Annotated in this window: 39 protein-coding genes; 24 read left to right on the top strand and 15 right to left on the bottom strand. The window is 71.3% G+C overall.

Features of this window, described 5'->3' with window-relative positions; translation table 11 throughout:
- Positions 1-146 precede the first annotated feature (146 nt).
- The gene (gene glpX, locus IE260_RS38390; RefSeq protein ID WP_189880522.1) at positions 147-1181 is read right to left on the bottom strand and encodes a class II fructose-bisphosphatase; all 1035 of its coding nucleotides are present in this window, start codon (positions 1179-1181) and stop codon (positions 147-149) included.
- 127 nt (positions 1182-1308) lie between these two features.
- Between glpX and IE260_RS38395 the strand changes: the two genes are divergently transcribed.
- Positions 1309-1857 carry a DUF4245 domain-containing protein gene (locus tag IE260_RS38395; protein ID WP_189880523.1) on the top strand — a complete coding sequence of 183 codons (549 nt, stop codon included), beginning with the start codon at positions 1309-1311 and terminating at the stop codon, positions 1855-1857.
- A gap of 115 nt (positions 1858-1972) precedes the next feature.
- Here the strand turns inward: IE260_RS38395 and IE260_RS38400 are convergent, their stop codons facing one another.
- Positions 1973-2563 carry a malonic semialdehyde reductase gene (locus tag IE260_RS38400; protein WP_189880524.1) on the bottom strand — a complete coding sequence of 197 codons (591 nt, stop codon included), beginning with the start codon at positions 2561-2563 and terminating at the stop codon, positions 1973-1975.
- Between the two features lie 250 nt (positions 2564-2813).
- On the opposite strand from IE260_RS38400, the gene IE260_RS38405 reads away from it, so the two are divergent.
- Positions 2814-3026: a DUF4287 domain-containing protein gene (locus tag IE260_RS38405; RefSeq protein WP_189880525.1), complete on the top strand. Its 213-nt coding sequence runs from the start codon at positions 2814-2816 to the stop codon at positions 3024-3026.
- A gap of 34 nt (positions 3027-3060) precedes the next feature.
- On the opposite strand, the gene IE260_RS38410 is transcribed toward IE260_RS38405, so the two are convergent.
- From IE260_RS38410 to IE260_RS38420, 3 genes are all read right to left on the bottom strand, one after another.
- Positions 3061-3303, bottom strand: a complete 243-nt coding sequence (locus tag IE260_RS38410; protein ID WP_189880526.1) for an exodeoxyribonuclease VII small subunit — start codon at positions 3301-3303, stop codon at positions 3061-3063.
- Between the two features lie 9 nt (positions 3304-3312).
- Positions 3313-4521, bottom strand: a complete 1209-nt coding sequence (xseA, locus tag IE260_RS38415) for an exodeoxyribonuclease VII large subunit (RefSeq protein WP_189880527.1) — start codon at positions 4519-4521, stop codon at positions 3313-3315.
- A gap of 544 nt (positions 4522-5065) precedes the next feature.
- Entirely contained in the window at positions 5066-6481 is a 1416-nt protein-coding gene (locus tag IE260_RS38420; protein ID WP_189880528.1) for an APC family permease, read from the bottom strand.
- Between the two features lie 92 nt (positions 6482-6573).
- On the opposite strand from IE260_RS38420, the gene IE260_RS38425 reads away from it, so the two are divergent.
- Both IE260_RS38425 and ppgK read left to right on the top strand, forming a co-directional pair.
- On the top strand, positions 6574-7590 hold the full coding sequence (locus tag IE260_RS38425; protein ID WP_189880529.1) for a 4-hydroxy-3-methylbut-2-enyl diphosphate reductase: 1017 nt from the start codon (positions 6574-6576) through the stop codon (positions 7588-7590).
- Between the two features lie 29 nt (positions 7591-7619).
- Positions 7620-8360, top strand: a complete 741-nt coding sequence (ppgK, locus tag IE260_RS38430) for a polyphosphate--glucose phosphotransferase (protein WP_189880530.1) — start codon at positions 7620-7622, stop codon at positions 8358-8360.
- A gap of 4 nt (positions 8361-8364) precedes the next feature.
- Here the strand turns inward: ppgK and IE260_RS38435 are convergent, their stop codons facing one another.
- The gene (locus IE260_RS38435) at positions 8365-8907 is read right to left on the bottom strand and encodes a DUF6542 domain-containing protein (RefSeq protein WP_189880531.1); all 543 of its coding nucleotides are present in this window, start codon (positions 8905-8907) and stop codon (positions 8365-8367) included.
- A 169-nt stretch (positions 8908-9076) separates the two neighbouring features.
- On the opposite strand from IE260_RS38435, the gene ychF reads away from it, so the two are divergent.
- From ychF to IE260_RS38450, 3 genes are all read left to right on the top strand, one after another.
- On the top strand, positions 9077-10165 hold the full coding sequence (gene ychF, locus IE260_RS38440; RefSeq protein WP_189880532.1) for a redox-regulated ATPase YchF: 1089 nt from the start codon (positions 9077-9079) through the stop codon (positions 10163-10165).
- 281 nt (positions 10166-10446) lie between these two features.
- On the top strand, positions 10447-10698 hold the full coding sequence (locus IE260_RS38445; protein WP_189880533.1) for a type II toxin-antitoxin system VapB family antitoxin: 252 nt from the start codon (positions 10447-10449) through the stop codon (positions 10696-10698).
- A complete protein-coding gene (locus tag IE260_RS38450; RefSeq protein ID WP_189880534.1) occupies positions 10695-11111 on the top strand; it encodes a PIN domain nuclease in 417 nt (138 codons plus the stop codon). Before IE260_RS38445 ends, IE260_RS38450 begins: the two co-directional genes overlap by 4 nt.
- A 714-nt stretch (positions 11112-11825) precedes the next feature.
- Here IE260_RS38450 and IE260_RS38455 read toward each other — a convergent pair.
- Genes IE260_RS38455 through IE260_RS38465 form a run of 3 tightly spaced genes read right to left on the bottom strand, consistent with a single transcriptional unit; the run spans position 11826 to position 13817 of the window.
- Entirely contained in the window at positions 11826-12329 is a 504-nt protein-coding gene (locus tag IE260_RS38455) for a hypothetical protein (RefSeq protein WP_189880535.1), read from the bottom strand.
- Between the two features lie 18 nt (positions 12330-12347).
- Positions 12348-12818: a hypothetical protein gene (locus IE260_RS38460; protein ID WP_189880536.1), complete on the bottom strand. Its 471-nt coding sequence runs from the start codon at positions 12816-12818 to the stop codon at positions 12348-12350.
- A gap of 60 nt (positions 12819-12878) precedes the next feature.
- Positions 12879-13817, bottom strand: a complete 939-nt coding sequence (locus IE260_RS38465; RefSeq protein ID WP_189880537.1) for a LysR family transcriptional regulator — start codon at positions 13815-13817, stop codon at positions 12879-12881.
- Between the two features lie 94 nt (positions 13818-13911).
- Here IE260_RS38465 and IE260_RS38470 point away from each other — a divergent pair, with 94 nt between their 5' ends.
- Together IE260_RS38470 and IE260_RS38475 are read left to right on the top strand one after the other, a co-directional pair.
- A complete protein-coding gene (locus tag IE260_RS38470; protein WP_189880538.1) occupies positions 13912-14742 on the top strand; it encodes an oxidoreductase in 831 nt (276 codons plus the stop codon).
- A 181-nt stretch (positions 14743-14923) separates the two neighbouring features.
- Positions 14924-16501 (top strand): S8 family peptidase, encoded by a 1578-nt coding sequence (locus IE260_RS38475; RefSeq protein ID WP_189880539.1) that lies wholly within the window; start codon positions 14924-14926, stop codon positions 16499-16501.
- Between the two features lie 15 nt (positions 16502-16516).
- On the opposite strand, the gene IE260_RS38480 is transcribed toward IE260_RS38475, so the two are convergent.
- On the bottom strand, positions 16517-17713 hold the full coding sequence (locus IE260_RS38480; protein WP_189880540.1) for a serpin family protein: 1197 nt from the start codon (positions 17711-17713) through the stop codon (positions 16517-16519).
- 112 nt (positions 17714-17825) lie between these two features.
- Between IE260_RS38480 and IE260_RS38485 the strand changes: the two genes are divergently transcribed.
- From IE260_RS38485 to IE260_RS38515, 7 genes are all read left to right on the top strand, one after another.
- A complete protein-coding gene (locus tag IE260_RS38485) occupies positions 17826-18971 on the top strand; it encodes a DUF4190 domain-containing protein (protein WP_189880541.1) in 1146 nt (381 codons plus the stop codon).
- 147 nt (positions 18972-19118) lie between these two features.
- Positions 19119-19871, top strand: coding sequence for a GntR family transcriptional regulator (locus IE260_RS38490; RefSeq protein WP_189880542.1), 753 nt, complete (start codon positions 19119-19121; stop codon positions 19869-19871).
- A 348-nt stretch (positions 19872-20219) separates the two neighbouring features.
- The gene (locus IE260_RS38495; protein WP_189880543.1) at positions 20220-20411 is read left to right on the top strand and encodes an SPOR domain-containing protein; all 192 of its coding nucleotides are present in this window, start codon (positions 20220-20222) and stop codon (positions 20409-20411) included.
- Positions 20412-20458: 47 nt separating this feature from the next.
- On the top strand, positions 20459-20857 hold the full coding sequence (locus IE260_RS38500) for a (deoxy)nucleoside triphosphate pyrophosphohydrolase (RefSeq protein ID WP_189880544.1): 399 nt from the start codon (positions 20459-20461) through the stop codon (positions 20855-20857).
- Positions 20858-20985: 128 nt separating this feature from the next.
- Positions 20986-21411, top strand: a complete 426-nt coding sequence (locus IE260_RS38505) for an ATP-binding protein (RefSeq protein WP_189880545.1) — start codon at positions 20986-20988, stop codon at positions 21409-21411.
- Positions 21412-21682: 271 nt separating this feature from the next.
- Entirely contained in the window at positions 21683-24304 is a 2622-nt protein-coding gene (locus IE260_RS38510; protein WP_189880546.1) for a SpoIIE family protein phosphatase, read from the top strand.
- Positions 24305-24596: 292 nt separating this feature from the next.
- Positions 24597-27824 (top strand): FG-GAP-like repeat-containing protein, encoded by a 3228-nt coding sequence (locus tag IE260_RS38515; RefSeq protein ID WP_189880547.1) that lies wholly within the window; start codon positions 24597-24599, stop codon positions 27822-27824.
- 63 nt (positions 27825-27887) lie between these two features.
- On the opposite strand, the gene IE260_RS38520 is transcribed toward IE260_RS38515, so the two are convergent.
- Complete coding sequence (locus tag IE260_RS38520) at positions 27888-29447, bottom strand: hypothetical protein (protein ID WP_308434741.1); 1560 nt, start codon at positions 29445-29447, stop codon at positions 27888-27890.
- A gap of 64 nt (positions 29448-29511) precedes the next feature.
- On the opposite strand from IE260_RS38520, the gene IE260_RS38525 reads away from it, so the two are divergent.
- A complete protein-coding gene (locus IE260_RS38525; protein WP_189880548.1) occupies positions 29512-30648 on the top strand; it encodes a glycoside hydrolase family 18 protein in 1137 nt (378 codons plus the stop codon).
- A 12-nt stretch (positions 30649-30660) separates the two neighbouring features.
- Here the strand turns inward: IE260_RS38525 and IE260_RS38530 are convergent, their stop codons facing one another.
- Genes IE260_RS38530 through IE260_RS38545 form a run of 4 tightly spaced genes read right to left on the bottom strand, consistent with a single transcriptional unit; the run spans position 30661 to position 34530 of the window.
- On the bottom strand, positions 30661-31431 hold the full coding sequence (locus IE260_RS38530; RefSeq protein ID WP_189880549.1) for a succinate dehydrogenase/fumarate reductase iron-sulfur subunit: 771 nt from the start codon (positions 31429-31431) through the stop codon (positions 30661-30663).
- Entirely contained in the window at positions 31428-33368 is a 1941-nt protein-coding gene (locus IE260_RS38535) for a fumarate reductase/succinate dehydrogenase flavoprotein subunit (protein ID WP_189880550.1), read from the bottom strand. Before IE260_RS38535 ends, IE260_RS38530 begins: the two co-directional genes overlap by 4 nt.
- A 16-nt stretch (positions 33369-33384) precedes the next feature.
- Positions 33385-34221: a succinate dehydrogenase subunit SdhC gene (gene sdhC / locus IE260_RS38540; protein ID WP_189880551.1), complete on the bottom strand. Its 837-nt coding sequence runs from the start codon at positions 34219-34221 to the stop codon at positions 33385-33387.
- A gap of 18 nt (positions 34222-34239) precedes the next feature.
- Positions 34240-34530, bottom strand: a complete 291-nt coding sequence (locus tag IE260_RS38545) for an Rv0250c family protein (RefSeq protein ID WP_189880552.1) — start codon at positions 34528-34530, stop codon at positions 34240-34242.
- A 307-nt stretch (positions 34531-34837) separates the two neighbouring features.
- Between IE260_RS38545 and IE260_RS38550 the strand changes: the two genes are divergently transcribed.
- From IE260_RS38550 to IE260_RS38580, 7 genes are all read left to right on the top strand, one after another.
- Positions 34838-37189, top strand: a complete 2352-nt coding sequence (locus tag IE260_RS38550; RefSeq protein ID WP_189880553.1) for an ABC transporter family substrate-binding protein — start codon at positions 34838-34840, stop codon at positions 37187-37189.
- 180 nt (positions 37190-37369) lie between these two features.
- Complete coding sequence (typA, locus tag IE260_RS38555; protein WP_189880554.1) at positions 37370-39286, top strand: translational GTPase TypA; 1917 nt, start codon at positions 37370-37372, stop codon at positions 39284-39286.
- A gap of 679 nt (positions 39287-39965) precedes the next feature.
- Positions 39966-41009, top strand: coding sequence for an ABC transporter permease (locus IE260_RS38560; RefSeq protein WP_189880555.1), 1044 nt, complete (start codon positions 39966-39968; stop codon positions 41007-41009).
- 114 nt (positions 41010-41123) lie between these two features.
- Positions 41124-42920: an ABC transporter substrate-binding protein gene (locus tag IE260_RS38565; RefSeq protein WP_189880556.1), complete on the top strand. Its 1797-nt coding sequence runs from the start codon at positions 41124-41126 to the stop codon at positions 42918-42920.
- A 100-nt stretch (positions 42921-43020) separates the two neighbouring features.
- Positions 43021-43998: an ABC transporter permease gene (locus tag IE260_RS38570; protein ID WP_189880557.1), complete on the top strand. Its 978-nt coding sequence runs from the start codon at positions 43021-43023 to the stop codon at positions 43996-43998.
- A 15-nt stretch (positions 43999-44013) separates the two neighbouring features.
- Entirely contained in the window at positions 44014-45075 is a 1062-nt protein-coding gene (locus IE260_RS38575) for an ABC transporter ATP-binding protein (RefSeq protein WP_189880558.1), read from the top strand.
- A gap of 57 nt (positions 45076-45132) precedes the next feature.
- Positions 45133-45440, top strand: a 308-nt coding sequence (locus IE260_RS38580; RefSeq protein WP_189880559.1) for an ATP-binding cassette domain-containing protein, incomplete at its 3' end; no start/stop codon positions are given.

Consider the following 45440-nt stretch of genomic DNA (forward strand, 5'->3'; position numbering starts at 1 on the left):
GCCGAAGGGGCACCCCCCTCCGCACAGGGGGGTGCCCCTTCGGCGTCGCTAGGGCCGCGGGGAACTGCGCGAGGACCCCGCACGGCCCGCAGCCGCCACTCGACGCCGGCCCCCGAGCTCGTAGGCGCCCGGCGCGGCCGGCGGAGTCACTTCGCCCGGTCGAAGTCGATCGCGCTGTACGCCCGCAGCTTGCTCAGCCGGTGCTCGGAGTCGATCCGGCGGACCGTTCCGGACTTGGAGCGCATCACGATCGAGTCGGTCGTGGCGGTCTCGGAGCGGTAGCGCACCCCGCGCAGCAGCTCGCCGTCGGTGATGCCGGTCGCGACGAAGAAGACGTTGTCCCCGGTGACCAGGTCCTCGGTGGTCAGGACGCGGTCGAGGTCGTGCCCGGCGTCGATCGCACGCTGCCTCTCCTCGTCGTCCTTGGGCCACAGCTTGCCCTGGATGACACCGCCCAGGCACTTCACCGCACAGGCCGAGATGATCCCCTCGGGTGTGCCGCCGATGCCGAGCAGCAGGTCGATCCCGGTGCCCTCGCGCAGCGCCAGGATGGAGCCGGCCACGTCACCGTCGGAGATCAGCTTGATGCGGGCGCCGGTCTCCCGCACCTCCTTGATGATCCCCTCGTGGCGCGGCCGGTCGAGGATGACGACCGTGACGTCCTCGGGGGTGACCCGCTTGGCCTTCGCGACCCGGCGGATGTTCACGGCCACCGGCGCGTCGATGTCGACGAAGTCGGCGGCCTCCGGCCCGGTGACCAGCTTGTCCATGTAGAAGACGGCCGACGGGTCGAACATCGAGCCGCGCTCCGCGGCCGCCAGCACCGCGATCGCGTTGGTCATGCCCTTGGCGGTCAGCGTGGTGCCGTCGATCGGGTCGACGGCGATGTCGCACTCGGGGCCGGTTCCGTCGCCCACGCGCTCCCCGTTGAAGAGCATCGGGGCCTCGTCCTTCTCGCCCTCGCCGATGACGACGACGCCGTTCATCGAGACGGTCTGGACGAGGGTCCGCATGGCGCGCACCGCGGCACCGTCGGCGCCGTTCTTGTCGCCACGCCCGACCCAGCGGCCGGCGGCCATCGCCGCGGCCTCGGTCACCCGGACGAGCTCCATGGCGAGGTTGCGGTCGGGGGCCTCTGAGGGGACGTCCAGCTCGGACGGCAGATGATGATGCTCGGTCATCGGAGCGCACCTTTCTGATACGACGACGGCCGGATGAGGGTGTTGGCCACGACTCTATCGTCAGGCAGACAAAATGAGCAGGGGACCCCACGGATGAGCGGATCAGGCACCTGCGACGATAGGGGGCGTGGCAGGTACGAACGGCAAGCAGAAGACGGCCCGGGACATGATCCTCTCCCTGGGGGTCATCGTGCTCGTGGGGCTGGTGATCTGGCTCTTCATCCCGCACGACGACAAGGAGCCCGAGCTCCAACGGGTCGACTACCGGGTCGAGCTGCTCACCGCGCGCCGCGCCGCCGCGTACCCCGTCGCCGCCCCCGAGGGACTGTCCAAGGAGTGGAAACCGACCTCCGTCCGCTTCCGCGGTGACGACTTCGACGCCTGGCACCTGGGCTTCCACGCCCCCGACGGCGAGTACGTGACGATCGAGCAGTCCACGCAGAAGCCGTCCACCTTCGTCGACGAGGCCAGCCAGGGCGCGCAGAAGACCGGGACCACCGAGGAGATCGGCGGCCGGACGTGGACGCGGTACGAGGGCGGCCGGTACGACGCACTGGTGCTCCACGACACGGACGGCACGAAGGGTGCGACGACCGTGGTCGCGGGGACGGGCTCGTTCGAGCAGCTGACGAAGATGGCGGCGGCGCTGAAGATGGAGCGCACGTCGGCGCAGTGACGGCAGGGGCGCCCACGAGGCCCCGGGCGCTCACGGAGCGCGAGAAGCCCCCGGCACCGGAGTGCCGGGGGCTTCTGGCGTCCGTCCCGGGCCGCGCGCCCGGAGGACCGCCGTGTCAGACCGTGGTGACGACCTGGTCGTACTCCAGGCGCGGGGAGCGCGGGAACCAGGCGTCCGGGCCCGGCCGGCCGATGTTGACGACCATCAGCGGGGTGTGGTCGTCGTCCAGGAACTCCTTGCGGACGCCCTCGAAGTCGAGACCGGTCATGGGGCCGGCGGCCAGGCCCGCGGCGCGGACGCCGACGATGAAGTACGCGGCCTGCAGGGAGGCGTTCAGCGCGGCGGCACCCTCGCGCACCGGACGCTCGCTGAAGAAGGCGTCCTTGGCCTGCGGGAAGTGCGGGAAGAGCTGCGGCAGCTCCTCGTGGAACTCGTTGTCGGCCGAGAGGATCGCGACCAGCGGGGCGGCGGACGTCTTGGGCTGGTTTCCCTCGGCCATGTGCTTGACCAGGCGCTCGCGGGCCTCGGGGGAGCGGACCAGCGTGATGCGCAGCGGCGACTGGTTGAAGGCGGTCGGGCCGTACTTGACCAGGTCGTAGATCGCCCGCACCTGCTCGTCGGTCACCGGCTCGTCGGTGAAGGTGTTCGCGGTACGGGCCTCGCGGAACAGCAGATCCTGGGCGGAGGGGTCAAGAACGAGAGACATGCGTGCTCTTTCTCGGGTGGTGCGTCGGAAGCGTGCGCGTCGGCGCGGATCCGTTGACGGACACGACCGTACGGCAAGGAAGTTCAATCTTCAATCAAAGCGGGAGTGCGGTGTTCCGCTTCACACCCTGATGGTGTTGCTCATGTGGCGCACGTCACGCCTGTCCTGCGATCATTCGGCGCGCTCGGCACGGTCGTAAGGGGCAGACAAGCCGCCGCTTCGGCACTCGGACAGAGGGGACCGCATCGACATGACCGCCACCGTGAAGGGCCCGGCCGGCTACTTTCCGTCCATCGAGAAGAAGTACGGCCGCCCGGTCGCGGAGTGGAAGGAGCTGATCCGCTCCTCGCCGCTCGCCAAGCACATGGAAATCGTCACCTGGCTCAAGACCGAGCACGGACTCGGCCACGGGCACGCCAACGCGCTCGTCGCGCACACGCTCGCCGAGGACAGCGCCAAGTAGGCCCGCAGGGGTCCTGGCAGGTCCTGGCGGGTCCCTAGTCCTCGTCCTCCGCCTCGGCCTCCTCGGCCAGTGCCGCGTCCAGGCGGGCCCGCGCCCCGTCCAGCCAGCGCCGGCACACCTTCGCCAGTTCCTCGCCACGCTCCCACAGAGCGAGGGACTCCTCCAGCGTCGTACCGCCCGCCTCCAGGCGTCGTACGACCTCGATCAGCTCGTCCCGTGCCTGCTCGTACCCGAGCGCCTCGGACACGGCCGCCGGCTGCTCCACCTCGCTGGTCATCCACCCACCTTATGTGTCGACTCGTACGGAGAACTCACCCTCGGAGACCCGCGCGCGCAGCGTCTCCCCGGGGGCCACCTCGCCGGGGTCCCGCACGGCATGGCCGTCGGCCCGCTGCAGCACGGCGTACCCGCGCTTCAGGGTGGCGGCGGGGGAGAGGGCCACCACGCGCGCGTGCGTGTGTGTCAGTTCGGAGTCCGCCCGGTCGAGGTGGTGCCGCAGGGAACGACGGCCCCGGTCCAGCAGGGCCGCCACCTGCTCGGCCCGCTCGTCGATCATCCGGTGCGGATCCTGTATCGCGGGCCGGGCGAGCGCGTGGGCCAGCCCTCGCTCCTCGCGGTCGACGAACGCCGCCACGCACCGCCGCGCCCGGTCCCGCAGCAGCCGGACCCGCTCGTACTCCTCGCCGACGTCCGGCACCACCTTCTTCGCGGCGTCGGTCGGGGTGGAGGCGCGCAGGTCGGCGACGTGGTCGAGCAGCGGATTGTCCGGCTCGTGCCCGATCGCAGAGACGACCGGCGTACGGCACTGGGCCACCGCCCGCACCAGCTGCTCGTCGGAGAACGGCAGCAGGTCCTCCACGCTGCCGCCGCCCCGCGCGACGACGATCACGTCCACGTCGTCCATCGCGTCCAGCTCCTTCACGGCCTGCACCACCTGCGGCACGGCGTGCACGCCCTGCACCGCGACGTTGCGCACCTCGAAGCGGACCGCCGGCCAGCGGTGCCGGGCGTTCTCCAGCACGTCCCGCTCGGCGGCCGAGGCACGCCCACACACCAGGCCGATGAGCTGCGGAAGGAAGGGCAGTGGCTTCTTGCGCTCCGGCGCGAACAGTCCTTCGCGCGCGAGGGTCTTCTTCAGCTGCTCCAGGCGCGCGAGCAGCTCACCGACCCCGACGGGCCTGATCTCGGCGGCCCGCAGCGACAGCTGCCCGCGCGGGGCGTACCACTCCGGCTTGGCGTGGACGACCACGCGGGCGCCCTCGCCGACCACGTCGGCCACCGCGTCGAACACCTGCCGGTAGCAGGTGACCCCGACGGAGATGTCGTACGACGGGTCGCGCAGCGTCAGGAACACCACCCCGGCGCCCGGCCGCCGCGACAACTGCGTGATCTGCCCCTCGACCCACACCGCGCCGAGCCGGTCGATCCATCCCCCGATCAGCCGCGACACCTCACCGACGGGCAGAGGGGTTTCCGCGGACGTGTTCACAGCCATGGGCCCGAGCGTAACGGCCGGGTACGACATCGGACCCCCTGTCACGCCCCGCCCGCGGCCGACACCCCGACGCGCTCCGTCCGCTCCCCCGCCCGGCCGGCCTCCGGCCCGATGCCCGCCCCGCGCGCGTGCCGATCCTCTCCCCGGGCTCGCGCGGGGCCGGCCCCGGGTCCGGTCGCGTTGGCCTGCCGGGGCTCGGTCCTGCGCCGCGTGGGTGCGGGTCTCCCGGTCGTGCTCGTGAGTCCGTCGTCGCGCATGTGCCGGTCTTCGACCCGGGCCCGTGTGCCTGCCGGTTCGCGTCCGGCATTCGCGCGCGTGCCGATCCTCTCCCCGGGCTCGCGCGGGGCCGGCCCCGGGTCCGGTCGCGTTGGCCTGCCGGGGCTCGGTCCTGCGCCGCGTGAGTGCGAGTGCGGGTCTTCCAGTCGTGCTCGTGAGCCCGTCGCCGCGCATGTGCCGGTCTTCGACCCGGGCCCGTGTGCCTGCCGGTTCGTGTCCGGCATTCGCGCGCGTGCCGGGCTTCAGGCCGGGCCCGTCTGTCTGCCGGTCACCGGCCGTCGTCGTCCGCAGGCCCGGTGTCCGTGCCGGCCCTCGCCGTCGCCGGGCTCCTCCGGCGCGTCTGCAGTGTCAGCACCACGAGACCGGCGACCAGCCAGATCCCGCCCACCACCTGTGCGGTCCGCGAGGCCTCCACGATCACCGCGACCGTGATCACCGCGCCGAGGACCGGTACCAGAACGTGCCGCCACCAGCTCACCGGGCCCCCGCCGCGCCGGACCGCGAACCACCCCACCACGCTCGCGTGCAACAGCGTGAACGCCGTCAGCGCGCCGACGTCGACCACGGACACCAGGTGGTCGAGGCCGTCGTCCCGCTGCGCCGCCCACACCGCCGCCACCAGCGTGATCACCGCCGAGACCAGCAGCGCCACTCGCGGCACCCCGGAATCCGTCCGCGACAGCGCCCGCGGCAGCCGCCGGTCGCGGCCCATCGCGAACAGCAGCCGCCCGGCCGCCGCCTGCCCGGCCAGCGCGGCGAACGCCGCACCGATCGCCTTGCTCACCGCCACCAGATCGTGCAGCCACGTCCCGACGGAGGCGTCCACGGCGTCGTAGAACGCCGAGCCCTGCCGCTCCGGCTCCGCCGCCAGCCGCGCCGACGACACCGGCTCCAGCAGCGCCACCAGGTACGTCTGCGCCACGAACAGCACACCCGCCAGCGCCAGACAGAACAGCAGCGCCCGCGCCACCTTCGCCGACCCGCCGGTGACCTCCTCCGCGAACGTCGCGATCGCGTCGAAGCCCAGGTACGACAGCACCGCCACCGACACCGCGCCCACCACCGCCGACAGCGCGAACGCCCCCTGCGTGCCGTCCCCGGACAGCGGCGACAGCCAGCCGCGCTCCGCGCCGTCGTCCGCGAGGACCACGACCGCCGCCACGACGAACACCAGCAGGACCACGACCTCCATGGCGAGCACCAGGAACCCCACGCGGGCCGCCGCGCGCACGCCCCACAGGTTCAGCAGCGTCGTGACGACCACCGCCAGCGCCGTCCACACCCAGCGCGACACCTCCGGGACCAGCGCCTCCATCGCGATGCCCGAGAACAGGTACGCCACCGCCGGGATCAGGACGTAGTCGAGCATCGCCATCCAGCCGGCGATGAAACCGGCCCCGTCGCCGAGCCCCACGCGCGCGTAGGCGAACACGGACCCCGCCTGCGGGACCACCCGCACCATCTGGGCGTAACTGAAAGCGGTGAACGCCATCGCGATCGTGGCGACGACGTACACCAGCGCCACCGCGCCGTGCGACTTGGCGTCCAGCGTGCCGAACACGCCGACCGGCGCCATCGGCGCGATGAACAGCAGCCCGTAGACGACCAGGTCCCTGAAGCCCAGGCTGCGGCGCAGACGGTGTCGCTCGTCGGCCTCGCGGGTCGTCGTGCCGCCGTCGGACATGGTGCCTCCGCGAGTGCCTCGGAACATCCCCGTCAGTCTCCCCGGCGACGCCGCCCCCACGCGATCTCCGACCCGCCGAACGCGGCCTTACGATGGTTGCCATGACTGCTTCGTCTGGCCGCCGTGTCCTGCTCGCCGCCCCCCGTGGCTACTGCGCGGGTGTGGACCGCGCCGTGATCGCCGTCGAGAAGGCCCTGGAGCAGTACGGGGCCCCCGTCTACGTCCGGCACGAGATCGTCCACAACAAGTACGTCGTCCAGACCCTGGAGAAGAAGGGCGCCGTCTTCGTCGAGCGGACCGAGGAGGTCCCCCCGGGGAACATCGTCATGTTCTCCGCGCACGGCGTCGCTCCCGTCGTCCACGAGGAGGCCGAGCGCGGCCGGCTCGCCACCATCGACGCGACCTGCCCCCTGGTGACCAAGGTGCACAAGGAGGCCGTCCGCTTCGCGAAGGAGGACTACGACATCCTCCTGATCGGCCACGAGGGCCACGAGGAGGTCATCGGCACCTCCGGCGAGGCCCCCGACCACATCCAGCTCGTCGACGGCCCCGAGGACGTCGCGAAGGTCGAGGTCCGCGACCCGTCCAAGGTCGTCTGGCTCTCCCAGACCACGCTGTCCGTCGACGAGACCATGGAGACCGTCGACGCGCTCAAGGACAAGTTCCCGCAGCTGATCTCCCCGCCCAGCGACGACATCTGCTACGCCACGCAGAACCGTCAGCTCGCGGTCAAGCAGATGGGCGCCGAGGCGGACCTGGTGATCGTCGTCGGCTCCCGCAACTCGTCCAACTCCAAGCGGCTCGTCGAGGTCGCCAAGCAGGCGGGCGCGCGCGAGGCGTACCTCGTGGACTTCGCCGACGAGATCGACGAGACCTGGCTGGAGGGCGTCTCCACCGTCGGCGTCACCTCCGGCGCCTCCGTCCCGGAGGTCCTGGTCGAGCAGGTCCTGCAGTGGCTGGCCGAGCGGGGCTTCGAGGACGTGGAGATCGTCAAGGCGGCCGAGGAGTCCATCACCTTCTCGCTGCCCAAGGAGCTGCGCCGCGACCTGCGCGAGGAGGCGGCGGCCCTGGTGGCGGAGCGGGGCGGCTCGGGTACCGCCGGAGCGTGACCGTCAGTCCTCCGTCGTAACGTGGAGCCATGCAGATCTTCGGCGTGGACATCGGCGGATCCGGGATCAAGGGCGCCCCTGTGGACCTCGACAGGGGCGACCTGGCGGAGGAGCGCTGCAAGGTACTCACCCCGCACCCGGCGACTCCCGACGGCGTGGCCGACGGAGTGAAGCAGGTCGTCGACCACTTCGGCTGGACCGGCCCGGTCGGGCTGACCTTCCCGGGCGTGGTCACGGGCGGCGCCATGATCCGCACGGCGGCGAACGTCGACAAGAGCTGGATCGACACGGACGCCCGGGCCCTGTTCAGCGAGCGGCTGGGCGGCCTGGACGTGACCGTGGTCAACGACGCGGACGCGGCGGGCGTCGCCGAGATGCACTTCGGTGCCGGGCGCGGGCGGCGGGGCACGGTCATCCTGCTCACTTTCGGCACGGGCATCGGCAGCGCCGTCTTCACCGACGGCGCCCTCGTGCCCAACACCGAGCTGGGCCACCTGGAGCTGGAAGGGCACGACGCGGAGAAGCGCGCCTCCAGCAAGGTCAAGGACGATCACGACATGTCGTGGGAGCACTGGGCCCGCCGCGTGCAGACGTACCTCGCCCACGTGGAGATGCTCTTCTCGCCCGAGCTGTTCATCATCGGCGGCGGGGTGAGCCGCAAGGCCCACAAGTTCCTGCACCACATCCAGGGCATCCGGGCGGAGATCGTCCCCGCGGAGCTGCAGAACAACGCCGGCATCGTGGGCGCGGCGATGCGGGCGGCAGGCTGAGCGGTCACCTCGCCGGACGGCGCCCGGCCGCGGCGGCCCGGCGCCGCAGCAACCGGATCCGGCGCGCGACGGCGATCACCCCGGCCACCAGGGTCCCGCCGTACAGCCACCCGGCCTCGGTGGCCAGGGCCGTCACCAGGGCCATCAGCCGTCCGCCGAGACCGTCACGGCTGTCGGCGACGGGCACCAGGCCCGCGGCGAACGCGATGGGCACGACGACGGGGGCGGTCAGCAGATCCCCCCGGCGCACCCAGAGCGCGGTCAGCACGCACACCGGCAGGAAGAGCACGCCGTAGACCGCCGTGGAGCCGCCGAACAGCAGGTGGTCGAGGAACCCGATCCCGAGCATCGCCGCCGCGCAGAACAGGCCGCTGCCCAGCCCGGTCAGCCGCGGGTTCGGCATCCGGCGCGGGCGGTCACCCGGGCGTGGCGTGCCCGGCCCGACCGGCCTGGCCGGCACGCCACCCGAGCCCCGTCCCTGCGGGGGCAGCGGCGGCCTGCCACGTCGCGGTCCGTACTGCGGGTGTCGCGTCCTGTGTTGCTCCACTGGACCAACATAGGTCGTTTTATGTGCTGAATCGGCTCTCGGACACGCCGTCGGACAGAGCTTGGCCAAGCGTTCGACACCGCGCCGGTATGGGGGAGCGCACCCCGTAGACTGGTGGATCGGCCCCGCCGGGCCCCTCTCCGCATCCTCACGTACGGGAAGTCGCAACGTGTCGCTCACGATCGGAATCGTCGGTCTGCCGAATGTCGGCAAGTCGACCCTGTTCAACGCCCTGACCAAGAACGACGTGCTGGCGGCCAACTACCCGTTCGCCACGATCGAGCCGAACGTCGGCGTGGTCGGTGTCCCCGACCCCCGTCTGACGAAGCTCGCCGAGATCTTCACGTCGGAGCGGATCCTCCCGGCGACGGTCGACTTCGTCGACATCGCGGGCATCGTGCGCGGCGCGTCCGAGGGCGAGGGCCTGGGCAACAAGTTCCTCGCGAACATCCGCGAGTCCGATGCGATCTGCCAGGTCATCCGGGCCTTCAAGGACGAGAACGTCGTCCACGTCGACGGCAAGGTCTCGCCCAAGGACGACATCGAGACGATCAACACCGAGCTGATCCTGGCGGACCTCCAGACCATCGAGAAGGTCCTGCCCCGCCTCCAGAAGGAGTCGCGGATCAAGAAGGACATCGCGCCGAAGGTGAAGGCGGTCGAGGAGGCCAAGGAGATCCTGGAGAAGGGCGACACCCTCTTCGCGCACGGCATCGTCCAGGGCACCGAGCGCAACGAGCTCCTGCACGACCTGCACCTGCTCACCACCAAGCCGTTCCTCTACGTCTTCAACGTCGACGAGGACGAGCTGACCGACGAGGACTTCAAGAACGAGCAGCGCGCCCTGGTCGCCCCCGCCGAGGCGATCTTCCTCAACGCCAAGCTGGAGGCGGACCTCGCCGAGCTGGAGGAGGACGAGGCGCTGGAGCTCCTCCAGTCCGTCGGCCAGGACGAGCCCGGCCTCGCCACCCTCGCCCACGTCGGCTTCCGCACCCTCGGCCTGCAGACCTACCTGACGGCCGGCCCCAAGGAGTCCCGCGCCTGGACCATCAAGAAGGGCGCCACCGCCCCCGAGGCCGCCGGTGTCATCCACACCGACTTCCAGAAGGGCTTCATCAAGGCCGAGGTCATCTCCTTCGAGGACCTGGTGGAGACCGGCTCGGTCGCCGAGGCCCGCGCCAAGGGCAAGGCGCGCATGGAGGGCAAGGACTACGTGATGCAGGACGGGGACGTGGTGGAGTTCCGCTTCAACGTGTAGCGGGTGACGTACCGCCACCTCGCTGATCTGTAAACATGCAGGTCGGAAGGGGCTCACTCTTCGGGGTCGGGCCCCTGGTTCTTCCCGTGCCGGGATGGCGCTGGGATGCCGGGGTGGCTCCCGTGCCGACTTGTGCCGCATCAGTGCCAGGAGTCAGGGGGTCCGTGGCCTTGCGTGCGTGGTGCAGTGGCGCGGTGCGGCGGTAGACCCGGCATTCCGATGTCATTTCTTAGCCCAGATTGATATCATCGATGTGTTGTCGGGCTGCGGAGGGATGGCTGGTGGCCAGGACTGTGATTGATCTTGACGAGGAGATCGTCGAGCAGGCGATGCGGGTGTACGGCGCGAAGACCAAGGCCGCCGCAGTACGGGCGGCTATGGAGGAAGGGGTGAAGCTGCGGCTGCGCCGGGAGCTGTTCGAGGCCATTGACGAGGGGGAGTTCGAGGACGCGTTCGCAGAGATCCGGTCGCAGACCGGGCCGCGGCATCCGGACGGCTCGCTCAAGCGTGAGGGCGGTGCCTCGGCGGCGTGAAGGGGCGCTACCTCATCGACAAGTCCGCGCTGGCCCGTCGGGGCAAGCCGGCGGTGCGGGCGCGGCTGGATGCGCTGGACCGCGACGGGCTCCTCGCGGTGTGCGCCCCGACCGAGTACGAGATCCTGTACTCGGCGCGCGGCAAGCCCGAGGCGCTGCGCCTGCGCACCCTGCTCCGCGGTTTCGATCACCTGCCCTGCAACGATGAGGAGTTCGAGCGAGCGCTCGAAATCCAGGGCCTGGCGCTGAACGCCGGCTTCCACCGGGCGCTGTCGCTGGCCGACGTCCTCATCGCGGCAACCGCCGAGCGGCACCGGGCCACGGTCCTGCACTACGAAGGTGACTTCGACATGATCGCCTCGGTGAGCGGGCTGAAAGCCGAGTGGGTCGCGGAGCCCGGCACCGCCGACTGAGTCGACGGTACCGGTGCGGTCGGTGTTCCGGCGCAACGTGTAGCGGGTGACATACCGCCACGTGGCCGGCCTGGCGGCGGCCGGGGTGGTTGCCCGAGGTGGCGCTTGAGCGTCCCGCGGAAGCGCACGAGTCTCGGCGGAACCCACTGTCTGCCGAGAGTAAATAGCGCTACCGGTCCGAGAATCCGTACGTCTGATCGCGGACTTCCACGGTCAGACGTACGGGTCGGCGCATTGTCGGCTTCGGGAATCCGGCAAACAGGGATGCTGTGCCGGCACATGTCTCAACGGGCACGGACAGGGCCTGTACGCCGACGGCCGGATCGTCGCGGATCGGCTCGACGACGCGGTGGCACGGGTGCTGCGGCGGAAATTCGTGCCGGAGCTTCGACCATCCGTACTCCGACGCCCGCAGCTGTTGAGTAGCGTTGTCGGCGCCGATTCTTGTCGTGCTCTGTCACTCTCCCGTGTTGGGACGGCGCAGCATTTCCACAGGTCCCAGCGGGGCCCGACGCATCGGGGTCGGGCCCCTTGCCGTTCCCTCGCCGAGATGGTGCCGGGATGCCGCGTACGGCCCCGACGAGCTGCCGCCACGGCTCCGGGGGCCGGTGCCGAGACCTGCTGGCGGGCCGTGAAGGAGCTGCTCGCCTCCGGCGCCACCGCGCAGGCCGTTCCGCGTTCCCGTGCCGAGGTGACATCGAGCGGCGCGGCGCCTCACATGAAGTCGCTGCCCTGAGTGCTTCCGTTGGCGTTGAGGACCTCCACGCGCAGGTCGCCTTCACGGCTTTCCTGCCAGTCGGTGAGGGCGTCGAGGATCAGCTCCGCCTGGGCGGTGTAGTCGTAGTCCTCGCCCTCGAAGTCCGTGAAGATCTTGACGTCGTCAGCCGCTTCCCAGTCGGTGTCGTTCCCGTCGAGGCCCTTGACCTTGACGACGTGTCCCACCGCGGCCCTCTGCTGGGCCGTCCCCCGCTTCGCCGTGAACGCCTTGAACGCGTCGGCCCATTCCTGCGGCGTCCACTCCCCTCTCGACGCGGGCGCGCCGACGGGCCGCTCGCTGGGCGTAGGCGTAGGCGTTGGCGACGGTGCCGTGACCGTGTGCGTCACGGCCGGACTCGGCTTCGGCGAAGCCTGCGTGCCGCTGGCCGCCCCGAGCACCGCACCCAGGGCCAGGCCGGCGACCCCGGTGACGGCGTATCCAACGACATGGCGCTTGTCCATAGAGGTTCACTCCCGTGGTCACGGCTTCTCGCAGCCGCTGGGTTCGTCGCCCGCACCCATGTTCATGTTGGCGCTGACCTCGGTGTCCTTGTCGAAGTTCCGGATCAGGACGACGCTTCGCTCGGGAAGCCTGCCCAGGGCGAACTGGCACAGCTGCATCAGGTCGCCCTCGGTGACGTGGGCCTCGAGGAGGGCTTCCTTGGCGCTCGACACCCCCTGCTCCTCCCAGTACTCGATCGCCTCGGCCGAATCGACGGTGCCCCCGAAGCGGTCCAGCGCATCGCTCAGATCTTCCGCGGTCGCGTCGTGATACTCGCTGTACTTCACGTACGTGAGGCCGGGAAACGTACGGCTTGTGACCCACTCGGGCACGTCCGCGTTCCCCTCGATCTTCTCCACGGACTTCATCTCCGCCGCTGGAACGGCAGGCTCCGTCTTCGGCTGCGGCTCCTCCCCCGAGCACGCACTCGCGGAGACGGCCAGAGCCATCGCGCCGACAGTCAGGCATATCCGTCGCACGCCACCCCCCATGCGTAGATTTCGTGAAGATCATATCCGGTCGCGGCCGTCGCCCACCGCCACCCGCCGGCACGCCTCCGCGTACCCCCGCACGAGCGGCCGGCCGCCGTCCTCCCGGCGCCAGGCCAGGGCGTAGCGGCTGGGGCCGAGGCCGTGCACCGGGCGGGTGGTGACGCCGCCCAGGCTGATCAGCGGGGCGTTGCCCGCGGCCACGAAGCAGATGCCGAGGCCCGCGACGAGCGCCTCGTACGTCTCCTCCGTGCCGGCGATCTCGGCGCCGATGCGCGGCGGGCGGCCGGCGCCCGCGCCCAGGGCGCGCCGTTCGTCCAGGGCAAGCCAGAAGTCGCGCAGGGCGCCCGCGCCCGGCGGCAGGGCGAGGAACGGCTCGTCGGCCAGATCCGCGAAGTCGATCTCGGCGCGGGCCGCAAGGGGGTGGGTGTCGGGGAGGGCGACCAGCCGGGGCTCCTCGGCGACCACGGTCCACGCGTAGCGGTCGGCGTCGGGCAGCGGGAGCCAGACGAAGGCGACGTCCGCCGTGCCGTCCGCCAGGCCGGCGGTGGGGTCGTCCCAGCTCACCTGGCGCAGCCGCAGGACCGCTTCCGGGTGGGCCGCGGTGAAGCGGGAGCGGATCGCCGGCAGCAGGCCGCCGCGGCCGGGGCTGGTGCTCATGCCGACCACGAGCGTGCCGCGCCGCGCCGCCCGGGCCGCCTCGACGGCCGCCGCCCCCCGAGCCCATTCGGCCAGGACGCGCCGGGCGTGCGGCAGCAGCGTCGTGCCCGCCTCGGTCAGGGTCACGCCCCGCGGCTCGCGGCGGAACAGTTCGACGCCCAACTGCCGCTCCAGCGCCCGGATCTGCTTGCTCAGCGCGGGCTGGGACACGTACAGCCGCTCGGCTGCCCGGGTGAAGTGCAGTTCCTCGGCCACCGTGGCGAAGTAGCGCAGGTCCCGCAGATGGACGTCGGTCGTCATGACCGATGGCTATCAGTACGGGTCTTGGACGGGCAACCGGTGGTCCCGGCAGGGTGGTCGGCGGATGAGGAGCTACGGCACACGAGGAGTCGGCATGAACAAGGTGTGGCTGATCACGGGCGCGAGCAGCGGTTTCGGGCGGGCGATCGCCGAGGCCGCCCTGGCCGACGGCGACGTGGTGGTGGGCGCGGCGCGGCGGCCCGAGGCGCTGGACGACCTGGTGGCCGCCCACCCGGACCAGGTGGAGGCGCTGCGCCTCGACGTCGCCGACACGGCCGCCGCCGAGGCCGCCGTGCGCGACGTGGTGGCGCGGCACGGGCGGATCGACGTGCTGGTCAACAACGCGGGCCGCACCCACGTCGGTGCCTTCGAGGAGACCGGCGAGGACGAACTGCGCGCCCTGTTCGACGTGCACGTCTTCGGGCCGGCCGCGCTGACGCGGGCGGTGCTGCCGCACATGCGGGAGCGGCGCTCCGGCGCGATCGTGCAGATGAGCAGCATGGGCGGCCAGATGTCCTTCGCGGGCTTCTCGGCGTACAGCGCGACGAAGTTCGCACTGGAGGGCCTGTCCGAGGGACTCGCGGACGAGGTACGGGAGTTCGGCATCAAGGTGCTCATCGTCGAGCCCGGCGCCTTCCGCACCGGCCTGTTCCGGACCGGCCGCGCGGGACTCAGCGCCGACAGCGGCGTGTACGCCAAGGTGAGCGAGACCCGGGGGTTCGTCACCGGCGGCGACGGCACCCAGCCCGGCGACCCGGCCAAGGCCGCGGCGCTGATCCTGGACGCCCTGGCGGCCGAGCACACCCCGCTGCGCCTGCCGCTCGGCGACGACGGCGTCGGGGCGGTTCTCGGCCACCTCGACCAGGTCCGCGCGGACGTCGAGGCGTGGGAGAAGCGCACCCGCGCCACGGCCTTCGGCGACTGACGCCCGAACGACACAGGGCCCTGCACACCGTGCAGGGCCCTTGTGCAATTCCTCTGGAAGCCTCAATCTTTCGGCTGACGCACCAACACCGCCCCGTTATTGACATGACCATGTCGCTAGGGCGGTCTGCTCGGCGTGCACGAACCCCACCACGCACCACCGACCGAGGAGGACCCCTCACATGGCAGTGCTGCGTCACCACCCCCACGGCACCACCCGCCGAAGACTGGCAGCGCTCGGAGCGGCGGCCGCCGCCGCACTCACCGCGAGCCTCGTCTCCGCCCTCCCCGCCACGGCCGCGGAAGGCGGCATCCAGTACGAGGACGCGGCGAACGCCGTCCCCGGCAGCTACATCGTGACCCTCAAGGCGGACGAGGCGAAGGCCGGTTCCGCCGAGGGCCGCGCGCTGGCGAAGCGTTATGGCGCCGACATCGAGCGCACGTACACCAAGGCCCTCAACGGCTACGCGGTCGAGGCTTCCGAGACCGAGGCGAAACGTCTCGCCGCCGACCCCGCCGTCGCCTCCGTCGTCCAGAACCGCACCTTCCGCATCACCGCCACCCAGCCCAGCCCGCCCTCCTGGGGCCTGGACCGCATCGACCAGCAGAGCCGCCCGCTGGACAACGCGTACACCTACCCGGACTCGGCGGGCCAGGGCGTGACGGCCTACGTCATCGACACCGGCGTCCGCATCACGCACGGCGACTTCGGCGGCCGCGCCTCCTACGGCTACGACGCCATCGACAACGACAACACCGCCCAGGACGGCCACGGCCACGGCACCCACGTCGCCGGCACGGTCGCCGGAACCGCGTACGGCGTGGCCAAGAAGGCGAAGGTCGTCGGCGTCCGCGTGCTGGACAACTCCGGTTCCGGCACCACCGCCCAGGTCGTCGCCGGCATCGACTGGGTCGCCCGCAACGCGGTCAAGCCGGCCGTCGCCAACATGTCCCTCGGCGGCGGCGCCGACAGCGCCCTCGACACCGCGGTGCGCAACGCCATCGCCTCCGGTGTCACCTTCGCCGTCGCGGCCGGCAACGAGTCGACCAACGCCTCCACCAAGTCGCCGGCCCGCGTCACGGAGGCCATCACCGTCGGCGCCACGACCTCCACCGACGCCCGCGCGAGCTACTCCAACTACGGCTCGGTGCTGGACCTGTTCGCGCCCGGCTCGTCCATCACCTCGGCCTGGAACACCGGCGACTCGGCCACGAACACCATCTCCGGCACCTCCATGGCGAGCCCGCACGTCGCCGGGGCCGCCGCGCTCTACCTGGCCGACCACCCCACGGCCACCCCCGCCCAGGTCTCGTCCGCGCTGACCTCCGCCGCCACCAGCGGCGTCGTGTCGAACCCGGGCACCGGCTCGCCCAACCGGCTGCTGTACGTCGGCGGCGGTACGACGACCCCGCCCGGCGACCGCTTCGAGAACACCGGTGACTACACGATCAACGACAACGCCACCGTCGAGTCCCCGGTGACCGTCTCCGGCGTCTCGGGCAACGCGCCCTCGTCCCTCGCCGTCGAGGTGCACATCGTCCACAGCTACATCGGCGACCTCCAGGTCCAGCTGATCGCCCCCGACGGCACGGCGTACACGCTGAAGTCGTACGGCACCGGCGGCAGCGCCGATGACATCAACACCACGTACGCCGTGAACGCCTCCTCGGAGACCGCGAACGGCACGTGGAAGCTGCGCGTCTCCGACAACGCTTCGTGGGACACCGGGCGGATCGACGCCTGGGCGCTGCAGTTCTGACGCGCCCTCGGTGACTCAGTGATCTCCCTCGTCCTCGCGGTACGGCTCCGGGTCGGTGACCCAGCCCGCCGCGAGGACGAGGCGTGAGTGCCGGTGCAGGGCGAGGAAGCCGAAGGGGCGGTCGAAGGTCGCCCGGACGGTGGTGTGCAGCCAGCGCAGTTGCGGTACTCCGGCTCCGGCGGCGCCCAGTGCCGTCACCGCCGCGGCCTCGAACCCCCGGGCGCCGAACCTGGCCACCGCGGACTGCCGGGCCGAGCCGATGTGCAGAGGAAAGCCGCTGATGCCGGGGAAGTGGCCGGGGACGGGCAGCGAGGCCGACGTGAGCCCGAACGGTTCCGGCGGTTCCAGCAGGTCGTGGTCGGCCGACACCCCGAACGCCGTCGTCGTGACGTCCAGCGTCGGCGGCTCGGGCCTCCTGGAGCGCTCCTTCACGACACTCAGGCCGGGGCCCACCTCCCCGTACGGCAGACAGGGGCCCGGCACCAGCGGGTACGTGCGCGCGAGGAGTCCGACCCCCGCCTCGAGTACCTGACCCTGCGTCATGCCGTCCTCGCCGAGCAGCAGGTGGACGTCGACGGCGGTGTCGCCCAGCACCTTCAGCTCGGTGACATGTCCGCCGGGCGTGTCCGCCACGCCGATCCGGTCGAGGAGCGTGCTCCGGCGCCACAGGCCCTGCAGCTCACGCCCCTCCCACGGGCCGGCCTCCGGCACGTGGTACGTCTCGGCGAAGGGCCGCAGCCACCGCGTGCGCACCGCCAGCGCGCTCGCCAGCACCATCTCGGTGTCCGGTGACACCGCCACCGGCATCCGCTCGACGAGCCCGCCCGTGCGCTTCGCCGCCCACGCGTCCAGCGCCTCCTTGTCGGCGGCCTCGTCCCCGGTGAGGACGCCGTGGGCGCCGGCCGGCAGTCCCGCCTCCCACTCCTCGCGCAGTTCCAGAGTGCGCTTCGTCCACAGCCCGAGGGCCGTGTCCAGCCCGCGCACGGCGGCCAGTGCGGCGAGCAGCTCCCGGGCCGCCGCGGCCGACCGCTCGGCGGGCAGGCCCACCGCCTCGGCCAGCTCCTCCCGCGCGGCGCCCGCCGCACCGTCCGCCAGGAGGGCGAGCAGCGGCCATACGCCGGGCGCGGAGAACACCGTGCCGCCGGCCGTACCGCCCGCCCAGCGCGCGGTGAGGCCGTTCACCGCCCGGATCGTCGCGTTCGTGACCCGCATACCGCCCCCACTCGTCACCCGCTTACCATTCGCCCAGCCGTACGGCCTTGCGCCGCAGGGCCGTTCGTCGCCGCATCGCCGCACCGCCGCCTGAGTCAGGAGCACGGTACCCGTGTCCATACCGCCGCCCCCCGGGCCCCACCAGCCCCAGGGGCCGTACGCCCCACAGCAGTTTCACCCGGCCTGGGGCCCGCCGCCCTACGGGGCGTATCCCCGGCAGCCGCCCGTCAACGGCGTCGCCATCGCCGCCCTCGTCCTCGGCATCCTCTGCTTCGTCCCCGCGGTCGGACTCGTGCTGGGGCTGATCGCGCTGGGCCAGATCAAGCGGAAGGGCGAGCGGGGCAAGGGACTGGCCGTGGCCGGATCCGTACTGTCCTCGATCGGGCTGGCCCTGTGGGTGGTGTCGCTCTCCACGGGCGCCGCCGCGGACTTCTGGCAGGGTTTCAGGGACGCCGCACGGGGCGAGGGAACGGCCTACGCCCTCGCCGAGGGCCAGTGCTTCAACACGCCCAGCGGTTCCCTGGAGGGGGTGACGTTCGACGTCGACAAGGTGCCTTGCGGGAAGGAACACGACGGCGAGGTGTTCGCCGTCTTCGAGCTGCCGGGCGGGTCCTACCCCGGTGACGACGAGATCACCCGGGCCGCCGACGACAAGTGCTACGCGCTCCAGGACGACTACGCCATGGACGTCTGGGCCCTGCCCGCCGACGTCGACGTCTACTACCTCACTCCCACCCCGCAGAGCTGGCGTGTGGGCGACCGGGAGGTCATCTGCCTGCTGGGCAGCACGGCCGAACGGGGCACCCTGACCGGCTCGCTGCGCAACGACGAGACGACGCTCGACGAGCACCAGCTCACCTATCTGAAGGCGGCCCGTGTCCTGAACACGGCCATGGAGTCGGAGCCCGACACCGAGTACGTCGAGGACGACCTGCCGGGGCACCGGAAGTGGGCGGACCGGGTGGCGGACGCGCTCACCGAGCAGGCCGGGATGCTGCGCGAGCACTCCTGGCCCGCCGACGCCGAGCAGCCGGTGACCGACCTGGTCGAGGACCTGGACGAGGCCCGGAAGGAGTGGGCCCTGGCGGCGGAGGCCGGCGACGCCGACACCTTCTACGAGCACTACGACAAGGGCTACGAGCTCATCGACGCCCGCAAGACGGTCACCGCACGCGAGGCCCTGGGTCTGGCCACGACGCCGCCCGCGTACGAGGAGGACGGCGGAGGCGGGGAAGAGGCGCCCGGCATGGAGGTGTGAGGGCGGCCGGCGTGGGGAGAAAGTGCCTGCGCAATGCCTTCCCGCCAGGGAAATCATCACATCGAGTGATTCTCTGGCCTTTGCTTGCCTGGCACAACCTACGGTTGCCACGCTGTTGCTGTCTGTACAACCTGATGGGAGCGGCCAGTGACATTCGGTGAGCAGCCGGCGTACCTGCGTGTCGCGGGTGATCTCCGCAAGAAGATCGTCGACGGCCTGCTGCCGCCCCACACCCGCCTCCCCTCCCAGGCCAGGATCCGCGAGGAGTACGGCGTCTCGGACACCGTCGCCCTGGAGGCCCGCAAGGTGCTCATGGCCGAAGGGCTGGTCGAGGGCCGCTCCGGTTCGGGCACGTACGTCCGTGAGCGGCCCGTGCCCCGGCGCATCGCCCGCTCCGGGTACCGGCCGTCGGGCGGCGCCACGCCGTTCCGGCAGGAGCAGGCCGACGGCGAGGCGCGCGGCACCTGGGAGTCCCGCAGCGAGCAGACCGAGGCGAGCGGCGCCGTCGCCGAGCGGCTCGACATCTCGCCCGGGGACCGCGTGATGTGCACGAGGTACGTCTTCCGGGAGGGTGGCGAGGCGATGATGCTCTCCACCTCCTGGGAGCCCCTGTCCCTCACCGGCCGGACGCCCGTGATGCTGCCCGAGGAGGGCCCGCTCGGCGGCATGGGCGTCGTCGAGCGGATGGCCGCCCTCGACGTCGTCGTGGACAACGTCACCGAGGAGGTCGGCGCCCGCCCGGGCCTCGCGGAGGAACTGCTCGCCCTGGGTGGCGTCCCCGGGCACGTGGTGCTGGTCATCCAGCGCACGTTCTACGCCTCGGGCCGCCCGGTGGAGACGGCCGACGTGGTCGTTCCGGCGGACCGGTACCGGGTGGCGTACCACCTGCCTGTCAAGTAGCGCCGCCGTGATGTGAGATGGCGCACGCCTGTCGCGCGCCCTCTCGCCCGCTCTCCTGCGATCGCCCTCGGCCCGCGCCGCTCCGACGTGTTCCCGCGGTGTGGTGATCCTGCCGTTCTCGCAGGTCGTTCCGGGGGTGTTCGATGTGCACCCGAGCGTGGGCGTCGGCGCGCGCCGACGGCGCGTTCGGCGTCGTGCGCCCCCTGGGTTCTGGCCGGTTGCGTACCTCTTTGTGAAAAGCCGTATTCGCTGCGTAAAGGTTAGGCGTAGGCTCGGGCATATGCAGATCGGGGTTTCCTTAGCGGGCGGGGCGCGGCGGGGGCCGTGGACGGGAAGTGGAGGGGCGCGATGAACGACGGCACGGTCACTCTTCCCTGGCTCGTCGTCCGGCAGGACGACAACGGCAACCGGTACCGGGTGGGGAGGTACGCGACGAAGGCGGAGGCCCAGAAGATCGCGGACACCCTCGACGATCGCGGCCACAAACAGCTCTACTGGGTCGAGAGGATCGGCCAGAACGGCAAGGGCCCGGCCGACTGACACGGCCGGTCGGCCCGGTCGGCCGGCCGGGTCCTAAGCTCGCGCGCATGACGGAACGGATCGTGGTGGGCGCCGCCCTGGTCGACGGCGGACGCCTGCTCGCCGCGCGCCGCAGCGCGCCGGTCGAGCTGGCCGGGCGCTGGGAACTGCCCGGCGGCAAGGTCGAGGCGGGTGAGACGCCGGAGGCGGCGCTCGTGCGCGAGTTGCGCGAGGAACTCGGCGTGGCCGTCGAGCCCGGTGAGCGCGTCCCGGGTCAGTGGCCCCTGAAGTCCCCCTATGTTCTTCAGGTGTGGACCGCCCGCCTGCTCCCCGGCTCGGCCGCCCCCGAACCCCTCCAGGACCACGACGCCCTGCGCTGGCTCGCCCCCGCCGAGATCTGGGACGTGGCGTGGCTCGAGCAGGACGTGCCGGCCGTCCGCCGGACGCTCGCGCAGCTCGGTCTGTAGCTCCGGCGGCCCCGCGCGGACCGGGCGTGAGCGTCCCGAACGCCGCGCGTGCCACTGCGCGCCGTTCCGACGGTACCGGGGCCTGGATACCGGGTATGTCCCCATTAACCCCACGAAACCGGGCATGGGTGGGATCGCTGGCCGGGGAAGTGATCGGTGTGATCGACACCGAAGGCGACTGTGTCGAGTGGACCTTTTCCGCTGAACCCGACGCCGTACGGGCGGCCCGCTCCCTGGTCCGGGGGAGACTGCGCGGCTGGGGCCTCGACAGCGTCGGCGACCTCGCCGCCCTGCTGGTCAGCGAGCTGGTCACCAACGCCCTGCGGCACGCCACCGGTCCCATCGGTGTCCGCCTGGTGCGCTCGCACCGGGACGGTGTGCTGCTCGTGGAGGTGTCCGACCCGCTCCCGGACCCGCCACGGGAGCGCGTCGCCGGCCCCGACGACGAGGGCGGCCGGGGTCTGCAACTCGTGGCCTCCGCCACGCGCCGCTGGGGTACCCGGCCGGCGGAGACGGGCAAGACGGTCTGGTTCGAGCTCGCGGTACCGGAGTGAGGAGCGGCGGACGACCTGCCGGAACGTGCCGTCGTGCGGACCCGCCCCCCGGCCGTCCGTCCGCGGCGTGCGGCAGTTGTCGACCCGCGTGATTCGATGACGTGTCCGCTGGTTAGAAGACTGGAAGTGTTGTCACGGTCCGGACCGAAAACCATCGGGACCGTGCTGTGATCGTGAACACCGTGTTGTGCGGCGCCGTAGTGCTGGATACTGCGGGCAGCCGCCCCCGGTGACCGGTGCCGGACGCGGTGAGCTGGAGGGGACGGTTCGCGTGAGCGAGATACCAGCGAGGGCCACGGAGTCCGAGGACCCGTCGGACGGCGTGAGGGCCGATGCCGCGGGCATTGCGGCGGCGGACACCGGCCCTGGCGAGGCGTCGCCGGGTGACGCCATGTGGCAGAGCAGCCCGCCCGGCTCCATCTACGACTACATCAAGGTCGCGTCCTTCTCCATCGGCCCCGACGGGCTCGTCGACCAGTGGAGCCTGCGCGCCGAGCAGTTGCTCGGCATCCCCGCCGAACGCGCCGTCGGAACCGACCCCATCGAGGCGTTCATCGACCCCGACCTGCGGGAGCGGGGCCAGCGCAAGATGGCCGAGATCCTCGACGGGCGGGAGTGGACCGGAGTGGTCCCCTTCCGGACACCCGACACCGGCACCGAGCGTGGACAGCGCGCTCTCGCCGAGGTCTACGTCATGCCGACGCGGACGGAGGACGGCGAGAAGGCCGCCGTCTGCATCGTCGTCGACGTCCGTACCCTGCGCAGTATCGAGACCGACCTCGCCGCCTCGCAGGCCATTTTCGGTCAATCTCCGTTCGGTTTCCTGCTGATCGATGCCGATCTCCGGGTGCGCCGCGCCAACCAGCGGTTCGCCTCCGTCTTCGGCGGCACGCCCGACGACCACCGCGGCAAGGGCGTTCACGACTACTTGCCGCGTGCGGAGGCCGACCGGGTCACCGCCACCCTGCGCCGGGTGCTGGAGACCGGTGACTCCATCACCGACATGCACGTCACCGGTTTCGTGCCCGGCACCGACGAGCGCCGCCACTGGTCCGTCAACCTCTACCGCGTGCACAGCGGTTCCGGCCGGCCCATCGGCGTCGCCTGGCTCGGAACCGACGTCACCGCCCGCCGCGCCGCCGCCCGTGAGGCCGCCGCCGCCCGGCGCAACCTCGCCCTCCTCAACGAGGCCGGCGCCCGCATCGGCAACTCCCTCGACCTGGAGACCACCGCGCGCCAGCTCCTCGACGTCGTCGTCCCCGGCTTCTGCGACCTGGCCACCGTCGACCTCTACCAGGGACTCCTGGCGGGCGACGAGACCCCGCCCGGCCTCGCCGACGGCAGCGCCGAACTGCGCCGCGTCGCCTTCTCCAGCGCCGTGTCCGACGCGCCGTTCCACGGCACCGGTGAGCGGGTCCAGCTCGGCGCCGTCCACCACTACCCGTTCAACTCGCCCTGTGCGGACGCCCTGCGCACCGCCCGCCCGCGCACCGTCCCCGCCGAGGACGGCGGCCTCGTGCAGTCCACGCTCGCCGTGCCGATGGTCGCCCACGACACGGTCGTCGGACTCGCGCAGTTCGCCCGCACCAAGGGCAGCGAGCCGTTCGGGGACCGCGACCGGAACCTCGCGGTGGAGCTGGCCGCGCGGGCCGCCGTCTGCATCGACAACGGCCGGCTGTACCGGCGCGAGCACGAACGCGCGCTCATACTCCAGCGGTCCCTGCTCCCGCCCGGAGACCCGGAGGCATCCGGCCTCGACATCGCCTGCCGCTACCTGCCCGGCAACGCGGCCACCGGACGGCCCAGCGAGGTCGGCGGCGACTGGTTCGACGTCATCGAACTGCCCGGCCACCGCACCGCCCTGGTCGTCGGCGACGTCATGGGCCGCGGACTGCGCGCCGCCGTCGCGATGGGCGAACTGCGCACCGCGGTCCGGACGCTGGCCCAGCTCGACCTGGAACCGGCGGAGGTGCTCTCCCAGTTGGACGAGATCGCCCGCGGTCTCGGCGCCCCGGGAGGCGTCCAGCAGGCGACGCGCGCGGCACGCCGCCCCCGCGAGGCCGACCTGTCCGAGGTGTACCTCGCGACCTGCGTCTACGCCGTCTACGACTCGGTCACCCGAAGGTGCACCTTCGCCAATGCGGGCCACCTGCCGCCCGTCCTGGTCGAGCCGGGGGAGCCGGCCCTGATGCTGGACGTGCCGCCCGGCATGCCGCTCGGCGTCGGCGGGGAGCCGTTCGAGGAGGTGGAGGTCGAACTTCCCGAAGGCGCCCTGCTCGCGCTCTACACGGACGGCCTGGTCGAAAGCCGCGACCACCCCCTCGACGAGGGCCTCCAGGCGTTCGTGGGCGCGCTGACCGACCCTGCCCGCCCCCTGGAGGACGTCTGCGACCACGTCCTCAACACCCTCGACTCCCACCACGGCGAGGACGACATCGCGCTGCTGATGGCCCGGGTCCAGGGCCTGCCCGCCGATTCCGTCGGCGACTGGACCCTGCCCCGCGAGCCGCGCAGCGTGGGCCGCGCCCGGGAGTACGCGCGCGCCCAGCTGCTCGGCTGGGACCTGGAGCCGCTCGTCGACACCACCGAGCTGCTGGTCAGCGAACTGGTCACCAACGCCCTGCGGTACGGCGAGGGCGAGATCAGACTCCGCCTCCTCCTCGACCGCACCCTGGTCTGCGAGGTCTGGGACTCCGGCCTGGTCCAGCCGCGCCGCCGACGGGCCCGCGACACCGACGAGGGCGGGCGCGGTCTGCAGCTCGTCGGCCTGCTCAGCGCGGCCTGGGGCTCCCGGCGCACCCCGCGCGGCAAGACGGTGTGGTTCGAACTGCCCCTGCCGGGCGGCGACACCACTCTGACGGACCCGGCGGAGGCACTGCTGAGCCTGTTCTGACGACGGCAGAGAGCGCGAGACGGCGCGAGACGGCGCGCGGCGGCGAGGACCGGCAGGGCCCGGGCCAGGCCGTTCCGCCCGGGTCACTGTCACGGCGGCCCGCACAGTCGGGCACCTCCGGCTCGGATCGGCCGGCGGTCCGGCGCGGACCGAGGTCGGCCCCCTGACCAGGTGTGAAACCGGATGTCGCGCGGTGATCGCCCTCTGCTACTGTCGCCCTGCTCGCGCAGGGCCGAGTGGCGGTTCCGTGAGCGCCCCCCCTGCGTCGAACGCCCTGGGGAGGGACTCTTTCGTGACTCGTCCGCTGAACAAGCGGGCCGGGCGCCGTCGGCGCGCGCTCGGCCGTACCGCTCTCACCGTCGCACTCGCCGTGACCGCCGGGGCCGGCGCCACCGCGGGGACGGCCGTCGCCGAGGTGCCCGGCGCATCCGCCGATCCCGTCGTCATCAGCCCGGGCGCCCGCTTCGTGCCCCGCGCCACCATCGTCCTGAACGCCGGCGAGACCGGCTTCCTCACCGCCCAGGAGGGCGACGACCGCCTGCGCTGGATCGACTACGCCACCGGCGCCGCCACCGTCCTCGACCACCGGCTGCCCGAGCCGCTCGCCTACGACGTGGACGACTTCCGTTTCGCCGAGTACCCGGGGGACTTCGGCCACGGCTCCGACACGGTGGCCCTCCACGGCCAGTCCCCGGCCCCGCACGTGACGCTCCAGCAGCGGGCCGGCGACGGGCCGTCGGTCACGATCCCGATCCCGCAGGGCCAGTCGTACGTCGCGACCTACGGCGACACCGTCATCACCCGGACCGGTGCGGCGAACGCCGAGACGAGCCTGCACCTGCTCCGCAGGGAGAACGGCGAGGTGCGGGACCAGAAGCTGGAGGGTCTGCCGGAGGGGTGGAACCTCACCATCAGCGAAGGCGACGCCCGGTCCGTCGCCGTCCGCGGCATCAAGTGGGAGGACACCACGATGTCCCAGGGGTGGTGGGTCGTCGACCTCGCCACCGGGAAGCTGAAGGCGCTCTCCACGCACGGCGAGAGCGTCTCCTTCGACCGGGACACCGTCTTCCACCTCGGCGCCCCGGAGTCCTACGCCGCCCAGGTGTACCGCCGGGACGACCTGGACGCGGAGCCGACCACCCTCGACCTGCGGGACCTGTCCTACGACGACACCGTCCGGCCCCTCGCCGGCGGTCTCGTCACCGTGTCCCGGCCGAACCCGGGCAACAACGAGTACCGGGGCAACGAGCTGTCCCTGCGCGACCTCGACGGGAACCACCTGAAGTCCCTGCTGGCCGTCGCCTCCACCTCCCTGCACCGGACGCCCGACGGCTCGCTGCTGGTGGCCGGCGCCGAGAAGAGAACCGACTATGGCGCGCTCGACTGGGGGTACTACCTCTTCACGCCCGCCGCGGACGGCACCGTCACCCGCAAGCGCCTCGCCGACATCGAGGACCGGGAGGCCGCGCCGGCCGGTATCTCGCTGGGCAGCGGCATTCTCACCACGGCCGACGACTCGAAGCTCTTCATGCCGCACACCTACGTCGGCGGCTACCGGAGCACCTGGCTGAAGACCTCCGGCCGCCCGGAAGAGCTGAACTCGACCGTCGACGGCCTCGTGTCGGGCCACGACAGCGACTGCGGCGACGCCGAGAACGGCTACTGCGTGACCATGTTCGCGAGCGGTGACGGGCACCACGGCCGCGAGGCCGGCACCGAGCAGGACGTCACCATGCTCTACCGGAACGGCGCCGCCTCCTGGGGTCCGCGGGTGACCTCCGGGCTCGGCAGCCCGGAACTCGTCGACCTGTCCGGCCGGTTCGGCGTGGTGGACCAGGCATGGGGCGGCCAGCAGGCGGTCCTGCACTTCAAGGACGGCGACACCGGCCGCGTGCTCCAGAAGCGGGAGCCGGTCGCGGCCTCCGTCTGGGGCAACACCCTGTGGAGCGCCGACGGCGGCTGGGACGATCCCGGCTCGGACGCGCCGACCACGGTGGCGGCGAAGAACCTGTCGACGGGCGCCGCCGGTGAGACCTTCGACGCGGGGTGCGTCCCCCGCGAGCTCCAGGCCGTGGGGCGCTGGGTGTACTGGCAGTGCGACGACTCCTGGCCCACCTACAAGAGCGGCGGCCTCTACGACCGGCAGGCCAAGCGCTCGCTGAAGCTCGGCGCCGACGACACGCTCCTCGGCGACGGCTACCTGGTCCGCCGCTCCGACACGGCCGGCCTCACCCTCGTCGACCTGCACGACGGCCTCCCGGCCGGCGGCACGGAGGCGGACCTGCCCCAGCGGGTGATCGTCACCGCCGCCGAGCTAGGGGACCGTACCGTGCGCCGTGCCGGATGGACCGTCGACCGCTTCGGCGGCCACATCGCCTACACGGGCGCGGACCGGCGGGTGCGGATCGTCCCGTCGGGCGTCCCCGCCTCCCGGATCGCGGTCATCGACGCCGAGACCCCGGCGGCCGCCGATGTGCAGGCCGGCGCCTGGAAGCCGCAGTGGTGGCTGTCGAAGCCGGGGGCCTCGTGGTCGCTGACGCTGAAGCCCAAGGGGAGCGGGAAGGTCGTACGGACCCTGACCGGTGGCGAGGCCCGCGGTCTGGTGCGCGCGTCGTGGGACGGGAAGTTCGCGAACGGGCAGCTGGCGGCCAACGGTGCCTACACGTGGACCCTGGCCGTCAAGCCGGCCGACGGACAGGGGGCCGACCTCGCGGTCTCCGGGACCGTGACGGTGCGCGGGGGCGCCGCCGCCTGGCGTGACATGGCCGGGGACGACGGGTTCGGCGACCTGCTGGTGACGGACTCGGGCGGCGCCGTGTCCCTGTACCGGGGTACGGGTGCGGGCGGGGTGTCCTCCCGCATCGCCGGATCCGGCGACAGGTTCCCGGCCGGCACCGTGCTCGTGCCCTTCGGGGACGTGAACGGCGACCGGTGCGGGGACGTGCTCGCGCGGGTCGGGGACCAGCTGCGGGCGTACCGCCCCGGGTGCGGGAAGGTCGTCACCGCTTCGTCGCCGTACACGTCGATCGGGGGCGGCTGGGGACAGTACGACCAGCTGACGTCGTCCGGTGACGTCAACGGGGACGGGTTCGTCGACCTGATCGCCCGTCAGGCGGCGACCGGTGACATCTACTTCTACGCCGGCACGGCTGATCACCGGCTGAAGCCCCGGGTGCGGATCCAGACGAACTGGAAGCTGTACAAGCGGGTCGTCGGGGCCGGGGACCTGAACGGAGACGGGCGTGGCGACCTCCTCGGGCTCGACTCCGCCGGTGTGCTGTGGCGGTACTACGGGACCTCCACCGGCGGCGTGACCCCGCGGGTGCGGGTCGGCGGCGGGTGGAACGTCTACTCCGCTCTCGTCGGGACCGCTGACCTGTCCGGCGACGGACGCGCCGATCTGCTGGCGCGGGACACCGCCGGGAAGCTGTGGCGGTACGCCTCCACGGGAGCCGGTACGTACGGCGGCCGGGTGCTGATCGGCACCGGTGGCTGGAACACGTTCAAGGGCCTGTTCTGACGCCGCAGTGAGGGGGCGGCGACAACCTCGGCCGGCGGCAGGGACCCGAGCGGATCGGCCCGGCTAGGTCCCCCGCCGGGCGCGGGTGCGCGGTCCGCCGAAGCTCGGGGGCGGTCCGCCGTCCGGGCCCCCGCCCAGCAGCACCCCACCGAGGACGGCGCCGGCGGTGCCGCTCGGGTCGCCGGCCGCTCCGGCGTCCGGGCGGCCGTACCGGTGTATGTCCTGTTCGGCGAGGTCACGGGCCTGCCGGGCCAGGGCGTCCGCGGCCTCCGGATCGGGCGGGTCCGTGCCGAGCAGCCGCTGTGCCTCCGCCAGCCGGGTCCGCGCCTCGGCGCCGACCGCACCCCGGTGCGTGCCCACGACGTCGTCGGCGGCGGCCGTGGTGCTGCGGGCGACCGACAGGGCGGCGACGGACAGCACGCCGCCTTGCGCGGCGGCCGACGGCCCGACCGCCCGCACGATCCGGCGCAGCACGCCGAGCGGATCGTACGGGCCGCCCGTCAGTTCCTCCCGTACGGTGCCCAGCACGCCGTCCGCGTACCGCAGGCGCACCCGCGCCTCACCGCCGGCCGTCGACCGTTCCCGTTCCCCGGCGAGCAGCGCCTCCGCACCCGTGAGTGCGGCCGGCACCAGCTCCGTGGCGGCCGACAGTTCGGCGGCGAGCCGCTCGACGCCGGTCACCAGGACGCCGGCCTGGGCGACGGCGCCCTCCGCTGCCCGCAAGTGCCCCGCGGCCCGGGCGTGGTCCGTGCCGTCCGCCGCCTGGTGGGCCAGGTTGAGGCGCGCCGTGGCGAACACCAGCCGGTCCGTGGCCTGCTCGACGTTCCCGGTGACCGGGGCGGTCGCGGACCGCGCGTACCGCCGTTCCAGGCCGGCGAGCGTGGCCCGCGCGGCCGCCGTACGGGCGGTCAGCTCCCGGAACCGGGCCTCCGCGACCTCCAGCGCCGCCCCGACGTCCAGCTCCAGGCCGCGCAGCCGGTCGAACCCGGCGGCCTCCGTGTCCAGCCGCCGCCCCGCCTCCTCGCACCGGCCGGCGATCCCCGCCAGCGCGTGCCGCCGGGCCGTGGGGTCCCCCGGCAGGCCGTCGTCGTACCGCTGCCGTATTCGGAACGCGGCCGACAGCTCCGTCCCCGCCTCCCGCAGGGCCCGGGCCCAGGGCGCCACGGCCGCCGTGCCGTGCAGCGCCTCGGCGTACGAGAGCTCCTCGTGGCCGGTGCGCACCCAGTCGTCGGCCTCGACGAGCGCCACCCGGGTCCGTTCGTCGAGCGCGGCCGGCGGCGGCGCGGTCGGCCCGGCCGCGGCCCCGCCGGGTGTCGTACGGGTCCGCGCGCGCCGGGTGCGGCGCAGGTAGCCGTATCCGGCCAGCACACCGGCGGTGCCCACCGCGATCAGCGGCAGCACCAGGTCGGCGGTCGGCGTCTCGTCGTCGCCGTCGTCCGGCGCGGGCGCGACCGCGACGGGTCGCTGGTCCTTGATCACAACCGGAACTTCTGTTCCCGTCGTCATTGTCGGCAACACCAGCCACACCACCCCGGCCGTAGCGCCCAGCAGGGCGTCCGCCACCCGCACGGACGGGTGCGGCGTGGCACTCCGCGGCCGGCCCCGGATGAAGGATGGCGTCACATTCGGAGCGTATGAGCGGGAACGCGGCACCGCGACCGGGGCGGGCGACAGGGAGGGGAACGCCGTGGAGCAGACCGGACACACGGATCAGGCGGAGGGGGCACCCGCCCCCGACGAGGAGACCGGCACGGGGAGTACCGGCGGGCCCGGCGGGAGACCGGAAGCCGAAGGCGAGTCGGGACCGAAGCCCCGGCTCGGCCGGAGCCGCCGGATCCGCCGCACCGCCCTCGCTCTCGTCCTCGCGCTCCTCCTGCCCGTCCTCGCCGCCGAGACGGCCCTGCGCATCAACTACACCGGCGATCCCGCCGACGGCACGTACACCAGGAACCGCGACGCGATCTGGCTCGGCCACGCCTGGGTCGACGGCAGGAAGGACGACGCGGACGTCACCGACCTCGCCCGCCGCCTGAAGACCACCGGCATCCGCGACCTGTACGTCCACACCGGCCCGCTGGAGCACGACGGCACCCTGCCGACGTCGCTGTACCCGAAGGCCCGCCGGCTGACCGACACCGTGCACCGGGAGCTGCCCGGCGTGCGCGTCCAGGCGTTCCTCGGCGACGTCCTCGCGACCGAGAGCCCCGACGGCATGCGGCTGGAGCGGGCCGCCACCCGCGCCGCCGTCGTCCGCTCCGCCGGCCAGGTCCTGGACGCCGGCTACGACGGGGTCCACCTCGACCTGGAGCCCCTGCACTCCGGCGACAGGAACTACCTCTCCCTCCTGGACGACCTGCGCGACGTCACCCGCGCCCGGGACGCGCAGCTGTCGGTGGCCGCCCACCAGATCGACCCGCTTCCGGGATTCCACTCCGTCTGGGGCACCCTGACCGGGCACCCGAAGTGGTGGTCGCAGGAGTTCTTCGGCCAGGTCGCCCGTCGCGTCGACCAGATCGCCGTCATGTCGTACGACACCATGCAGCCCCTGGAGAGCACCTACGGCGGTTACGTGGCCCAGCAGACCTCCCTGGCCCTGGAGGTCACCCCGCCCACCACCGACCTGCTGATGGGCCTGCCCTTCTTCCACGAGAACCGCTTCGGGCACTGGAACCACGCCGAGACCGTGCCCGCCGCCGTCCGCGGCGTCCGCCTCGGCCTGTCCCGCACGGACGCGGACCGCGCCCGCTTCGGCGTCGCCCTGTACATCGACTTCGCGGCGACGGAGGCGGACTGGACGGCGTACCGGAAGGGCTGGGTGCGCTGAGCCGACGGGCGCCTAGGACCGGCGGCGCCCGATCTTCGAGCCCAGCCACACCAGCGGGTCGTACTTGCGGTCGACGGCCCGCTCCTTCAGGGGGATCAGCGCATTGTCCGTGATCTTGATGCCCTCGGGGCAGACCTCGGTGCAGCACTTGGTGATGTTGCAGTAGCCGAGTCCGTGCTCGTCCTGGGCGGTGCGCCCCCGGTCCAGGCCCGTCTCCGGTGCCGCGTCCAGCGGGTGCATGTCCAGTTCGGCGACGCGCATCAGGAAGCGCGGGCCGGCGAACGCCGTCTTGTTCTCCTCGTGGTCACGGACCACATGGCAGGTGTCCTGGCACAGGAAGCACTCGATGCACTTGCGGAACTCCTGCGAGCGCTCGACGTCCTCCTGCATCATCCGGTACTCGCCGGGGCCCAGACCGGCGGGCGGCACGAACGCCGGGACCTCGCGGGCCTTGGTGTAGTTGAAGCCGACGTCCGTCACCAGGTCGCGGATCACCGGGAAGGCACGCAGCGGCGTGACGGTGATCGTCTCCGCCCGGTCGAACACCGACATCCGCGTCATGCACATCAGCCGGGGCCGGCCGTTGATCTCCGCGGAGCACGAACCGCACTTGCCCGCCTTGCAGTTCCAGCGCACGGCGAGATCGGGGGCCTGGGTGGCCTGGAGCCGGTGGATGATGTCGAGGACCACCTCGCCCTCGTTCACCTCGACCCGGAAGTCCTCCAGGCCGCCGCCCCCGGCGTCGCCCCGCCACACCTTGAAGCGGGCCTCGTAGCCGCTCATTCGGACAGCTCCTCCTCGGCCAGGTACTTGACCAGCTCCTCCTTCTCGAAGAGGGCGAGCAGGTCGGGTCGGATGGGCTCGGTGGTCTCCCGCTCCAGGACGATCTGGCCCCGCACCGGGTCGGTGGCCGCCAGACCGCCCGTCGGGTCGGCCAGCGTGCACAGCAGGTTGACCGCGCGCCACTTGCTGTCCATCGACGGGTGGTCCTCGCGGGTGTGCCCGCCGCGCGACTCCGTGCGCTCCAGCGCCGCCCGGGCCACGCACTCGCTGACCAGCAGCATGTTGCGCAGGTCCAGGGCGAGGTGCCAGCCCGGGTTGAACTGCCGGTGCCCCTCGACGCCGGCCCGGCGGGCCCGTACCCGCAGCTCCGCCAGTTTCTCCAGGGCCTGCTTCATCTCCGGCTCGCGGCGGATGATGCCGACCAGGTCGTTCATCGTCTGCTGGAGTTCCTGGTGGAGGGTGTACGGGTTCTCCGGCGGGCCGCCCGACGGCTCCTCGACCTCCGCCTCGGCGGAGAAGGGCCGCAGCGCCTCGGCGGCGGCGCTGTCGACCTGGAGGTCGTCCAGCCGGGGCCGCCGACCGGCCTGCTCCGCCGCGTACTGGGCCGCGTGCAGGCCCGCCCGGCGGCCGAACACCAGCAGGTCGGACAGCGAGTTGCCGCCGAGCCGGTTGGAGCCGTGCATGCCGCCGGCCACCTCACCGGCGGCGTACAGCCCCGGCACCCCGCGCGCCGCCGCCGTGTCGGAGTCGACGGCGATGCCGCCCATCACGTAGTGGCAGGTCGGCCCGACCTCCATCGGCTCCGCCGTGATGTCGACGTCCGCCAGCTCCTTGAACTGGTGGTACATGGAGGGCAGCCGCCGCTGGACGACCTCGGCGGGCATACGGGTCGACACGTCCAGGAACACGCCGCCGTGCGGAGAGCCCCGGCCCTCCTTCACCTCGGCGTTGATCGCCCGCGCGACCTCGTCCCGCGGGAGCAGTTCGGGGGGACGCCGGTTGTGGTCCGGGTCGTCGTACCAGCGGTCGGCCTCCTCCTCCGTCTCGGCGTACTTGTCCTTGAAGACGTCGGGGACGTAGTCGAACATGAACCGCTTGCCGTCGCTGTTGCGCAGCACCCCGCCGTCGCCGCGCACCGACTCGGTGACGAGGATGCCCTTCACCGACGGCGGCCAGACCATCCCCGTCGGGTGGAACTGCACGAACTCCATGTTCAGCAGGGGGGCGCCGGCCAGCAGTGCCAGCGCGTGGCCGTCGCCGGTGTACTCCCACGAGTTCGACGTCACCTTGAAGGACTTGCCGATGCCACCGGTCGCGATCACGACGGCGGGTGCCTGCAGGACGAAGAAGCGGCCGGACTCGCGCTCGTAGCCGAAGACCCCTGACACCTGCCTGCCGTCCTTCAGCACGCGGGTGACCGTGCACTCCTGGAACACCTTCAGCCGGGACTCGTAGTCACCCGTCTCGCGGTGGTCCTCCTGCTGGAGCGCCACGATCTTCTGCTGGAGGGTGCGGATCAGCTCCAGGCCGGTGCGGTCGCCGACGTGCGCGAGGCGCGGGTACTCGTGGCCGCCGAAGTTGCGCTGCGAGATCCGGCCGTCCTTCGTACGGTCGAACAGCGCGCCCCAGGTCTCCAGCTCCCACACCCGCTGCGGCGCCTCCTGGGCGTGCAGCTCGGCCATCCGCCACTGGTTGAGGAACTTGCCGCCGCGCATGGTGTCGCGGAAGTGGACCTGCCAGTTGTCCCCGGCGTTGACGTTGCCCATGGCCGCCGCGATACCGCCCTCGGCCATCACCGTGTGCGCCTTGCCGAACAGCGACTTGCAGATCACGGCCGTACGGGCGCCCCGCTCGCGGGCCTCGATGGCGGCGCGCAGTCCGGCGCCGCCCGCGCCCACCACGACGACGTCCCATTCCTGCCGGTCGACCACGGACATCAGAAGGCCTCACTCATCAGAAGAAGCGCGGATCGTCGAAGACGCCGGACGCGACCAGGTACACGTAGAAGTCGGCGAGGGCCACGCTCGCCAGGGACGTCCAGGCGAGCAGCATGTGCCGGGCGTTGAGCTTCCCGACCAGCTGCCACATGCGGTACCGCACGGGATGCCGCGAGAAGTGCCTGAGCTTCCCGCCGACGATGTGCCGGCAGGAGTGGCAGGAGAGGGTGTACGCCCAGATCAGCACGATGTTGGCCAGGAAGACCAGGGTGCCCAGACCCATGTGGCCCCAGGCGTAGGTCTCGTCGCGGAAGGCGAGCACGGTGTCGTAGGTCAGGATGCCCGCGACCGGGATCGCCGCGTAGAAGAAGTACCGGTGGACGTTCTGCAGGATCAGGGGGAAACGGGTCTCGCCCGTGTACTTCCTGTGCGGCTCCGCCACCGCGCAGGCCGGCGGGGACGCCCAGAAGCCGCGGTAGTACGCCTTGCGGTAGTAGTAGCAGGTCAGGCGGAAGCCGAGCGGGAAGATCAGGATGATGACCGCCGGGGAGATGCCCCACCACGGGCCGAAGATCTCCCAGTTGGGGCCGCCGCGCATCGGCTCGCAGTTCTCCGCCAGACACGGGGAGTAGAACGGCGAGACGTACGGGGCCGCGTAGTAGTGGGCGTTCGCGAACGCCCGCCACGTCGAGTACACGACGAAGGCGAGCAGCCCGGCCGCCGTGGCGGCCGGGGTCAGCCACCAGCGGTCGGTCCGCAGGTGCGGGGCGGCGATGGCGGCGCGCGTCGGGGTGTGGACGCCGCCGCCGCGGGGATGGGGATCGGTGGCTGGGGGTTCGGTACCAGTTGCCACTAGTCGACTCCGGTCGGGTCAGGGGGCGCGTCGGTCGCGGGCGCCGAGGCCCTCGTCGTCCGTGTCCGTCCACAGCGAGAGGTCGTATGGCGCGTCGGAGATGGTGACCAGATCGGGCCGCTTCGGTGCCTCCGGGGCCGCCGCGGCCTCCCGCAGCAGAGCGACGCTCTCACGCAGGTGGTCGGCGTCGGTACGGACCCGCCGCACCTCGAGGCCGCCGCTGCCGATCTGCTGCTCCAGCCGGCCCATCGACCGGGACAGGTCGTCGAGGCAGTGCTGGATCCTTGTCAGTTCCTCGTGCACGGACATGACGTGACCTCACTTCCGTCGGACACGGCCACACGGCCGGCCTTGGGTGGCGACGTTCATGCGCCTGCGAGTGTTGCGCGTCACACCTACCGGTGGGAAGGGATGTGCACCGATTGGCCGAGGCGTGCAGGTGCACTCCCGGGTGTGTTGCGCCGCACGGGTGGGCTTACCGACCGTCGTCGACGTGTCGCCCTCCGCTGCCGAACCCTTTCCTCTTCAGTGGCCGCATACATCTGGATACAAATGATCAACTCGATATACCGCCAAATATGACCATAACGCTCGCGGCCTTCCGGAGGTAGCAGAGATGTCCCACTTCGGCGTCGGACCGCGCGCTGTCATGCGCTCGGTCACCTTCCTCACCCTGAGCGCGCTCGCGGTGGCCACGCTGACCGGCTGCAGCTCCGACGAAGGGTCCGGCAAGCCGCTCGCCGGGCAGGACATCGCCTCCGCCGACCGCGCCCGGGTCGCCGACGGCGGCACCCTGCGCTGGGCCGTGGACTCCGTACCGGACACCCTGAACACCTTCCAGTCCGACGCCGACGCCACCAGCAGCCGTGTCGCACAGGCCGTGCTGCCCTCGATGTACCGGATGGACGCCGCCGGGCGCCCGGTGCGCAACCCCGACTACCTCGAATCGGCCAGGGTCGTGGACACCGAGCCCCAGCAGGTCGTCCTCTACAAGCTCGACCAGCGGGCCGTCTGGAGCGACGGCCGGGAGATCGGGGCCGCCGACTTCGCCGCCCAGTGGCGGGCCCTGTCCGGCAAGGACAGCGCCTACTGGACCGCCCGCAACGCCGGTTACGACCGCATCGAGAAGATCGAGCGCGGCGCCAACGACCTGGAGGTGAAGGTGACCTTCAGCCGTCCCTACGCCGACTGGAAGTCGCTGTTCACGCCGCTGTACCCGAAGGACGTCATGGGCACCCCGGACTCCTTCAACGACGGGGCGCGGCGCAACCTGAAGGTCACCGCCGGGCCCTTCGCCGTCAAGAAGGTCGACACGAAGCAGGACGAGATCGTCCTCACCCGCAACCCGCGCTGGTGGGGAGCCCCGGCCAAGCTGACCGAGATCGTGCTGCGCGCCGTCCCGCGCGACAAGCGGGTGACCGAGCTGGCCGCCGGCCGGCTCGATCTGGCCGACATCGACCCGGACACCGCCGAGGAGGTCGCACTGGCCGCCGGCCCGCGTGACACCGCCGCGTCCTCCGGCACCCCGCTCATGGGGCCGGACCGCTCGCCCGCCGCGGGGCCGGAGGACCAGCAGTCGGCCGCGGACGCCCTGCACTCCTGGGCGGTCGCCAACGGTTCCGACGAGGCGGCCGCGGAGAAGGAGACCCAGGCCCGCGAGAAGCGGCGCGCGGCCGTCGCGGAGGCCCGGCGCCGGCAGCAGGCCCTGCGCGGCTTCGAGCTCCGCAAGTCGCTGGAGCCCGCGTACACCCAGCTCGCCCTCAACGGCGCCGACGGCCCGCTCGCCGACGAGCGCGTCCGCCGGGCCGTGGCCCGCAGCCTGGACCGCAAGGAGCTGGCCCAGGCGGTGCTGAAGCCGCTGGGCCTGCCCGCCGACCCGGTCGGCAGCCACGTCGCGCTCTCCGGCCAGCCCGCGTACGCCGACAGCAGCGGCGCCCTCGGCGGTCCGGACACCAAGGAGGCCCGGGCCCTCCTCGCGGACGCCGGGTGGGTGCCCGGCGGGCCGGTCGAGGAGCCGAAGAAGGCGGCCGGGTCCGAGGGCGACGGGCGCAAGGACGGAGACGGTGAGAAGAAGTCCCCGGGCGGTGACGACGGCACGTACATCGTCGGCGAGGACGACGGCAAGAACGACGGGGACCACGAGGACGACAACAGCACCAAGGACTACAAGAGCGACAAGAGTGACAGCGACGGCAGCGACGACAGCGACACCAAGGACAACAGCGAAAACGAAGACAACAAGGACAACAAGAACGACAAGAAGGACGGGAACGGCACGAGCGACCAGGAGAGCGGCGAGAAGCGCAGCAGCGGCAAGAACACGGCACAGGGCGGCGCATCCGGCGCCTACGCCCCCAAGGGCACCGCCGCCCCGGCGGGCTCGGGGACGGTGCCGCTGGCCAAGGACGGCGAGGCGCTCACGCTCCGCTTCGTGCTCCCCTCGGGCCCCGGTTCCGAGGTGCTGCACACCGTGGCCGACCGCATCTCCGACATGCTGGACGAGGTGGGCATCCGCACCGACATCACCAAGGTCTCCGACGAGAGCTACTTCAAGGACCACATCGCCAACGGCCAGTACGACCTGGCGCTCTACTCCTGGCCCGCGTCGGCCTTCCCCGCGACCGACGCCCGCCCCATCTACGCCAAGCCGGTCCCGGCCGCCGACGGCTCCCTGAACATCGCGCAGAACTACACCCGGGTCGGCACCGACCAGGTCGACCAGCTCTTCGACCAGGCCCTGGCGACGCTGGACGAGAAGGAGGCCCGCGACCTGCTCCGCAAGGCCGACGCGCGGATCTGGGCGGCGGCCGGCTCCCTCCCCCTCTACCAGCGCCCCCAGCTCACCGCCGCGCGCAAGAACCTCGCCAACGCGGGCGCCTTCGGCTTCGAGACCCCGGTCTACGAGGACATGGGCTTCCTGAAGAAGGGGGCGCAGGGCGCACGGCCGTCGGTGACCCCCGCGTCGTAGCGGACACCGGCCCCCGGGGCCGCCGAACGCTGCCTGACCTGCACCGCACAACCCGGCAAGCCCCAGCCGCCGCCGCCCCGTACCATGGGGTGAGGCCGTGGCATGTACCGCCCGGCAGGGCCCGCGTAACACAGACGTACGCAGCAGGGCCGTCCTCACACTCCGGGAGTACGCCGCAATATGGCCGTGTCCACCACACGTCACGACATCCGTAACGTCGCCATCGTCGCCCACGTCGACCACGGCAAGACCACCATCGTCGACGGAATGCTGAAGCAGGCCGGTGCCTTCGCCGCCCACCAGCTCGACTCCGTCGACGACCGCATGATGGACTCGAACGACCTGGAGCGTGAGAAGGGCATCACGATCCTCGCCAAGAACACGGCGGTGAAGTACCACCCCAAGGACGGCGGGGACCCGATCACCATCAACATCATCGACACCCCCGGCCACGCCGACTTCGGCGGCGAGGTCGAGCGCGGTCTGTCGATGGTCGACGGCGTCGTCCTGCTCGTGGACGCCTCCGAGGGCCCGCTGCCGCAGACCCGCTTCGTGCTGCGCAAGGCACTCCAGGCCCGGCTGCCGATCATCCTGTGCATCAACAAGACGGACCGGCCGGACGCCCGGATCGACGAGGTCGTCAACGAGACGTACGACCTCTTCCTCGACCTGGACGCCGACGAGGAGCAGATCGAGTTCCCGATCGTCTACGCCTGCGGCCGGGACGGCATCGCCTCCCTGACCAAGCCGGACGACGGCACCGTGCCGTCCGACTCCACCAGCCTGGAGCCGTTCTTCTCCACGATCCTGGAGCACATCCCGGCCCCCACCTACGAGGAGGGCGCCCCGCTCCAGGCCCACGTCACCAACCTGGACGCCGACAACTTCCTCGGCCGTATCGCGCTGCTGCGCGTCCACCAGGGCGAGCTGAAGAAGGGCCAGACGGTCGCCTGGCTCAAGCGCGACGGGTCCACGGCCAACGTGCGGATCTCCGAGCTGATGATGACCGAGGCGCTCACCCGCAAGCCCGCCGAGAAGGCCGGCCCCGGTGACATCTGCGCGGTCGCCGGCATCCCGGACATCATGATCGGCGAGACCCTGGCCGACCAGGAGAACCCGGTCCCGCTGCCGCTGATCACGGTCGACGAGCCCGCGATCTCCATGACCATCGGCACCAACACCTCGCCGCTGGTCGGCCGCGGCGGCACCGGCAAGGGCGCCGACGCGAAGGCGGCCGTCAAGGACCGCAAGGTCACCGCCCGCCAGGTCAAGGACCGGCTGGACCGCGAGCTGATCGGTAACGTCAGCCTCCGCGTCCTGGACACCGACCGTCCGGACGCCTGGGAGGTGCAGGGCCGCGGCGAGCTGGCGCTGGCCATCCTGGTCGAGCAGATGCGCCGCGAGGGCTACGAGCTGACCGTCGGCAAGCCGCAGGTCGTCACCAAGGACGTCGAGGGCAAGGTCTACGAGCCGGTCGAGCGCATGACGATCGACGTGCCCGAGGAGCACATGGGCGCGGTCACGCAGCTCATGGGCGTGCGCAAGGGCCGCATGGACAACATGTCCAACCACGGCTCCGGCTGGGTCCGCATGGAGTTCGTCGTCCCCTCCCGCGGCCTGATCGGCTTCCGCACGGAGTTCCTGACCCAGACCCGCGGCACGGGCATCGCCCACTCCATCCACGAGGGCCACGAGCCCTGGTTCGGCACGCTCACCACGCGCAACAACGGCTCGCTGGTCGCCGACCGCGCCGGTGCCGTCACCGCGTTCGCGATGACGAACCTCCAGGAGCGCGGCGTGCTCTTCGTGGAGCCCGGCACCGAGGTGTACGAGGGCATGATCGTCGGCGAGAACTCCCGCTCCGACGACATGGACGTCAACATCACCAAGGAGAAGAAGCTCACCAACATGCGGTCGTCCACGGCCGACGTGGCCGAGTCGATCGTTCCGCCGCGCAAGCTCTCGCTGGAGCAGTCGCTGGAGTTCTGCCGCGACGACGAGTGCGTGGAGGTCACCCCGGAGGCCGTTCGCATCCGCAAGGTGAACCTGGACGCCCGCGAGCGCGCCCGCGCCGCGAGCCGCGCCAAGCACGGCTGATCCACTCGTGGGCCCGGCGTACAGCCGGCCCACAGGGAAGCCCGGGTCCCCCCATCTTGGGGGGACCCGGGCTTTTTTCAACCGGTTTTCGGAGCCCTCGGCCCCGCCGTGTGTACGGAATACGGAGATCCACGCCCGATAGCCATGTAACACGTCCGTTTCGCGGCCTTCTCGTCCCGAACAGTTTGTCCAGATTTTGGAAGATCTAGCTGGCAGCCGTGACTGAATTGAGATTTAAAGACGGTGGTCGGTCCTTCCGGTCATGGCAGATAGTTAGCCGCGTAGCGCTCGGGTCAATGGGTCTCGCGCTGTGGGGACAGCGCCCGACTCACGAGCACCAGGGGGTGTCTGAGCTTCCGTCAGGGGTGTCGGAAGACAGACGTGTGCCCCCTCCTGTCGGTGAACACGTGGAGTCATGAGGAGGAGCCCCATGCGCGGTGTCACGAACACCAGGTGGGTCGCACGATCCGTCACCGCCAACTGCGCCCCGGCGGACGGCGATCGTCTCTGAGGAGCCGGCCGGCCGCTGACGTCCGGTCATCGGACTACGCGCGTCCGGCTGCGGGTTTCCCGCACTTCTCGGGGCACCCCGACGCTTCTTCTTGATCCGTTCCGCGATGGCGCACACCCTGCGCCGGTCGCCGGTTCGGCACACCCACATCTGTGAAATGGGCGAACTGTGACAAGTCCAATCGACATTGAGGGCGGCGGAGTGTCCGCCGTCGTCGACGGCGCACCGGAGCCGCAGGAGAAGAACGAGGCCAGGAAACACGAGGGCCGTTCTCCCGGGCAGTTGATGTGGCTGCGCTTCAAGCGCGACCGGACCGGTGTCATCTGTGCCTGGGTGGTGCTCGGCTACTTCGTGATCGCCGCGTTGGCGCCAGTGATCGCCCAGCTGTACGGCAAGGACCCGTACATCCTGTACGGACAGGACCCCGAGTACACCGCCGAGAACCCCGTCCTCGACGACTTCGGGCTTCCGCTGGGCTACTTCGGCGGAGTCTCCGGCGACCACTGGTTCGGCGTCGAGCCGCAGTTCGGCCGTGACGTCTTCACCATGCTGCTGTACGGCATGCGCACCTCGCTGTACATGGCGCTGGGCGTGACCACGCTGCTGATGCTGACCGGTGTCGTCATCGGGCTGGTCGGCGGCTACTTCGGCGGCCGGACCGACTACTTCCTCGGCCGGGTCACCGACTTCTTCCTCTCCTTCCCGCAGCAGCTGTTCTTCATCGCCTTCATGCCGGTGGTGACCGCGTTCTTCGTGGACCCGCGGGACGAGACGCCCACGTACTTCCGGGCGCTGGCCATCCTGATCGTGCTGTGGCTGCTGGGCTGGATGGGCATGGCCCGACTGGTACGGTCCACCGTGCTGTCCCTGCGTGAGCGGGAGTTCGTCGAGGCCGCCAAGGTCGCCGGCGCCTCGCCCTGGCGGATCATCCGCAAGGAGATCCTGCCGAACGTGGTCTCGCCGATCCTCGTGCAGTTCACGTACCTGCTCCCCAGCACGATTCTCACGATCGCGTTCCTCTCCTTCGCCGGCGTCGGCTTCGTCGAGCCGACCCCGGACTGGGGACGCATGTTCGCCACCGGAGCCAAGGTCGCCGAACAGGACCCGGCGTTCATGTTCTTCCCGGGTGTGGCGCTGGTGATCTTCGTCCTGTGCTTCAACCTCCTCGGAGACGCCGTACGGGACGCCCTCGACCCCAAGTCAGGACGGTAAGAGGGGTCCATTGGTGGGGGGACTGCCGCCCCTGCGTCGGCTCACCGGCCGCGTCAGGCAGTGCACAGCAGTGCTCAGTGGATAACAAACCCGACAGGCAGGTGCATTCACCACATGAAGACGCTCAACTCCCGCACTGCGCGCGCCATCGTGGTCGCGCTCGCGGCAGGCTCGCTCGTCCTCACCGGATGCTCGGAGAACAAGGGCAACGGCGGCTCCGGCAAGGACTCCAAGAAGGACCAGAAGGAGGCCGCGGTCCAGTCGAAGGCGGTCGCCTACGCCGACGCCGCCGCGTCCACCGGCCCCGCCAAGGAGGTGCCCGGCGCCAAGAGCGGCGGCACCATCAACGTGTACCAGGAGGCGGGCCTGTCCCACCTCGACCCGGGCCAGATCTACGTCTCCGACGCCGGCCAGATCGCCAACCTGCTCTTCCGCGGCCTGACCAACTTCCAGGAGGACGGCAAGGGCAACGTCTCGGTCGTCGGCGACCTCGCCACCGACTCCGGCAAGTCCTCGGACGGCGGCAAGACCTGGACGTACACGCTCAAGGACGGCGTCAAGGACCAGAACGGGAACCCGATCACGTCCGCCGACATACGCCACACCGTCGAGCGCCAGTACGCGAAGTTCATCTTCGACGGCCCGACCTACCTCCAGACCTGGCTCAGCGGCCCGGACTACCGCGAGGCGCTGCCCGACGGCGGCTACGGCGACAAGCACCTGCCGGACACCGTCCTGGAGACGCCGGACGACAAGACGGTCGTCTTCCACTTCGACACCCCGCGCCCGGACCTGCCGCAGATGCTGGCCATGCCGGGGTACACCGTCGTGCCGGAGGAGACCGACACCAAGGAGAGGTACGACAAGGCCCCCGTCTCCACCGGTCCCTACAAGATCGCGGAGTACAAGGTCGGCAAGTCCCTCAAGCTCGTCAAGAACGAGAACTGGGACCCGAAGACCGACGTCGTGCGCCACCAGTACGTCGACGGCTGGAACTTCGACTTCGGTGTCACCGAGTCGACCCAGACCAAGCGCCTGATCGCGGACCAGGGCGACGCCAAGAACGCCATCCAGCTCACCGGCGCCGTGGAGTCCACCCAGATCCAGGACGTCGTCAGCGACCCGTCCGTCAACAAGCGCACGATCAAGGGCTACCAGCCCTACGTCATGACGCTGACCTTCAACCTGGACCGGGTGAAGAACAAGAAGGTCCGCGACGCCGTCACCTACGCGGTGAACTCCAAGTCGCTCATCGCCGGCGAGGGCGGCGCGTACGGCGGTGACGTCGCGCCGAACCTGTTCGCCCCGACCCTGCCGGGCTACGAGGCGGACTACGACCCGTACGGCCGGCTGAAGACGCCGTCCGGCAACATCGAGAAGGCCAAGGAGCTCCTGAAGGACGTCCCGGCCGCCGAGAAGAAGCTCGTCTTCGCCTACCGCAACAACGAGGCCGGCCAGAAGCACAAGGTGGCCGTCGAGGACGCGCTGGGCAAGGTCGGCATCGAGGTCGTCTCCAAGGAGGTCGACGCGGCCAGCCACTACGAGCAGATCGGCAAGCTCAAGAACCCGTACGACATGTACATCACGGGCTGGGGCCAGGACTGGCCGTCGCCCGGCACGGTCGTCACGCCGATCTACGACGGTGACCAGGTCGCCGACGGCTCCGCGAACTACTCGCACATCAACGACCCCAAGGTCCAGGAGCTCATCAAGAAGGCGCTCACCCAGGAGCCGACCGAGGCGGCGGCGACCTGGAAGGAAGCGCACCGCTACATCCTGGAGAAGGTCAACCCGGCCGCTCCGCTGTGGTACACGAAGCAGTTCCAGCTCTACGGCTCGAACATCGGCGGCGCGCGCTACAGCACCGAGTCCAGCTACATCGACGTCAACCAGCTGTTCCTGAAGTCGTAACTCTCTACGGCTGACTGGCGGGGGTGCGCACCAGGCGGAGCGCACCCCCCGGGTTCCGTGACATCTCCCGACCACCTCCGCAGAGAGCAGCCCACCCGCCATGCTTCAGTTCATCATCCGGCGTACGGTCGGTGCCGTCGTCACCCTGTTCCTGATCGGTGCCGCAACGTTCTTCCTCTTCGTCGCCGCGCCGTCCGACTACGCGTCCCTGGCCTGTGGCAGGGACTGTTCGGCCACCAGGCTGGAGGAGATCCGCGAGGCGCTCGGCCTCAACCTGCCCATCGCCCAGCAGTTCTGGGACTTCATGACCGGCATCGTCATGGGGCGTGACTTCCCCCAGGGCCACTGCCCCGCCCCGTGCCTCGGGCAGTCGTTCTACTCGGGCGACCTCGTCTGGGCCACCATCAAGGACCGCTTCCCGCTGACCCTGTCGCTGACCATCGGCGCCGCGCTCGTCTTCCTGATCGTCGGCCTCGGCACGGGCATGATCTCCGCCTTCCGGCGCGGCTCACTCGTCGACAAGGCGGCCACGGGCGCGTCCATGGTGCTCAGCTCCTTCCAGATCTACTTCCTCGGCCCGATCGCCCTGGCCGTCTTCGTCTACAGCACGGGCTGGATGGAGGACCCCAAGTACGTCCCCATCACCGAGGATCCGGTCGGCTGGCTGGTGGGACTGTCCATCCCGATGGTCGTGATGGCCACCATCTTCACCGCCCAGTACACGCGTATGTCGCGCTCCTCGCTGATCGAGCAGCTCGCCGAGGACCACGTGCGCACCGCCCGCGCCAAGGGCATGTCGCAGAAGTACGTCTTCTTCCGCTACGCCTGGCGCGGCTCCCTGATCCCCATCGTCACCATCCTCGGCATCGACCTCAGCAGCCTGCTCGGCGGTGCCGTCGTCACCGAGCTGACCTTCTCCCTGCAGGGCATCGGCCGGCTCGCCGTGGACGGCGCGGTCAACAAGGACCTGCCGCTGACCATGGGCGTCATGCTGGTCGGGGCCTTCATGATCCTGCTGCTGAACATCCTCGTCGACATCGCGTACGCCTGGATCGACCCGCGCGTCCGGCTTTCCTAGGAAGAGGGCACCACCGTGACCACAGTGACCAAGACCGAGGACGCGCCGGCCCCCACCGGGCCCGAGGGCTTTCTGTCGGTCCGCGACCTGAGCGTGCGGTTCGCCACGGAGGACGGCGAGGTCAAGGCGGTCGACGGTCTCTCCTTCGACGTCGAGCGCGGCCGGACCCTCGGCATCGTCGGCGAGTCCGGCTCCGGCAAGTCCGTGACCAACCTGACCATCCTGGGCCTGCACAACCCGCGGACCACCACGATCGACGGCGAGATCGTGCTCGACGGCAAGGAACTCGTCACCGCCACCGAACGGGAAATGGAGCAGCTGCGCGGCAACAAGATCGCCATGATCTTCCAGGACCCGCTGACCGCCCTGTCCCCGTACTACACGGTGGGCCGGCAGATCGCCGAGCCCTTCATCAAGCACACCGGTGCCTCCAAGAAGGAGGGCTGGGCACGAGCGGTGGAGATGCTCGGCAAGGTCGGCATCCCCAACCCGGATCAGCGGGCCAAGGACTACCCGCACCAGTTCTCCGGCGGTATGCGCCAGCGCGCGATGATCGCGATGGCGCTGGTCTGCGACCCCGACCTGCTGATCGCCGACGAGCCGACCACCGCCCTCGACGTGACGGTCCAGGCGCAGATCCTGGACCTGCTCAAGGAACTCCAGCAGGAGTTCGGCTCGGCGATCGTCTTCATCACGCACGACCTCGGGGTCATCGCCGACATGGCCGACGACATCCTGGTGATGTACGCGGGCAGCGCGGTGGAGCGCGGCAGCGTCGACGAGGTCCTCAGGGCGCCCAGGCACCCGTACACCTGGGGCCTGCTCAACTCGATGCCACGCCTGGACTCCGACCTCAGCGCCCAGCTGTCGCCGATCCCCGGCACGCCGCCGTCGCTGCTCGACCCGCCATCCGGCTGCCGTTTCCACCCCCGCTGCACCTTCCAGGACCGGGTCGGCGGCAACCGCTGCGTCACCGAACGCCCGTTGCTCGGCCCGGACCGGTCCTCGGCGTGCCATCTGACGGCGGAGCAGAAGCGGACCATCTTCATCGACGAGATCAAGCCCCGACTGGGCTAGGGCCGGCCCGAGGGCCGCAAGGCTCACAAGGAGGACCTGCCGCATGAAAGAGGAGTCATGAAAGAAGACCTCGTCCTCCCCGCCCGGCGCGAGGCCGCGGCCGGCGGATCAGGGGAGCCGCTGCTGGTGGCGGAGGGCCTGACCAAGCACTTCCCGGTCAAGGGCGGCTTTCCCGTCCGGCGGACCGTCGGCCACGTCCAGGCCGTCGACGGCATCGACCTGACCGTGCACGCCGGGGAGAGCTTCGGCCTGGTGGGGGAGTCCGGCTGCGGCAAGTCGACCACGGGACGGCTGATCACCCGCCTGCTGGAGCCGACGGGCGGGAAGATCCTGTACAAGGGCCAGGACATCTCCCACGCCAAGCG

The sequence above is a fragment of the Streptomyces viridiviolaceus genome (genome assembly GCF_014650995.1).
Lineage (GTDB): Bacteria > Actinomycetota > Actinomycetes > Streptomycetales > Streptomycetaceae > Streptomyces > Streptomyces viridiviolaceus.

Bases quoted from the DNA above. Each gene is read 5' to 3' on its own strand.
- glpX (WP_189880522.1), bottom strand. From the start codon at position 1,181: ATGACCGAGCATCATCATCTGCCGTCCGAGCTGGACGTCCCCTCAGAG.
- IE260_RS38400 (WP_189880524.1), bottom strand. From the start codon at position 2,563: ATGTCTCTCGTTCTTGACCCCTCCGCCCAGGATCTGCTGTTCCGCGAG.
- IE260_RS38405 (WP_189880525.1), top strand. From the start codon at position 2,814: ATGACCGCCACCGTGAAGGGCCCGGCCGGCTACTTTCCGTCCATCGAG.
- IE260_RS38410 (WP_189880526.1), bottom strand. From the start codon at position 3,303: ATGACCAGCGAGGTGGAGCAGCCGGCGGCCGTGTCCGAGGCGCTCGGG.
- xseA (WP_189880527.1), bottom strand. From the start codon at position 4,521: ATGGCTGTGAACACGTCCGCGGAAACCCCTCTGCCCGTCGGTGAGGTG.
- IE260_RS38420 (WP_189880528.1), bottom strand. From the start codon at position 6,481: ATGTCCGACGGCGGCACGACGACCCGCGAGGCCGACGAGCGACACCGT.
- IE260_RS38425 (WP_189880529.1), top strand. From the start codon at position 6,574: ATGGTTGCCATGACTGCTTCGTCTGGCCGCCGTGTCCTGCTCGCCGCC.
- ppgK (WP_189880530.1), top strand. From the start codon at position 7,620: ATGCAGATCTTCGGCGTGGACATCGGCGGATCCGGGATCAAGGGCGCC.
- IE260_RS38455 (WP_189880535.1), bottom strand. From the start codon at position 12,329: ATGGACAAGCGCCATGTCGTTGGATACGCCGTCACCGGGGTCGCCGGC.
- IE260_RS38460 (WP_189880536.1), bottom strand. From the start codon at position 12,818: ATGGCTCTGGCCGTCTCCGCGAGTGCGTGCTCGGGGGAGGAGCCGCAG.
- IE260_RS38465 (WP_189880537.1), bottom strand. From the start codon at position 13,817: ATGACGACCGACGTCCATCTGCGGGACCTGCGCTACTTCGCCACGGTG.
- IE260_RS38470 (WP_189880538.1), top strand. From the start codon at position 13,912: ATGAACAAGGTGTGGCTGATCACGGGCGCGAGCAGCGGTTTCGGGCGG.
- IE260_RS38475 (WP_189880539.1), top strand. From the start codon at position 14,924: ATGGCAGTGCTGCGTCACCACCCCCACGGCACCACCCGCCGAAGACTG.
- IE260_RS38480 (WP_189880540.1), bottom strand. From the start codon at position 17,713: ATGCGGGTCACGAACGCGACGATCCGGGCGGTGAACGGCCTCACCGCG.
- IE260_RS38495 (WP_189880543.1), top strand. From the start codon at position 20,220: ATGAACGACGGCACGGTCACTCTTCCCTGGCTCGTCGTCCGGCAGGAC.
- IE260_RS38500 (WP_189880544.1), top strand. From the start codon at position 20,459: ATGACGGAACGGATCGTGGTGGGCGCCGCCCTGGTCGACGGCGGACGC.
- IE260_RS38530 (WP_189880549.1), bottom strand. From the start codon at position 31,431: ATGAGCGGCTACGAGGCCCGCTTCAAGGTGTGGCGGGGCGACGCCGGG.
- IE260_RS38535 (WP_189880550.1), bottom strand. From the start codon at position 33,368: ATGTCCGTGGTCGACCGGCAGGAATGGGACGTCGTCGTGGTGGGCGCG.
- IE260_RS38545 (WP_189880552.1), bottom strand. From the start codon at position 34,530: ATGTCCGTGCACGAGGAACTGACAAGGATCCAGCACTGCCTCGACGAC.
- IE260_RS38550 (WP_189880553.1), top strand. From the start codon at position 34,838: ATGTCCCACTTCGGCGTCGGACCGCGCGCTGTCATGCGCTCGGTCACC.
- typA (WP_189880554.1), top strand. From the start codon at position 37,370: ATGGCCGTGTCCACCACACGTCACGACATCCGTAACGTCGCCATCGTC.
- IE260_RS38565 (WP_189880556.1), top strand. From the start codon at position 41,124: ATGAAGACGCTCAACTCCCGCACTGCGCGCGCCATCGTGGTCGCGCTC.
- IE260_RS38570 (WP_189880557.1), top strand. From the start codon at position 43,021: ATGCTTCAGTTCATCATCCGGCGTACGGTCGGTGCCGTCGTCACCCTG.